The sequence below is a fragment of the Flexivirga sp. genome (assembly GCF_035551235.1).
Classification (GTDB): domain Bacteria; phylum Actinomycetota; class Actinomycetes; order Actinomycetales; family Dermatophilaceae; genus Flexivirga.
Genome location: NZ_DASZNO010000005.1, coordinates 56,520 through 114,190, shown reverse-complemented (window position 1 = coordinate 114,190; position 57,671 = coordinate 56,520). Strand labels below are relative to the sequence as shown.

The following is a 57,671-nucleotide window of genomic DNA, read 5'->3' as shown; positions in this document are numbered from 1 at the left end:
CCGAAACCGTTGACGGACAACGCGATTCGCGCACGCCTCGCCGAGCTCGGAGCGCGTCCGTGGCAGATCGACCTGGTGGCGCCATACATCCTCGAGGCGCCGGACGAACCCCCTGCTACTGGCGAGTAACAACCGGGTTAGAGTCGACTCCGTCAACTCGTCCCACTCTCGGGAGGCACCGTGCCCCGCACGCTCTCTGAGGTCGTCTTCGTCGATGGTGTCCGCACACCGTTCGGCAAGGCCGGGGAAAAGGGCATGTACGCCCAGACCCGCGCCGACGACCTGGTCATCAAATGCATCCGTGAACTTCTGCGTCGCCAGCCCGACCTCGACCCGGCCAAGGTCGAGGAGGTCGCGCTCGCGGCAACCACCCAGATCGGCGACCAGGGCCTGACCCTGGGTCGCGTGGCCGGCCTGCTCGCCGGCCTGCCCAAGACCACTCCGGGCTACTCGATCGACCGCATGTGCGCCGGCGCCATGACGGCGGTGACCAACACCGCGTCGAGCATCGCGTTCGGTTCCTACGACATCGCCATCGCCGGTGGTGTCGAGCACATGGGGCGCCACCCCATGGGTGAGGGTGTCGACCCGAACCCGCGGATCATCGCCGAGAAGCTCGTCGACCCGTCGGCGCTCGTCATGGGCGAGACCGCCGAGAACCTGCACGACCGCTTCCCGGAGATCACCAAGGAGCGCTGCGACGCGTTCGCCGTGGGCAGCCAGAACAAGCTGGCCAAGGCGTATGCCGAGAACAAGATCCAGCCCGACCTGGTGCCCGTGGCGACCCGCCACGAGGACAAGGGCTGGGGCCTGGCAACGGCCGACGAGCCGCCGCGTCCCGGCACGACGGTCGAGGACCTGGCGCAGCTGAAGACGCCGTTCCGTCCGCACGGCAACGTGACCGCGGGCAACGCCGCCGGCCTGAACGACGGCGCCACCGCCTGCCTGCTCGCCTCCGAGCGCGCGGCGACCGAGCTCGGCCTGCCGGTCGGCATGCGCCTGGTCAACTACGCCTTCGTCGGCGTGGAGCCCGAGGTCATGGGCATCGGGCCGGTCCCGGCGACCGAGAAGGCCCTGGACCACGCCGGCCTGGGCATCAGCGACATCGGCCTCTTCGAGCTCAACGAGGCGTTCGCCGTCCAGGTGCTGTCGTTCCTGGACCACTTCGGCATCGCCGACGACGACCCGCGCGTCAACGAGTACGGCGGCGCGATCGCCACCGGTCACCCGCTCGCTTCCTCCGGCGTTCGCCTGATGACGCAGCTGTCCCGCCAGTTCGCCGAGCACCCGGAGGTCCGCTACGGCCTCACCGCGATGTGCATCGGCATCGGCATGGGTGGCGCGGTCATCTGGGAGAACCCGCACCACAAGGACTACGTCAGCAGCGTCAGCAGCACTGACTCGGAAGGAGCCGCGTGATGACCGACACCGCACAGCAGGCACCCGCACGCGACGAGGTCGTCACCCACGCGCACGTCCAGGACGTCGAACTGCCCGGCGGCGCAGGCACTTTCGCGCTGATCACGCTGGACAACGGCTTCGACCACACCAAGCCCAGCTCGTTCGGGCCGGCCGGCCTGGCCGAGCTGAGCGACGCGCTCGACACCCTCGCCGAGCGCGCCACCAAGGGCGAGATCGTCGGTGCCGGCATCACCGGCAAGCCGTTCATCTTCGCCGTCGGCGCGGACATCACCGGCATCCCGTCGATCACCGACCGGGACCAGGCGCTGGAGATCGCCCGCACCGGCCACGAGGCGTTCAACAAGATCACGCAGCTGTCCGTCCCCACCTTCGCGTTCATCAACGGCGCGTCGATGGGTGGCGGTGTCGAGGTCGCCCTGTATGCCGACTACCGCACCATCTCGTCCGACGTGCCGGCCTATGCGTTGCCGGAGTGCTTCCTCGGACTGGTTCCCGGCTGGGGTGGCACCTACCTCGTGCCGAACCTCATCGGCACCGAGAAGGCCGCCCAGCTGATCATCAAGAACCCGCTGTCGCAGAACCGGATGATCAAGGGCAAGAACGCCTTCGAGCTGGGTCTGGCCGACCGTCTGCTGCAGCCGGTCACCTTCCTGGAGGACTCCCTGGCCTTCGCCGCGCGCGTCATCAAGGGCGAGGAGAAGGTCGAACGCGCTCCGGTCGACACCTCCGAGGATGCGTGGAACGCTCCCCTGGACGAGGCACAGGCCGAGGCCGATGCCAAGACGGGCAAGGCGTCGCCGGCGCCATACAAGGCGATCGAGCTGATGCGTGCAGCGCGTACGGCGAGCCGGGAGGACGCGTTCGAGGCCGAGAACCAAGCGCTGGCAGACCTGATCATGAGCGACGAGCTGCGCGCGGGTCTCTACGCCTTCAACCTGGTGCAGAAGCGGGCGAAGCGTCCGGCCGGTGCGCCGGACAAGTCACTGGCCCGCAAGGTCACCAAGGTCGGCATCGTCGGCGCGGGCCTGATGGCCAGCCAGATGGCGCTGCTCTTCGCCCGCAAGCTGAAGGTGCCGGTGCTGCTCACCGACCTCGATCAGGAGCGGGTCGACAAGGGCGTGGCCTACACCCACGCCGAGATCGACAAGCTGCTTGCGAAGGGCCGGCTCAACTCCGACGGCGCCAACCGCCTGAAGGCACTGGTGTCCGGGTCGACCAGCAAGGACGGCTTCGCCGACGCCGACTTCGTGATCGAAGCCGTCTTCGAGGAGATGTCGGTCAAGAAGAAGGTCTTCGCCGAGGTCGAGGCCGTCGTGTCGCCCGAGTGCGTGCTGGCGACGAACACCTCGTCGCTGGACATCACCGAGATGGCCTCCGAACTGCAGCACCCGGAGCGGGTCGTGGGCTTCCACTTCTTCAACCCGGTCGCGGTCATGCCGCTGCTGGAGATCATCCGGGGAGACCGGACCGACGACGCCACCCTGGCGACGGCGTTCGCGACCTCGCGGGGGCTGGGCAAGACCAGCATCCTGGTGAAGAACTCCCCGTCATTCGTGGTCAACCGCCTGCTCGGCCGCTTCATGGGCGACGCGGGCCGGATCGTCGACGAGGGCACTCCGATCGAGGTCGTGGAGCAGGCGTTCGCGGGGCTGACCCCGATGCCGCCGTTCATGCTGATCAGCCTGGTCGGCCCGGCGATCGCGCTGCACAACAGCGAGACGCTGACCAAGGCGTTCCCGGAGCGGTTCTACGTCTCCCCCAACCTGGCCAAGGTGGTCGAGGCGAAGATCCCGAGCTTCTACGGCAGCGACGGCGCCATCGACCCGAAGGTGCTCGAACTCTTCGAGGCGCCGGCGTCACCGGTCGCGCTCACCGCCGAACAGGTGCGCGAGCGGGCACTGGAGTCGCTGGCCGACGAGGTGCGCAAGATGCTGGACGAGGGTGTCGTGCAGGCACCCGAGGACATCGACCTGGCGATGATCACCGGGGCGGGCTTCCCGTTCTGGAACGGTGGCGTCACCCCGCTGCTGGACCGCACCGGGATCAGCGAGAAGGTCACCGGCAAGCGGTTCCTCGAGCCGGGTGTCGCCTCCGTGACGAGCAGCTGACGAAGAGCTGAATCGGCGCCGACATACCACGGCGTAACAATTTCGGGACCGAAACGGGCTCTGTGACACGCATCGCGTGTCGCAGAGCCCGTTTCAATCTCATATGTGAGCTACACTCGCGACATGACCGATGACTACCTCTCCCGCGTCGGAACACTCATCCGCGACGCGCGGCGGCACAAGAAGCTCACTCAGAACGAGTTGGCCGAGGCGCTGCAAACATCGCAGAGTGCGGTCGCCCGTATCGAACAAGGCAAGCAGAACCTCAGCCTGGAGACGCTGGCCCGCATCAGCGAGGCGCTCGACACCGAGGTCGTGGCCGTTGCTTCCTCGACACCTCTCAACCTGCGGATCAAGGGCGGGCGCAAGCTGTCCGGCGAGATCGACGTCCGCACCTCCAAGAACGCCGCGGTCGCCTGCCTGTGCGCGACCCTCCTGAACAAGGGCAAGACCACGCTGCGCAATCTGGCGCGCATCGAGGAGGTCAACCGCATCACCGAGGTGCTGACCTCCATCGGCGTCAAGACCCGCTGGCTGCCCGACAGCAGCGACCTCGAGATCATCCCGCCCGCGCAGTTCGACCTGGGTGCGATGGACGAGACGGCGGCGCGCCGCACCCGGACCATCCTGATGTTCCTGGGCCCGCTGCTGCACCAGTTCGACGAGTTCCAGCTGCCCAACGCCGGCGGTTGTGACCTCGGCTCGCGGACGGTCGAGCCGCACCTCTACGCACTGCGTGCGTTCGGTCTCGACGTCGTTGCCAGCCACGGCTACTACCACGCCAAGGTCGACCCGTCGGTCCACCCGACCAAGCCGATCATTCTCACCGAGCGCGGCGACACCGTCACCGAAAACGCTTTGTTCGCAGCGGCTTTGCACGACGGTGAGACCGTCATCCACAACGCCAGCCCCAACTACATGGTCCAGGACCTGTGCTTCATGCTGGAGAAGTTCGGGGTGCGGATCGAGGGCGTCGGCACCACCACACTGCGCGTGCACGGCGTCAAGGAGATCAACGAGGACGTCGAGTACCACCCGTCCGAGGACCCGATCGAGGCGATGACCCTCGTCGCGGCCGCGGTCGTCACCGAGTCCGAGATCACCATTCGGCGTGTGCCGATCGAGTTCATGGAGATCGAGCTGACCCTGCTCGAGGGCATGGGCATGAAGTACGAGATCGAGGGTGAGGAATACACCTCGGCCAACGGCAAGACCCGGCTGGTCGACATCACCACCAAGCCCGGTCCGCTGACGGCGCCCAAGGACAAGATCCACCCGATGCCGTTCCCCGGGCTCAACATCGACAACCTGCCGTTCTTCGCGGTCATCGCTGCCTACGCGCAGGGCACCACGACCCTGCACGACTGGGTCTATGAGAACCGCGCGATCTACCTGACCGAGCTCAACTCGCTCGGTGCCAAGGTGCACCTGATGGACCCGCACCGGGTGATGATCGAGGGCAACACGCGGTGGCGTGCGGCCGAGGTCATGTCGCCGCCGGCGCTGCGGCCCGCCGTCGTCATACTGCTGGCGATGCTTGCTGCTCCGGGCGTCTCGGTGCTGCGCAACATCTACGTGATCGACCGCGGCTACGAGGAGCTCGACACCCGGCTCAACAAGCTGGGTGCCGACATCCAGACGTTCCGCGACATCTGAATCTCATGGCTCGATTCCGCGCGTCGGGCCGGGCTTGCTGCGCTGCGCCCGACCCGGCTGTCATCTTCGCGCCTCCACCGCCTCGATGACGCGGACCGCGTTCTTCGACCATCCCGATGTGATCGCGATGGCGCACCGGGGCTTCACCAATGGCCCCGGTGCACCGGAGAATTCGCTCCCGGCATTCGCCGCGGCCGTCGATCTCGGTTTCCGGTATGTCGAGACCGATGTCCACGCCACCGTCGACGGGACCCTCATCGCCTTTCACGACGACCGGCTCGAGCGCGTCACCGACGGCTCGGGGGTGATCGCCGAACGGCCATGGAGTGTGGTGCGCCAGGCGAAGATCGCCGGCACGCAGGAGATTCCGACACTCGACATGGTGCTCGAGTCGTGGCCGGAGCTGCGGGTGAACATCGACTGCAAGGCCGAGTCAGCGGTGCAGCCGCTGGTGGAGGTCATCGAGCGGCACCGTGCCCATGATCGGGTGTGCGTTGCGTCGTTCTCGGACGAGCGACGACGAGCGGTGCTGCGCCGACTGTCGCGGCCGGTGGCGACGTCCGGCGGAAGGTCGGTGATCAGCCGTTTCGTGGTCGGTGGCCGCACTCCGGCCTGGGCACGGATTCCGTTGGGTCAGAACGCCCTTCGCGATGTCGACTGTTTGCAGGTTCCGCGGGCGGCAGGACGCATCCGGGTGGTCACCGATGCATCACTGCGCCGGGCGCACAACGCGGGCGTGCAGGTGCATGTGTGGACCATCGACGACGAGACCCAGATGCAGGAGCTGCTGGATCTCGGCGTCGACGGCATCATGACCGACCGCGCTGACCGACTGCGCGACGTGCTGGTCGCGCGCGGTCAGTGGGTCAGCTGAGCGGGCTGTCCCGCCCCTAACCAGCGACCGTTGCCGGTTATTCGCTTCGGGTCAGCGACGCCCGGAGCTGAACGACGCCGCGGAGTGACCGCCGCCGTTGCGAGCCGGACCCGAGCCGGAGCCACCACCGGACCGGCGCTGTCCGCCGGAGCGGGCGCCGGCCGAGCGGCCGCCCGCGGCGGAGCCGTTGGCACCGCCACGACTGTCGGCCCGACTGTCGTTCCGGCGACGACCATTGCCGCCGCCGTTTCCGTTCCCGCTTCCGCGGTTACGGCCGGATCGCTGGCCGTTGCCCTGCTTGCGGCCGCCGGACTGCTCGCTGCGCCCGCCGCCGGACCTGGCGGGCTGCTGTGCCTGGGCCGGAGCGGCATACCCGCCGTCGACGAGCACCCGCTCGCCCGGGGCGAGCTCGCGCAGCACCGGGTTGTCGGTGCCGGCGACACGCGTCGTGGTCGGCTTGATGCCGGCCGCCTTGGTCAGGCTGCGGACGTCGTTGCGCTGGTCGTCGGTCATCAAGGTGATGACGGTGCCTTCGGCGCCCGCACGTGCCGTGCGACCGGAGCGGTGCAGGTATGCCTTGTGCTCGGCGGGCGGGTCGGCGTGCACCACGAGGGCCACATCGTCGACGTGGATGCCGCGGGCCGCGACGTCGGTGGCGACCAGGGTGTTCGCGGCGCCGGAGTGGAACGCCGCCAGGTTGCGGGTCCGGGCGTTCTGGCCGAGGTTGCCGTGCAGGTCCACCGCCGGCACACCACGCTTGTTCAGCTGGCGTGCCAGCGCCTTGGCGCCATACTTCGTGCGCGTGAAGACGACCGTGCGACCGGGCGCGGACGCGAGGTCGGCCAGCACCGGCACGCGCAAGTCGCGGTTGGCGATGTGCAGCACGTGGTGGCTCATCTTGGCGACCGGCGACTGGGCCGAATCCGCCTCGTGCGTCACGGGATTGTGCAGGAACTCACGGACCACGCCATCGATCGCCTTGTCGAGCGTGGCGGAGAAGAGCAGCCGCTGACCCGAGGCCGGCGTCTGCTTCAGCAGCCGGCGCACACCGGGCAGGAAGCCGAGGTCGGCCATGTGGTCCGCCTCGTCCAGCACGGTGATCTCAACTGCCGCGAGCGAGCAGTGGCCCTGGCTGATCAGGTCCTCGAGCCGACCTGGACAGGCGATGAGAATGTCGACGCCGGAACGCAATCCGCGCACCTGCGGGTTCTGGCCGACGCCACCGATCACCGTCAGTGTGTTGAGCTGCGCTGCGTCGGCAAGAGGCTTGATCGCGTCCTGGATCTGCGCGACCAGCTCGCGCGTCGGCGCGAGAATGAGGGCGCGGGGACGGCCGGGCGTGCGCTTGGCGTTACTTTCCTGCAGCCGGGACACGAGCGGTAGTGCGAATGCGTAGGTCTTGCCACTGCCGGTGCGACCGCGGCCGAGGACGTCACGTCCGGCCAGCGAGTCGGGCAGGGTTGCCGCTTGGATCGGGGTGGGAGTCGAAATGTCCTGTGCGGCAAGGACGTCGACGAGGCGTGCGGGCACGCCGAGGGCATCGAACGATGAGGTCACGAAAGCTACGTTCTCTTCGGTTGCCTCGCCTGACCAGCCGGTTCCTGTGATCAGGGGCTGCGCATGGAGCGTGCTCAACATGCGGATCAACTCGTGGCGAGAACTGGGACGAGCAGATGCCAACAGGCTATCGGGTCACCTGTGGTCTTGACGAATCGGCCGACGGCACAACGCGGTACGTGACCTGCGACACACGTTCACGGACCGAGGGTGGCGGCGAACGCTCGCACCCGTTCGACGACGTCCATATGCAGCTCGTTGCTCTCGCGCACTCCCCCTCGGTGCATTGCGTGGTCCGCACCGTCGACATACATCACCTCACCGGAGGGACGCGGGGCGACGGGCGGCCACAACTCATCTGCCGAGCCCCCGACAACCAGCTGCTGCGCCGGGTATGCCGAAAGCGCCTGCGCTACAACCGTGTCCGACAACACCGGTGTCAGCCACACGGCAGGCAGATCGAGCTCGGCCGCCACCGGTGCGGCGAGTGTGCCGAGCGACTTGGCCACGATCAGGGTCTGCTCCGCGGCCGGCGCCTCCCGCAACGCGAGCTCGAGCGCCTCCCGCACGAATCCGGCCTCCATCGGCGGCCGCTGCCAACGTACGGCCTGGACGGCCCACCCATCCTCCACGAGCCCGAGCGCCGTCCAGAAGAGCAACGGCGCGTCGATCGGATAGCCCCCGCCGGGCAGAACGACCACGCGGTTGACGACATGGTCGGCGGGTTTCGCATGCGGTGGCCAGGCCTCGGTGACCAGGAGGTGATCCGACTCGTCGCTTGCTCCCATGCTCCCTTGACTACCGGTTGATGTGCCGCCGCGCAAGAGACCCGTGTGACCAGCACGACAGCCAGGATGGGGAGGACCACACCCGGACGGGCAATATCCTTATGAGAGCTATGAATGATGTCGCGACGAGTCCGCTTCGCTCCGCGTTCGTCCTCGGCCCACACGCGGGCGCCCATCGGGTCGCCGCGCGGGCGGGCGTCTCGGTCGCCATACCGCTGCTGATCCTGGTCCTGATCGATCACACCGACTGGGCCGCGTATGCCGCATTCGGGGCGTTCACCTCGCTCTACGGCCGCCGCAGCGGGTATGCCGAGCGGACCGGCATGCAGGCGATGGCCGGTCTCTTCCTGACGCTCTCGGTCGTGCTGGGCGCGACGATCGCACTGTTGCCGGGACGTGCCTGGTGGACGGTCCCCGGCGCGGCATTGGTGTCCGTCACGGGCCAGATCGTCTCCTCGGCCTTCCGCTGGCACCCACCGGGGTCGATCTTCCTGGTCTTCGGGATCACGGTGTCGGCGTCGATTCCCGGCCGAGCGGAGCTCGTGCCGATCGCAGCCGGCGTGGCCGCACTCAGCGCCGCGTTCGCCATGTTGGTGGGCCGCGTGGGTGCACTCCGTGAGCCGGCACAACGGCCGCGAGCGGTGGTGCCCACCGCGAACCTCGAAGGCACGCTGCGAGACCCGGTGCAGCGGATCACCTTGCTACGCCTACTGATCGGCATCGTCGTCGCGGGGACGATCTCGACCGGCCTGGGCGGGTCCCATCCGTCATGGGCGATGGTCGCCGTCGTGGCGACCTTGACCGGTCCGCGCCGGCAGATTCAGATCGTCCGCGGCGCGCATCGAGTGATCGGCACCCTGGCCGGCGTGCTCGTGGCGTGGCCACTGCTCGCGACCCACCCGTCGCCGATTGTCATGGTCGTGCTCATCATGGCGTTGCAGATGGCTGCGGAGCTGCTCGTGGGCCGCAACTACGCGATCGCGTTGCTCGCCATCACGCCGTTGGCACTGCTGATGGGCCAGCTCTCCGCGCCACGCCCGATCGGGCCGGTGCTGACCGATCGGGCAGTGGAAACCGCATTGGGTGCAGTGATCGCCCTGGCGATGCTGGTCCCATGGCGGCGGCTGCTGCGCCGCTGACGCCACGGGTCACACCTGGGCGACGGCCGCGTCCGAAACCCACTGCCGCAGTGCTGACACGGCTCCAGCACGGACACCCACCAGTGACGGCTGATCCACGATCGGGCTGACGACGGTCGCGGCGCGCGGAGCATCTCGCAGGGCACTCTCGAGCCACGGCAGGGCGAGTTCGCCCCAGGGTCCGGCGACCACGGTGAACTCCGGATCCGCCAGCGCGACGAACCCACTGACCACTCCCGCCAGCGCTCGGCCGAGTACCGCTGCCGTGCTCGAATCCTGCAGTGCGTCCTGCACACGCGCGATCTCGATGGCCGTCGAATTCGCTTGCCGCAGGCCCATTTCGGCGAAGACTTGGGTAATGGGCATCGCGCGCCCCTGCGGTCCTGCCACGACGACATGGGCGATTTCGCCGACCAAACCGTGGTGGCCGCGCCGGACGACTCCGTCATTGAGCACGGCACCGCCCAGGCCGGTGCCGAGGTGCAAGTAGCCGAAGTCTGCGACGCCCGGACGAGCCGACAACTCGGCGCCCGCCGCCCAGTTGACGTCGTTGTCGACCAGCACCTCGCCCTCGACGTATGGCGAGAGCGCCTTGCGCGCATCGAGCGATCCGACGAGGAAGGGTGCATCCGGCAACTCGACCAACCGGCCGTCGGAACGCCGCACCGGATCGGCGGCACTGACCGCCGCCGCCCGGATCGGGACAGATGCCGATGTCGCGACAGCTCGGACCGCCTTCCGCAGCGCCGTCGCCACCGCGCGCGGGCCGTGACCCGAGAGCAGCTCGACCTCGGACTCGCCGACGACGGCGCCGGACACCCCATGCGTGCTCGCCCGTATGGCGGAAGGCTCGATCATGACCGCCAACCCGAGGCCGGCATCGGGACGGATCCCCATCAAAGTGGCGCTGCGTCCGACCCCGCGCCGGCGATCACCGGTCTCCCCCACCAGCCCGCGCGCCTCGAGGCGTCGCATGCTCTCCGATGCGGTCGGCTTCGAGAACCCGCCCTGCGCCGCGAGCTCGGCACGACTGAGCGGGCCGTCATACAACAGCTCGAGGACGCGTCGGTCCGTCCCGGCGCGCAACACGTCCGGTGGTGCTCCCGCCATACCAGCCTCACTTCGTTAGGACTCTTGCCTATTGTGCACGAAGTGTCATACTCTGCGTTGGTAAGGACGCCTTACCAAACAGGAGTGATCATGCCGACCACTGCGACCCCGACCCTTCCCCACTGGCCGGACCCGCCCCAGGATCTGGGTGGTGCGATCCGGGAGATCAAACTCGCCCTGCGGCAGCGCATCGAAGCCTCGGGGCGCTCCGTCACGGAGGTCTTCGAGGTGGTCGAGCGCCGGATCGCCGCGCAGGTCGCGGAGATCCAGCAGCTGCGCACAGAGGGCCGAACCCCTTGGCCCATCATCGAATTCGACGAACTGGCCGACCTTGCTAACCATCCGGCACTGCACGACCTGATCCGCCGACGCGGTTGTGTCGTCATTCGCGGGCACTTTCCCCGCGAGCAGGCTCACGCGTGGGACGCCGACATCGTCGACTACGTCGAGCGCAATCATTTCTTCGAGAACTACCGGGGGCCCGGCGACGACTTCTTCGGCTCGGTCGGGTCCAAGCCGGAGATCTACCCGGTCTACTGGTCGCACGCGCAGATGGAGGCGCGACAGAGCGACCGGATGGCGACCGTGCAGTCGTTCCTCAACCACGCCTGGCGCAGTGAGTCCGAGGGACAACGATGGTTCGACCCCGACCGTGGCTCGCTCTACCCGGACCGCATTCGCCGTCGCCCGCCGGGCGCCGATTCAGCAGGCCTCGGCACGCACTTGGACCCCGGAACGCTGGATCTGTGGATGACGCAGGCCAACCAGCAGGCGTTCCGGCATCTCTTCGACGGCTCGGTCGAGCAGTACGACCCGTGGGATGCGGCATACCGAACCAGCGGCAAGCAATACCCAGGCAGCACAATGTGTTCCGCGTTCCGCACCTTCCAGGGCTGGACCGCACTGTCGGACATGCGGCACGACCAGGGCGTGCTGCAGACCGTCCCCATCCCGGAGGCGATGGCCTACCTGATGCTCCGTCCGCTGCTGGAGGACGTCCCGGACGACGACATGTGCGGCGTGACGACCAACCAGGTGTTCCCCGCCGGTTGGAAGTGGCACCCGTTGCTGATGGAAGCGCTGAGCGGCCTGCCCGACATACAAGCCGGAGACTCGGTGTGGTGGCACTGCGACATGATCCACGGCGTCGACTCCGTGCAGGACCAGGTCGGCTGGGGCAACGTCATGTACATCCCGGCCGCCCCCTGGTGCCCGCGCAACGAGGCGTATGCCGAGTCCGTCCGCGCCGCGTTCCGCGCAGGCGACAGCCCGAGCGACTTCCCGGCCGAACACTACGAGCGCGACTGGGTACGCCGCTTCAGCGAAGCCGAGCTCAACGACACCGGCCGTCGCGGCCTCGGCCTCACCGACTGACCACGCTCGCCTCGGCCGTGCCTGGCCCTCGAAATTTCCCGTCATACCGCGATTGACGCTCGAAACAGCGACTGACGCCCCTGCTGCACCGTCAGCCGCTGTTTCGAGCGTCAATCGCCGTTTGGACCGTCAGCGGGCGCATCCGCGACGGTGGGCAGTTCCACACCGGTCGCGGTGAGAATCTCCTCGACAACCGGGTCGATGATCCGCGGCGCCCACTCGGCATGTTCGGCCGCGGTGGCGTGCTCCAACGCGCGCTCGTTGGCGCGGATCCGGGCGAGCTTGGCGATCAGCAGCGCGTCGGGCAGCAGCTCGATCAGTCGCGCGCTCGGGACCCAGTCGGCCCAGGCCGCGGCATACGACCGCATCAAGCGCGCATCGCGCTCGGGATCGGCCGGTAGGCCGAAGTGGTATGCCGGCCCGGCGAACGCAATCAGCAAGGAACACAACGGGTTTCCGACGTACGCGTCACCCCAGTCGAAGAACCGCGAGTCGTGTATGGCGGCCGCCGAACCGTCCGTGCAGAAGACGTTCCCGGCATGCAGGTCGTTGTGCTGGATGGTGTCCGGGAGATCCGACGCGGAAAGCCGCGCGGCGGCCTCGCGCAACGGACGCTCCGTCTCGGGCACTGCGGCGCCACGCCCCTCGAGCCAGCACGACACCAGTTCCTGAGGGCCCCAGCGCGGCACACCGGCGGCCACCAGCCCGTCGACGACCTCGGTGGACGCGCGCTGCAGCCGCGCATACCGGCGCAGCACCCCCGACCACAGTCCGACGATGCTGTCGGCATCGGCCACCTCGCGCAGCTGCGAGCCCTGCTCGGGCATCAGCAGCCAGCCGTTCTCCTCGTCCGACGCCCACACCTCCGGCAGGCGGTCCGGCGCCACCCGGGTGAGCAGCCGGTAGATGGCCGGTTCCGGAGACGTGCTCGGCGAACACGCCTTGAACCATGCCCGCCCGGCCGAGGTGTCGACCACCAGCTGCGTCGACCAGGCACGCACCCGCGGCTGGCGCGGCGTCACCGGAACCCGGGTGATACCACGGCGTTCCAGTGACTCGTCGATCCAGCGCGTCGCCTCCTGGCGCCACGAATCCGTTTGCCAGCGTTGGGAAGTGGCGGAGGATCGGGTTTCGATACGCGCTCCCCCGCTTCGCTCCGCCGCACTGCTCAGCCCGCGAGAGCCGGGTCCGTGACCGGCTTCGCTCGTGTCCTCGTGTTCGGAGGTCACTCGTGCGCGGACAGGCGCGCGATCAGCTGCGTGCCGATGACGTCGGGGGTCAGGCCGATCGCCTCGAGGACCTGACCACGGGAGGCGTGCTCGAGGTATTCCTTGGGTATGCCGAACGTGTGCACCCGAGCCGGCACGTCTGCCGCTCCGAGTGCATGTGTCACGGCCGCGCCGATACCCGACGACACCAGGTTGTCCTCGATGACCACCACGTGCTGCGCGGTGCGCGCCAGGCGAACGACGTCCTCCGACACCGGCAGCACCCACCGCGGGTCCACCACCAGGGTCGGATGTCCTTGCGCCTCAAGCTTTTCCGCGACCTGCAACGCCGTCGGGCACATCGATCCCACACCGACGATCAGCACCTGCGGATCGGTCGCATCGTGCAGCACGTCGAGCGCACCGTCGGTGCGCACCGCGGTCAACGGCTCGGCGACATCACCCTTGGGGAACCGGATGACTGTCGGTGCATCAGCGACCGAAACCGCCTCGCGCAACTGCGTTTTCACTTGCTCGCCGTCGCGGGGAGCGGCAAGCCGTAAGCCGGGCACGATCGAGCAGATGGACATGTCCCACATGCCGTTGTGCGACGCACCGTCCGAGCCGGTGACGCCGGCCCGGTCGAGCACGAATGTGACTCCCGCGTGGTGCAATCCGGCATCCATCAGCATCTGGTCGAACGCACGGTTGAGGAATGTCGCGTAGACCGCGACGACCGGGTGCATCCCGCCGTACGCAAGCCCGGAGGCCATGGTGACCGCGTGCTGCTCGGCGATGCCGACATCGATCACGCGCTGCGGATAGACCTCGGCGAACTTGTCGAGCCCGACCGGGATCATCATCGCCGCCGTGATCGCGACCAGGTCCGGTCGCTCCTCCCCCAATCGAACCATCTCGTCGCTGAACTCATCGGTCCAGATCCGCCCGGCCACCTCGAAGGGCAGCCCAGTCTCCGGGTTGATCTTGCCGATGCCGTGCATGTGGTCGGCCTGGTCGTCGAGCGCCGGCTGGTAACCGCGCCCCTTCTCGGTGATCACGTGCACGATGCACGGGGCGCCATACGCCCGCGCCCGGCGCAGCGCCTGCTCGACAGCGGCCTCGTCATGTCCGTCGACCGGGCCGACATACTTGATGCCCAGGTCCTCGAACATGCCCTGCTGCGGGTAGACGATGTCCTTGATCCCGCGCTTGACGCCGTGCAATGTCTCGTAGACGAGGTCGCCGACGACGGGCGTGCCCTTCAGGGTCGTCTTGCCCCAGTCGAGCATCTGCTCGTACTTCCGGGTGGTCCGCAGTGCCGCCAGATGATCGGCGAGCCCGCCGATGGTCGGGGCGTAGCTGCGCTCGTTGTCGTTGACCACGATCACCAGCGGCAACTCCCGCTCGACCGCGATGTTGTTGATGGCCTCCCACGACATACCGCCGGTGAGCGCTCCGTCACCGATCACCGCAACGGTATGGCGATGAGGCTCCCCACTCAGCACGCGCGCCTTGGCGATGCCCTCCGCCCACGACAACGAGGACGATGCGTGCGAGCTCTCGACGATGTCGTGCTCGGACTCCGCCCGCGACGGGTAGCCGGACAGTCCGCCCTGCTTCTTCAGCAGGGAGAAGTCGTGCCGGCCGGTCAGCAGCTTGTGCACGTAGGATTGGTGCCCGGTGTCGAAAACGATGGAATCGGTGGGTGACTCGAACACCCGGTGGATGGCGATCGTCAGCTCGACGACGCCGAGATTGGGGCCGAGGTGGCCACCGGTGCGAGAGACCGAATCGACCAGGAATTCCCGGATCTCACCGGCGAGGTCGTCCAGGCGGTCCGCGGGAACCCGCCGCAGGTCCTCGGGCGAGGAGATGGTGTCGAGCAGTCCCGCTTCCAGTCCCACTTCAGCTCGTGCCTTTCGTCTTCGTCATACGCGTCGATCGAGTCTACGCGTCGGTAGACGCGCACTCTGTCAAGACGCCGTATGCCGCACCTCGGTTGCACGGATCCGACGCTGGTACCGTGGAATCACACATCCACAGACAGGGGAGCGCTTCGGCGCTGAGAGTGCGGCTCGCCCGCAGACCCTCGAACCTGCTCCGGTTAGCACCGGCGAAGGGAGTCAAGCATGGCTACTGTCAGCGCGCCCAATGAACGAACCAAGGTCAGCGCACTGTTCGCCTACCGCACCATCGATCTGGTCACCGTCGCCACGCTCGGCGTCGCATCCGGTGTCGTCTTCTGGGCCTGGTCCCAGGCGTGGAACGGCATCAGCACCCTCACGCTGTTCGCCGCTCCACCCCTGCTCGGGCTGCTCGTCGGCCCTTGGCTTATCGCCGGCGTCCTGGGCGGGCTCGTCGTGCGCAAGCCGGGCGCCGCGCTGGCGGCCGAGCTCATCGGTGCCGCCGTCGAGATGCTGATCGGCAACCAGTGGGGCACCAGCACGCTGGTCTCCGGCCTGCTGCAGGGACTCGGCGTCGAGGTCGTCCTCGCGCTGGTCCTCTACAAGCGCTTCGGCGTCGTGGTCGCGGCGCTCGGCGGTGCCCTGGCCGGTGCGTTCGAGATCTTCTACGAGTGGCACAGCTACTACTCGGCGTGGACCTGGAACTACAAGCTCGCCTACCTCGGCTGCACGATGCTCTCCGGGGCGATCCTGGCCGGTGTCGTCGGCTGGATCCTGGTGCGCGCACTCGCGGCGACCGGTGTGCTGGACGCGTTCGGCGCGGGACGTGAGCATCACGCCCGCAACGCGGTGTGAGTGCCGACCGAGGCGAGGACACGACCGTAGTGAGGCCCGGAGGCGAGGGCAGCGGCACGACGAGAACAGGCGCCGCACACGCTGAGCTCCGCGGCTTCGGCTGGCGCCCGCTGGGACGCCGCGAAGAGGTCATCAGCGGGCTCGACCTCAGCTTCTCCGCCGGCCAGTTCGTGTTGCTCGCCGGTGGCAGCGGAGCCGGCAAGTCCACCGTGCTGCGCGCACTGGCGGGCCTGCTCGGCGAAGCCGTCCCGGGCGAGCAGACCGGCACGGTCGAGGTCAGCGCCGCGTCCGGGATGTTGCTGCAGAATCCGGCGGACTCGCTGGTCGCCGCGACCATCGGGCGCGAGGTCGCCTTCGGGCCGGAAAACCTCGCACTCCCCCGCGACGAGATCTGGCAGCGGGTGCACGAATGCCTCTCCCAGGTCGGTCTGGCGTATGACGCGAGCCGCTCCACCTCCGCACTCTCCGGCGGCGAGCTGCAACGTCTCGCACTTGCGGGCGTGCTCGCCATACGACCCGGGCTGTTGCTGCTGGACGAGCCGACCTCGATGCTCGACGACGACACCGCCGATCAGGTGCGGCGCTGTGTGGTCGACGCCGCCCGTGCGACGGGCGCCACGACCGTTGTCGTCGAGCACCGCATCGGGCCGTGGCTGCCGCACTGTGATCGCGTCGTGGTGCTCGAGCGCGGGCAGGTCGTCGCCGACACCACACCGTCGGCGTTCACCGCCGAACACACACCGCGGATGCTCAATGCCGGTGTGTGGATGCCGGGCGCGCCCGACCCGACGCCGGTCGCCGTCGATCCCGGTTGGGTGACACCGGACCGTCCCGGGAGCGCGCTGCAGGCCGAATCGCTGCAGGTCGACCTCTCGGTCCGGTCGTTGCAGGGCAACGTCAGCCACCGCGCGCTGGACGGGGCGACGACAGCACTGCAGCCGGGGGAATTGACCTCGTTCGTCGGCCCGTCGGGAGCCGGCAAGTCGACGCTGCTGGCAGCGTTCGCGGGCATGCTCCGGCCGTCCGGCGGCGCCATCACCGGTGCTGAACCGCCCTTCGCCCGCCGCCGTTCCAAGGACCTTGCCGTGGCGGCCGGGTTCGTCCCGCAGAACCCGGAGCACGGATTCCTACGCACCACTGTGCGGGACGAAGTCGCCTGCACCGCAACGCAACTCGGCCGCTCGGTCGACGTGGACGGGCTTCTTGCACTGATGCGGCTGGACCATCTGGCCGGTGCCAACCCGTTCCAGTTGTCCGGCGGCGAGCAACGCCGGCTGGCGGTGCTGGCCGCCCTGGCGCATCGCCCCGGGGTGGTGCTGCTCGACGAGCCGACGGTCGGCCAGGACCGGCATACCTGGGCCGCGGTGACGGGGTGGGCGCTCGCCGCGCGCGATGCCGGCGCGACCGTCGCGGTCGCGACCCACGACCATTCGCTGGTCGAGCTGTCGGACACCGTCATACAGCTGAAGAACGGGCAGGCCGTCGGATGAAAAACGTGATGCCCCAAGCAAATCCGCTCGCACTGTTGACGTTCGGCTGCACTGCCGTCATCGGCTCGTTCCTCGTCGATCGCCCGGCGACCGCCGTCGCGATCGTCCTGCTGTATGCCGTGCTCGCGCTCGCGACCGTCCCGACCTGGCGACCGCTGCGGTGGCGCCTGGTTGCCGTCGGGTTCGCGGCGGTTTCGCTCTGGTGGTCCAGCTGGTTGCTCGGTGGCCACGACGTCACCGTGGCCACCACGGCCGCCGGGCGCATCCTGGTGCTGGCGCTGCCGGGAGTCGTCGTCGCGGCGTTCATCGACCCGATGCGATTCGGTGACGCTCTAGCTCAGAACCTAAGGATGCCAGCGCGATTCGTCGGTGCGTTCACCGCGTCGCTCACCCGGTTCGACCGGCTCGGTGAGACGTACGAGCAGCTGCAGCGCACCCGTCGGATCCGCGGGTTCGGGCCCACGCGCAACCCGCTGGCGCGCGTCGCAGCGACGGGGCCGCTCACCTTCGGCCTGCTGGTCTCGGCGATGCGCGGCGCGACCCAGCTGTCGCTCGCAATGGACGCGCGTGGCTTCGCGACAGCGCAGAGCCGCACGTGGGCAGAACCGTCACCGTGGCGGCGGCGCGACACCGTGACGGTCATCGTCGCGGTGCTGGTGACCATCGCGCTGCCGGCCGCCATACGCGCCCGCTGACCCCGTGCCGAGTGACGGCTTCTTCGGCGAGCGACGGTCCAATTCGGCCGTCGTTCGGCGAGGAAGCCGTCATTCGCGGAGAGGGAACCTCGCTAGCGCGGGCGTCACCAGTTGGCCTCACGCGGCGCGGGCGGCAGCGGCAGGCTCGCCGGGTGGTTGATGTAGACCGTGCCGCCGCTGTGCGGGACCCAGACGTTCTCGAACTGCTCGCGCTTGTAGGTGACGCGGACCTCCTTGTTGTCCGCGATCAGGTGCGACGCCGGGTCGTTCATCACCGGGTCACCGTCGGCGGTGAAGCCGACCAGCACCATCAGGTGCCCGTTGGTCGAATAACCGGCGCCGTCCAGCTCGGAGCTCTTGAACGACACCGAGGTGATGACCGGCATACCGGCCGCGATGAACGGCTCGGCCTCGGCCAGGCTGCGCAATCGCGTCACGAAACCCTCCAGCCCGCGGCTGCCGGTGTATGCCGTGTTGAACGGCCAGTTGCCGCAACCCTCGTAGACGTAGTCGTAGGTGTTGCGCGCCGCGAAGTCGACCTGCGGGTCCTCGTATGACGGGTCGACCCACGACAATTCGGCCTTGCTCGGCCCCTTCTTCCAATACGCCAGCACCATCGACGACGAGGTCGGCGAGCACCACGCCTCTCCCCCGTTGTCCCACTGCGGGTATTCGCCGACGTGCTTCTCCTGGGAGAACGTCGGCACGTCCAGGATGTGCTCGCGCCCGAGGGTGAACGCACTGACCGGCACGGTCGCGTCATCGGGCAGTGCGGAGGCGACCGCGCCGAGGAAACGCACCGTCGGTGTCAGCGAGCTGCCGCTGGGCCGAAACAACTGCACGCGCAGCTGGAAATCGGTCAGCGTGTGCGCGTCATACATGTGCAGCGTGTCGGTCCACACCGTGCCGTAGTCGGTGCCCTGGCCATCCAGCGACTGCCGCTGTATGGCGCCACCCTGCTCCGTGTCGGTGCTGCACCAGCGACCGAGCACGAACCAGCCGGTCAGCGTGCCGTCGTCGGCGTGACCGCGGACGTTGACCTCGATCCAGGTGCCGTTCGGGGTGTCGGCGTTCCAGGAGCTGATCAGCTCGGTCAGCCCGAAACCGCTGCGCCGCCAGGACGATGTCCAGGCGCTGACGTCATACAGCTTCGTGGGGGCGTTTTCGACTGTGGGGTCGGCGAATTCGCGGGTTCCGGAAGGTTGGGAGATCGTCAGGCCGTGCTGGTCGAAGTGCACTCCGGCACCGGTGCCGTGCGCCCACGCATCGGCCCCAGTGAACCGGTGGTAGCGGATGTGTCGGGTGCCGGCCGCGGCGCCCGCAGCACGCGTCGCAGCGGACGCGACGGGTGCCCCGAAGAGCAACGCACCGCCCGCCGCCATACTGCCGAGCACCACCTGACGCCGGGTCGGCGACGGCAGGTGCACTGTGGGGAGCAACGCGGAACGATCAGACATGGTCCAGACTCCTTGAGCCGTGTGAGCGGGATCCACTCAGTCTTGCGTAAAGGACGTCCGCAGATATCGTTCGCACGCAAAAATTTTCCGCAGGCGGTCGACGGCCGCGGCACTCAGTCAGGGGCGACGACGATTGTGGCTCCGCCGGCCCGTAGCCGCTCCGCAAGATGCGCCGGCGGCTCCTGGTCGGTGATGAGCACATCGACGACCGAGAGATCGCCCAACGCAATCGCCTTCTTACGGTCGAACTTCGTGTGGTCCGCCACGACCACGACCCGGTCGGCGAGCTCGCACAGAGTCCGCCGGATCTCGACCTCGCCGGGATCGAAGTACGTGACTCCCCTGTCCACCGACAGTCCGCCACAGCCGAGGACCAGCACGTCGAGATGGATCTGTGGCTGCTCCTGGGCCGCACCGGAGCTGACCAGACTGAGTTCGCGTGTCATGACGCCGCCCAGGACGATGACCCGACTGGCCGTGTCGTGCAACTCGAGCGCGGCGTGCAGCGAGTTGGTGATCAACGTGAGGTCGCTCCGGTGCGCGAGTTCGCCGGCGACCGCCGCGCAGGTCGTGCCGGTGTCGATGCCGACGGCCGCGTGGTCGGTGACGACCGACGACACGGCTCGAGCGATCCTCGCCTTCTCGGTCGCCATCGTGGACGACCTCGAGCCGTATGCCGGAGCCCGACGACCCACCGCACCACCGTGAACCCGATGGACCAGCCCGGCATCGTCGAGCTCCGCCAGGTCTCGACGGATCGTCATACCCGACACACCGAAGTGCTGCGCGAGTTCGTTGACATCGACCTTCCCGGCCGCCTGAAGCATGCCGATGATCTGTCGTTGCCGAACTTCGGCCGCTGATCCGATCTCATCCTGAGCCACGCCCATGAAGCTACCGACCCTCCTCGTCCAGACCTGCAGGACCCGGCGCGAGCGCTGATGCAGCCGACCGTGATCCGCTCGTTGTTCGTGCGAATGAACGCCAGCGATGCTAACAGCTGCCACCCTTACCCCGGGCTACCAATCGGTAATACGACTCTGATTCATGATTGTTCGTCCAAACCCTTGACCATTCCACCGGCCGTGTGACTACACTCACTGCCCATCGTATGTTCATATGAACATTTATGGAGGTTACTGTGGCTGTCCCCATCAAGGCAGGGATCGAGAAGATCCCGGGCGGGATGATGCTCGTCCCGATGCTCGTCGGTGCCGTCATACACACGACGGCTCCTGGCTCCGGCGAGTTCTTCGGATCGTTCACCGGCGCGTTCTTCACCGGCCTGCCGGCGCTGCTCGGCGCCTTCTACCTGTGCTTGGGCGCGACGCTCGACGTCCGGACCACGCCGTACATCGCCAAGAAGGGCGGCGTGCTGCTGGGCAGCAAGATCCTGTTCGCCATCATCATCGGGTTCATCGCGGGCCGGCTGATGGGCGAAGCCCCCGTCGGTGGCGGGGTCTTCTCCGGACTGTCCACTCTCGCGGTCGTCGCGGCCCTGAACGACACCAACGGCGGCCTCTACATGTCACTGATGGCGCAGTTCGGTCGCAAGCGCGATGTCGGGGCCTACAGCGTCATGAGCCTGGAGTCCGGGCCGTTCCTGACCATGGTCACCCTGGGCGTCGCCGGTCTGTCGGCCTTCCCGTGGCAGACGCTGGTGGGTGCGATCCTGCCGCTCGCGCTGGGCATGCTGCTCGGCAACCTCGACCCGGACATGCGACGGTTCCTGGCCCCTGCCGTGCCGGTGATGATCCCGTTCCTCGGACTGACCCTCGGTCTCACGCTGAGTCTGACCGCCGTCTGGAAGGCGGGGCTCCTCGGTGTCGCGTTGGGCCTCTTCGTGGTGTTCGTCGGCGGCGCAGTGCTGCTGCTCGCCGATCGCCTCAGTGGTGGGGACGGCATCGCCGGGCTCGCCGCAGCCACCACAGCGGGCAACGCGGCCGTCGTGCCGGCCATCGTCGCGGAGGCCAACCCCGCCTACGCATCCGCGGCGGGCCCCGCCACGGTTCTCATCGCGTCGTCGCTGGTCGTCTCGGCCGTCCTGTGCCCGGTCGTCACGTCCTTCTGGGCGAAGCGAGTCCTCGGGCAGGACACGCTGCCACCGGACGAAGTGACAGCGCTGCGAGAGCCGGCCGAGGCATGAGGGAGACGGTGAATGCCACTCGCACCGGGCGCGATCAGCGGGTCGCACGCTGCACCTACTACCTGGAGTCCGAGGTCGATCCCGAACAGGCGGCGGCAGCACTGGCCGGTGAACAGTCGAGCGGGACATTCGTTCCCGTGCCCGGCGAGACGCCCCGCATCCGGGAGCGGCACGCGGCTCGCGTGGTCGACGTGCGTCGGCTCGGACGCGGTGGACCGTCGCTGCCGTCGCGGACCCATCCGGATCAGGTGACCCGAGCCGTTGCCACCATCGAGTTCCCGATGGAGAACTTCGGCACCGACCTCGCGACCCTGCAGACCACGGTCGCAGGCAACCTCTTCGAACTCGGCGGACTCTTCGCCTGCCGGCTGGAGGACATCGACCTACCGGAGGACTTCATCACGGCCCACCGCGGTCCCGCCTTCGGCATCACCGGCACCCGGCGTCTGATGGGCGGCGTGGAAGGCGTCATGGTGGGCACCATCGTCAAGCCCAACGTTGGGCTCTCGGAGGACGAGTTCCGCACAGCCGTGAGGGAATTGGCCCGCTCGTCGATCGACCTGATCAAGGACGACGAACTGATGACCGACCCGGCGTACCTCCCGCTGGCGAAGCGCGTCGCGGTGGCCACCGAGGAGATCCGCGCCGCCGAGCAGATCACCGGGCACCCGACGATGTACGCATTCAACATCACCGGTGACCTGGCCGGTCTGCGGCGGCGCCACGACGAGGTCGTCGAGGCCGGCGGACGGTGCGTGATGCTGAACGTGCCGATCATGGGACTACCTGCAGTGGCCTGGCTGCGCGAGTTCAGCGCGGTGCCGATCCACGGGCACCGCGCCGGGCTGGCCGGCGTCATGCGCTCCCCCGCGCTGGGGATGTCCTACCGCGTGTGGCAGCGCCTCGCGCGGCTGGCCGGCGCGGACCACCTGCACGTCAGCGGTCTGGGCAGCAAGTTCTACGAGCGCGACGAGGAGGTCGCCGCCAACGTGCGCAGCCTGCTGGAGCCGCTCGGTGACACCCTTGGTCCGGTGCCCACGTTGTCGTCCGGTCAGAACGTCTCGACTCCCGCGCCGACCTTTGCGGCGACCGGCTCGACGGACCTGCTGATGCTGGCCGGTGGCGGCGTCGCCGGTCATCCGGACGGCCCCGCGGCGGGTGTGCGCAGCCTGCGGACGGCGTGGCGCGCCGCGGTCGACGGCGTTCCCCTACAGCAAGCAGCCCGCGACGCGGCCACCGGCGGTGACCCGGCACTGCTCCATGCGGTTCACGGGCTGGAAGGCGGTGCCTGACATGGCGTATGTCGCCTTCGTCGCCGACGACCTGACCGGGGCCTCGGACGTGCTCGCCCAAGCCCACCGCTACGGGCTCGACGCGGTCCTCGTGGTGGGAGAGGGCGATGGGCCGCTTCCGGTGGATGCGGACGTCGTCGGCATCGCGGGACCATCGCGGTCGCTCGGTGGTCCGGCTTTCGACGAGCTGGTCCGCGCCCAGCTCGGCCGCGCGTCGACCCTCGACGCCGACGTGCTGCTCTACAAGGTCTGCTCCACGTTCGACAGCTCACCGACCCGGGGCAGCATCGGGCGCGCCATCGAGTTGCTGCACGAGACCCTGCCCGCACACGGGCCGGTGGCGGTCGCCCCCGCGCAACCGGACTTCGGCCGATACACCGCTTTCAGCAACCACTTCGCCGTGTATGGCGGTCAGATCCACCGGCTCGACCGGCATCCGGTGATGTCCCGCCATCCCTCGACGCCCATGCATGAGGCCGACCTTCGCCGGGTCCTGGCCGAGCAGTTCACGCGGGATGCGGCCGTCGATGCCATCCAGCTCCCGTCGTTCTCGGACGGCACGTTCGGCGAACAATGGCAGGCCTGCCGCGCGGCGGACCACGCAGCCTTCGTCATCGACGCCGCCGAGAACGAGCAACTCGACGAGTTGGCCCGTGCGCTGCTCGCGGACGGCGCCACTCCGGCAACAGTCGTGGGCTCGGGCGGCATCATGGCGGCGCTCGCCCGGGTGACGACCGGCCAGCCGGCGCTCGCTCCGCAAGCCCAGCAGGCCACCGGTCCGGTCCTGACGGTCAGCGCATCCGCGTCGAGCACCACCGCGGCCCAGATCGGCGACGCGGTGGACCACGGCTGGGCGGAGCTCGCCCTCCCCGCCGCGCTTTTCACCGGCACCGAACCGGGCCTGCTCACCGGCGTCGAGCAACAGGCGTCGGCTCATCTCGCGGACGGACGCAGTGTCGTCATACACACCACGCGAGGTGCCGACGACCCGCGCTACGCGGCGACCGGCGCCGTCGACGCCGCCCACCTCGGGACGATCCTCGGCACCCTGGTGGCCACCATGGCGCGCCGGGGCCTCACCCGCGACATCGCCGTCCTCGGCGGTGACACCTCCAGCCACGCCCTCACCGCCATGGGGGTCCGCGAGCTGCGCGTCCTGTCGCAGTTCGTCACCGCAGGCCCCGTGTGCCACACCGACGACGACGCAGCGGTCGCCGGGTGCCGGCTGCTGCTCAAGGGCGGCCAGGTCGGCCCGACCGACGTATTGCGCCTATTTGCAGGCGAATTGCCATCCACACAGCCAGGAGAAGAATCATGAGAGCAGTCCTCAAGACGTCCGCGGGCAGAGGTGCAACGTATGCGCCGGACGCCGCCGAGCCGAAGGCCGGCGACCAGGAGGTCGTCGTCGAGATCGCTGCCGCGTCCCTGTGCGGCACCGACCGGGAGTGCTACGAGTGGTCACCGGCGGCGCAGGCGTTCAACCTGAACATTCCGACCGTCCTCGGCCACGAGGGCGCCGGGACGGTGGTCGACGTCGGCGCCGGCGTCACCGACCTCCGGCCCGGTGACCGCGTCGCGCTGGAAAGTCACCTGGTGTGCGGCCAGTGCTTCCCGTGCCGTACCGGGTCCGCGCATGCCTGCGAGCGCACCCGCATTCTCGGGATGCACATCGACGGTGTGTTCGCCGAGAGGGTCGCCGTGCCCCGGGACATCTGCGTGCCCCTGCCGGATGCGGTGTCACTGGAGACCGGCGCGCTGCTCGAATCCGCCGGTGTCGCCGTGCACGCCATACAGCGCTCGGGTTATGAGGTTGCCGGCCGCGGCGTCATCGTCAGCGGCGGCGGCCCCGTCGGGCTGGTCGTCGCACACCTCTCACATCTCATGGGTGCGGCGTATGTCGTTGTGGTGGAACCAAATCCGTTCCGACGAGCCCAGGCGGAGAAGTTGGGCCTGACTGTCCTCGAACCCGGTGAGGCACTCGTCGAGACCGTCCGGGGCCTGAGCGGCCGCCGTGGCGGCGCGGACGTCGCGTTCGAGTGTTCGGGAGCGGCTGCCGCGCTGCCGTCGCTGTTCGACGCCGTCCGCACCGATGGCACCATCGTCACGGTCGGGCATCCGAGCCGGCCACTGCCGATCGACATCGCCGCCCACATCAACAAGAAGGGCATCACGTTGCGCGGCATCTTCGGGCGGCGGCTCTGGGAGACGTGGGAGCAGACCATGCTGCTACTGGGCTCCGGACGTCTGGACCTGGACTGGCTGATCACCCACCGGTTGCCGCTCAGCCAGGTCGACGAGGCGATCGGCCTGCTCACCGGCGACGCGTGCAAGGTCCTGCTCGTCCCCGGCCTCGGCTGATCACTCGGCCACGTGAGCACGAAGGTCCCGCACGCCGGAGCGTGCGGGACCTTCTTTCGTATGGCGGGACTCAGTCCACCAGGGACCGGAGCACGTACTGCAGGATGCCGCCGTTGCGGTAGTAGTCGGCCTCACCGGGCGTGTCGATGCGGACGACCGCGTCGAACTCGACCTTGGTGCCGTCCTCCTTCGTGGCGGTCACGTGGACCGTCTTCGGGATGTCCTTGCCCTCGTTGAGCGCGGTGACCCCGCTGAAGTCGAAGGTCTCGGTGCCGGACAGGCCGAGCGACTCGATGTTCTGACCCTCGGGGTACTGCAGCGGCAGCACGCCCATGCCGATCAGGTTCGAGCGGTGGATCCGCTCGAACGACTCGGCGATGACAGCGCGAACGCCCAGCAGCACGGTGCCCTTGGCCGCCCAGTCACGGGAGCTTCCGGTGCCGTACTCCTTGCCGGCGAGCACGACCAGCGGGATGCCGGCCTTCTCGTAGTTCTGCGCGGCGTCGAAGATCGTCGTCTGCTCACCGTTGTTGGTGAAGTCGCGGGTGAAACCGCCCTCGACGTCGTCCAGCAGCTGGTTGCGCAGCCGGATGTTCGCGAAGGTGCCGCGCACCATCACCTCGTGGTTACCGCGACGCGAGCCGTAGGAGTTGAAGTCCTTGCGCTCGATGCCGTGCTCGGAGAGGTACTTGCCCGCGGGGCTGTCACCCTTGATCGAGCCGGCCGGGCTGATGTGGTCGGTGGTGACCGAATCGCCCAGCTTCGCCAGCACGCGCGCACCCGAGATGTCCTCGACGGGCGAGGGGTCCTTCGCCATACCTTCGAAGTACGGGGGCTTGCGGACGTAGGTCGACTCGGTGTCCCACTCGAAGATGTCGCCCTCGGGCGTCGGCAGCGACTGCCAGCGCTCGTCGCCGGCGAAGACGTCGGCGTAGTCCTTGATGAACATGTCGCGGTCCATCGAGGCGGCGATCGTGGACTCGACATCGGCCGGGTTCGGCCAGATGTCCTTCAGGAACACGTCGTTGCCCTGCGGGTCCTGGCCGAGCGGGTCGGACTCGAAGTCGAAGTTCATCGTGCCCGCGAGCGCGTAGGCGATGACCAGCGGCGGGGAGGCCAGGTAGTTCATCTTCACGTCGGGGTTGATGCGACCCTCGAAGTTGCGGTTGCCCGACAGGACGGACACGGCCGTGAGGTCGTTGTCCTGGATCGCCTGGCTGATCTCGTCGGCCAGCGGACCGGAGTTGCCGATGCAGGTGGTGCAGCCGTAGCCGACCAGGTAGAAGCCGAGCTTCTCCAGGTAGGGCCACATCCCGGCCTTGTCGTAGTAACCGGTCACGACCTGCGAGCCCGGGGCCATCGACGTCTTGACCCACGGCGGGACCGTGAGGCCCTTCTCGACGGCGTTCTTGGCCAGCAGGGCGGCCGCCATCATCACCGACGGGTTGGAGGTGTTGGTGCAGCTGGTGATCGAGGCGATCACGACCGCGCCGTCCTTCAGGCCGTATGCCGGGCCCTCGGCGGGCGTGACCTGCGCCTCGCGGTAGTCACCCTCGACGCCGTAGTTCTTGATGTCGAGGTTGAACTGCTGCTTGGCGTCGGAGACCACGATGCGGTCCTGCGGACGCTTCGGACCGGCGATCGACGGCACGACGGTGGACAGGTCCAGCTCGAGCTTCTCGGAGAAGCGCGGCTCGACGCTCGGGTCGTGCCAGAGGCCCTGCTCCTTGGCGTAGGCCTCGACGAGGGCGACCTGGTCGTCGGGGCGGCCGGTGAGACGCAGGTAGTCCAGCGTCACGTCGTCGACCGGGAAGATCGCACAGGTGGAGCCGAACTCGGGACTCATGTTGCCGATCGTGGCGCGGTTGGCCAGCGGGACCGAGGCGACGCCGTCGCCGTAGAACTCCACGAACTTGCCGACCACGCCGTGCTCGCGCAGCTGCTGGGTGATGGTCAGCACGACGTCGGTTGCCGTTGCGCCAGAGGGAATCTCGCCGGTCAGCTTGAAGCCGACGACGCGCGGGATGAGCATCGACACGGGCTGGCCGAGCATCGCGGCCTCGGCCTCGATGCCGCCGACGCCCCAGCCGAGCACGCCGAGGCCGTTGACCATCGTGGTGTGGCTGTCGGTGCCGACACAGCTGTCGGGGTAGGCCTGCACGACGCCCTCGGCGTTCTCGCGGGTCATGACGCCGCGCGCGAGGTGCTCGATGTTGACCTGGTGGACGATGCCGGTGCCCGGCGGCACGACCTTGAAGTCGTCGAAGGCGGTCTGGCCCCAGCGCAGGAACTGGTAGCGCTCGCGGTTACGGCCGTACTCGATCTCGACGTTCTTCTCGAACGCGTCGGGGCGACCTGCGACATCGATGATGACCGAGTGGTCGATGACCATCTCGGCCGGAGCCAGCGGGTTGATCTTCTTGGCGTCGCCGCCGAGGGCGCTGACAGCCTCACGCATCGTGGCCAGGTCGACGACACACGGCACACCGGTGAAGTCCTGCATGATCACGCGCGCCGGCGTGAACTGGATCTCGGTGCTGGGGTTCGCGGTCTCGTCCCACTGGCCCACCGCGTTGATGTGGTCCTGGGTGATGTTGGCGCCGTCCTCGGTGCGCAGCAGGCACTCGAGCAGGACCTTCAGGCTGAACGGCAGGTTCTTGCTGCCCTCCACCTTGTCCAAGCGGTAGATCTCATAGGACTTCTCACCTACGGCGAGCGTGTCCTTCGCTCCGAAACTATTTGAGCTCACGCCGACTCCTTCGTCTCTGGCACTCGTGAACGGCTTTATCTTGACGTCAAGATAAGTTAATCACAGCGGCCGCTACGGGATCAGCGAAGGTTCGCCTTACCATCGCCGGCCGGTGCACCACGCCCCGATCTTCTCACCGATCGAGGGTGAGCACTCCGGCAAGTTCGTCCCTCATCTCCTCGGACACCACGATGCGAGCGATGCCGAAGGCCGAGCGCCACGACGCCAGCGTTACGGCGATCTCCTCGGCACGCTCGGGCAACAGCGCGAACGCGCCGGCTGCGCGCAGCTCGGCGACGGACGGGCCGCCGTCGTGGAACCCCACCACGCGATCGCCCACCGCGATCGGGTTGACGACGAAGGTGATCTCTCGATCATGTTGCTGCGCAACGGTGTTCGCGGACTGCACCATGTGGCTCACGTCATCCGCCGTCGCCGTGGGTCGTATGGCGAGCGCGATCTCGTCGGCCACCGCGGCAGCCGCTGCCAGCGCCCTGGGACCGCCCGCGGCGACGGTGATCGGCACCGGCCCGGGCAACTGCGCCGCGCGGACCGCACGCGCCGATGCGGCGATCCAGGATCGTGCGGCGCGCCCGTCCATCGCCGGACGGCCGGCGCGCTGCGCGTACTCATGGATCATCGGCAGACCCGTTCCCAGTCCGAGGCAGAACCGGCCACCGCTGAGTGCTGCCAGTGATCTGGTCTGATCGGCGACCTCGGTGGGTTCGCGCAGCGGCGCCGCGAGGACGTGCGTTCCCACGTGCAGCGTGGTCGTCACCGAAGCCGCGATCGCCATCAGCTGGAAGGGGTCCGCCGACCACGGGTTGTCCGGGCAGACCACACCGTGGAATCCGGCCGCCTCGAGCTCGCGCGGGAGGGTGCGCCATACATCCAGGTCCGGCTGGGGATTGGCGATGACGTCGATGTCGGGTAGTTGTTTCGTCATACGGCCAGCTTCGGGCGGTATGCCGTCGTGCGCATCAGCACAGCGTGGAGATGGATGTTGAGATCGGCCGGCGGCCGAACCTCAACGGCGCACGCTCGGCTCCAGGATCGCGACGCACTCGATGTGGTGGGTCATCGGGAAGGCGTCGAACGCCCGTAGCGACACCACGCGGTAGCCCGACTCGGCGGCATACGCGATGTCCCGGGCCAGGGCGGCTGGGTCACATGCGATGTATGCCGCCCGACGCGGCTCGCGGGCCAGGACGTCCCGGACCACCGCACGCCCGGCTCCGGACCGCGGCGGGTCCAGCACGACCAGGTCGACGGTGCCGAGCGTCTCGTCGACCACGGCGTCCCAGCTGTCGCGGCCGATGTCGGCGCGCCGCAGCGACGCGTGCTCGAGGCCCGCGATGTTCGGGCCGGCGTCACGCACCGCGCGGGAGTCACCCTCGAGGCCGAGCACCCGGCCCTTCGGTCCGACCGCGTCGCCCAGGAATGCGGTGAAGACGCCGACACCGGCATACAGGTCCAGCGCCCGCTCCCCCGGCCGCGGCTGCAACCCATCCAACGCTGCCGCGACGAACGTCGAAGCAGCACCCGGGTGCACCTGCCAGAAGCCACGGGACGAGACCCGAAAGCCCCGAGCCGCAACGCCATTCGGCGCCACGCTCTCGACAACGTTCGGAACGCCGGAGTCGCGCACCGGCAGGTCCACGGCCACGACCTCGCGGTCCGCGGCCACGGCCACGTCGACGCCGGTGGCGCCGGGCTCGACCGGTTCGTCGAGCAGCCCGGTGGCGGCGATCTCCGGAACGGCGATGAGGCAGTCGTCGACCGGCACCACGTCGTGCGAGCGGTGCTTGCGCAACCCGAGCCGGCGGTCCGGTGACACCGCGAACTCGACACGGGTCCGCCAGCGCAGGCCCTCCTCGTCGCCGGGCACCGGCTCGACGACACCGTCCCAGTCGACTCCGGCGAGCCGGCGCAACTGCTCACGCACGACCCGGGTCTTCAGCTCGCGGCCGAACGCGGCCGACGTGTGCTGCCAGTCGCAGCCGCCGCAGCCGCCGGGACCGGAGAAGCGACACGGTGCCTCACGACGTTCCGGAGACGCATCCAGCACCTGCACCGCGTCGGCCCGCAGGAAGCGTGATGCCGTGCCGCCGTCGGTGATACGGGCGACGACGCGTTCACCGGGCAGGGCATGACGCAGGAAGATCACCCGGCCGTCGTGCCGGGCGACGCAGTGTCCTCCGTGCGCGACATCGCCGACCTCGACCTCGACCTCGGTGCCGATGAGTGAGTCACCCTGCGACACCGCCCGGCGCCGCTGCTGCTTGCCACGTCCCGTGGACGCCGGCCGCTTCCCTCTGCTCATCGTCCGTTCCTCATCGTCGGCAGGGTCATCCGCAGGGTCATCCGCAGGGTCATCGTCCGCGCCGGACGGATCCCGGCCGCGGCCCGTCATACCGCTGCTCGTGACCCTGGCTGGAACGCAGTTGCCACGGCACGCTGGCGACCAGGACACCGGGGGTGAAGAGCAGCCGCGACTTCAACCGTAATGCGGACTGGTTGTGCAGCAGCTGCTCGTACCAGCGGCCGACGACATACTCCGGGATGTACACCATCACCACGTCACGTGGGCTGTCCCGGCGAATCGTCTTGACGTACTTGATGATCGGGCGAGTGATCTCGCGGTATGGCGAGGAGATGATCTTCAGGGTCACGGGGATCTCGCGACGCTCCCACTCCTCCTGCAGGGCGCGCGTCTCCTCGGGATCGACGTCGACCGTGATCGCCTCGAGCACCGAGGGCCGGGTCGCCCGCGCGTAGGCCAGCGCACGCATCGCCGGCTTGTGCACCTTGGAGACCAGCACGATCGCGTGGACCCGGGACGGCAGCAACTGGTCGTCGGCCGACTCGGCGAGCCGCAGTTCCTCGCTGACGTTGGTGTAGTGACGCCGGATCTGGACCATCAGCGCGAAGAGCACCACCATCGCGGCCACCGCGTAGCCGGCGCCGTGGGTGAACTTGGTCAGCAACACGACCGCCAGCACGGTGCCGGACATCACGGCACCGATGGCATTGATGACGCGCGCGCGCTTCATCCTGGCCGGCGTGGTCGGCGGGTCCTCGGCCTTCAGGTTGCGGTTCCAGTGGCGGATCATGCCGATCTGGCTGGTGGTGAAGGAGACGAACACACCGACGATGTAGAGCTGGATCAGGCGGGTCGGTTCGGCGTCATACACGACCACCAGCAGCATGGCCATGCCGGCGAGGATCAGGATCCCGTTGGAGTAGGCGAGCCGGTCGCCGCGGGTGTGCAGCTGCCGGGGCAGCCATCCGTCGCGGGCGAGGATCGAGGCCAGCACCGGGAAACCGTTGAACGCCGTGTTGGCCGCCAGCACGAGGATGACACCGGTCACGACGGCGAGGAAGAGGATGCCGGGCGGGAAGCCGTGGAAGACCGCGTGCGACAGCTGGCCGAGCACGGTGTCCTCGTTGTAGCCCGTCACCGGCTTGCCGTGCAGCAACAGGTTGCCGGGGTGGTCCGGGTCCTGGATGTGTATGCCGGTCCAGTTCGCCAGCGTCACGATCGACACCAGCATCACGACCGAGATCGAACCCATCAGCAGCAGGGTGGTGGCGGCGTTCCTGCTCTTCGGCTTCTTGAACGCGGGCACACCGTTGGAGATCGCCTCGACACCGGTGAGTGCCGCACAGCCGCTGGAGAACGCCCGCAGCAGCAGGAAGATCAGCGCGATCTGGCCGAGGGTGTCCATGTGCGGCTGCGGCGCCAGCGTGAACTTCGCGCTCTCGGCCATCGGCAGGTCACCGGCGAGCTTGCGGACCGTGCCGACGATCGCCAGCGCGATGACGCCGAGCATGAACAGATAGACGGGTATGGCGAAGAAGCTGCCCGACTCGCGCACGCCACGCAGGTTCATCGCCGTCAGTCCGACGATCAATAAAAGGGCCACGATCACCTCGTGGCCGTGGATCCCGGGCATCGCGGACGCGGCGTTCTGCACACCCGAGGAGATCGACACCGCCACCGTGAGCGTGTAATCGACCAGCAACGCCGAGGCGACCGTCAGCCCGGCCTTCGGGCCGAGGTTGGTCGTGGCGACCTCGTAGTCGCCGCCGCCGGACGGGTACGCGTGGACATTCTGCCGGTACGACGCAACGACCACCGCCATCACGCAGACGACGCCGAGCGTGATCTGCCAGGAGTGGGTGAACGCGAACGACCCGCCGGCCAGGCCGAGGGTCAGCAGGATCTCGTCGGGCGCGTAGGCGACCGACGACAAGGCGTCACTCGCGAAGATCGGCAGCGCGAGCTTTTTCGGCAGCAGCGTTTCGCCGAGTTTGTCGCTGCGCATCGCGCGACCCACGAGGATGCGCTTCAGCGCGCGACCGGTCCCAGACACAACGCGTGAGTGTAGGACTGATCGCGACTCAACCGGACATCCACCACCTGCTGGTCACCGGCGAGTTTGCTCACACGCCATGTCCCGGCCCGTGGTGACGGCGCTCCCCCGGCGCTCGGGTAGCGTTCGGTTCGTGTACTTCGTGATCATGGGTTGTGGTCGTGTCGGCTCCATGCTGGCGCTGAGTTTGGAGAAGCACGGGCACGAGGTCGCAGTGATCGACCGCGACGAGGCGGCCTTCCGCCGACTCGGTCCCAGCTTCGAGGGCCTGCGCGTTCCCGGCATCGGCTTCGACCGCGAAACGTTGCTGCGATCCGGCATCAAGAACGCCGACGCGTTCGCCGCCGTCAGCAGTGGTGACAACTCCAACATCCTGGCCGCGCGGGTGGCCCGCGAGACCTTCGGCGTGCAGAACGTCGTCGCGCGGATCTACGACCCGGGCCGCGCCGAGGTCTACGAGCGGCTCGGCATACCGACGGTCGCGACGGTGCGTTGGACCAGCGACCAGATCGTGCGCAAGATCCTGCCGCTGGGCGCGCTGCCGTTGCACACCGACGCCAGTGGGAAGGTGATGATTGCCGAGATCCCGCCGCACCCATCATGGGTCGGCACCCCGCTGCAGCACATCGAGGAGGCGACCGGCACCCGCGTCGCATATCTGACGCGGCTCGGCGACGGCTTGGTCCCTGAGGCCGACGCCGTCTTCCAGGAGGGCGACCTGCTGCAGCTGAGCCTGCCGGCCGACCGCATGCAGGAGATCGAAGACATCCTCAAGTCCGTCAAGCCGGTCGACTGACCCACGAAACAGCTGTAATCCCAAGGAGATTCGTCAGATGCGAGTTGTTGTCGTCGGCGCCGGAAGCGTGGGTCGTTCGATCGCCCGCGAGTTGATCCTGCGTCAGCACCAAGTGCTGATCATCGACAAGTATGCCGACGAGGACCGCTCCAGCGCGGTCCCCGAAGCATCCTGGCTGCTGGCCGACGCCTGTGAGATCTCCACCCTGCGGGAGGCCAATCTCGAGTCCTGCGAGGTCGTGGTCTGCGCGACGGGTGACGACAAGGTCAACCTCGTCGTCTCACTGCTGGCCAAGACCGAGTTCGGGATCAACCGCACCGTCGCCCGGGTCAACAACCCCAAGAACGAGTGGATGTTCGACGAGGCATGGGGTGTCGACGTCGCGGTCTCGACACCGCGGCTGATGACCGCGCTGGTCGAGGAGGCCGTCAGCGTCGGCGACCTGGTCCGGTTGTTCCAGTTCCAGCAGGGCAAGGCGACGATGGTCGAGATCACGGTACCCGCCGACAGCCCGAACATCGGGGTGGCCGTCGGTCAGTTGCAACTGCCCCCGGACTGTGTGCTGGTCGGCATCATCCGCGACAACGTGCCGATCGCGCCCGGTCAGTACGACGCCATCGAGAGTCTGGACGAGCTGTTGCTGTTGGCGACGCCCGAGGCCGAGCAGTCACTGGGGGCGGTGCTCACCGGCCGACCGGCCGATCAGATCCGCACCCACTCCCCTGCCGGCGACTGAGTCGGTGCGGCTTATCGCGTCTTGATCTCGTACGACGGGTTGAAGATCGTCGGCGTGCCCTTGATGTAGGTGACGCGCCCGGTGACCTTCAGGTAGGTGCCCGGCTCGATGCCGGCGATCTTGCGGCGGCCCAGCCACACGAGATTCATGGTGCGGCTGCCGTCGTCGAGGTCGACGACCATGGCGGGGACGGAGTCGGCCCGAGGGCGCAGGCTCACACTGCGCACGGTGCCACAGCAGCACGCGATCGACCGGTCCGCAGCATCGCAGATCGGGGTCGCACCGAGCTTGCGGGTCGAAGCCCGCAGGTCGTCGCTCTCCAGCACATCGTCCGACTTGGTCAGCCGATCGGTGACCTTGCCCAAGGACGTCTTCCAACCCATCAGGCGCACGCTCCCATCGCGTGGCGGTCGCGGGCTCCCTGCCACGCGTTGGGCGCGCAGGCCTGCTGGCCGTGTTCGAAACCAAAATTCATGTCAACGGACCTCGGTGATCTCCGGGCCGCGTTCGAACGGCTTGAAGTCGTCCGTCGTGTCCGACTTGTCGCCGGTCTGGTCCGGCTTGGCGTTCGGGTCCTGCTCCAGGGCCGCGGCTTCGGCATCGGCCTGGTTCTGGACGTCCTGCGGGATCTGCAGCGGCAGCATCTCGCGCGGCGCACGCGGCTCACCACCACGTGTGATGACCGAGCGGCGCAGGAACTCCACGAGCCGGTCCCCCGTCGCCTCGTCGAGCGCAGCATTGCCGGACAGCACGGCCCGCAGGAACCACCGCGGTCCGTCGACACCGACGAACCGGGCCGGTGCATAGGTGGTGCGGCCGTCCGGGCCCTGGGTGGGCATCCGCGTGTGCAGCTCGATGCCCAACGGGCCCAGCTTCTCCTCGGCGGTGCCGCCACTGCTGAGCAGGTTGTCGGCGATCTCGTCGCGGATGTCGTCCCAGACACCCCTGCTCTTGGGTGCTGCGAAGGCCTGCACCTGACAGGCCGCACCGTCGATGACGGCCGTGATGCCGGTGATCTCCTGGCCCGCGTCGTCGACGTCCAGGCGCAACTCCATGCCGGCCTCGGGCACGATCGCGACGGCGCCGAAGTCCAGGTGACCGTCGAGGTCCTTGACCTCAGAACGGTCGAACGGGCCGTTCGAGCGGTCCAGGTCGTGGGGTCGTGGCAGCCGCGCACGCCGGGCATCCGCGTCGGGCTCATCCTCGGGCCGATCGTCAGGCGCGTCCGACGCGTCGGTCGCGTCGAGTTCAGCGGCGGTGTCGGTGCCGGAGGTGTCGGTGTCCGACTCCTCGACCTGCTCGACGTCGTTGTCCTGCTCGGCCCCGGTCGTGACGTCAGCCGTGTCGGCCTGTGTCTCCTTGGCCTTGCGCCGGAAGATTGCCACTGCGCTCGTGCCCCTCAGTTGATTGTCGTTCGGTGGTGAAGAAGTGGGCGGTCAGCGGCCGCCGAAGCCGCCGCTGTCGCCATGTCCAGTGTCGCCCCTGACTGACTCCGGAAGCGAATCGACCGCCTCCCACTGCACGGCGACGACTTCCTGCACGACCAGCTGTGCGATCCGATCACCGCGGTGCACCGTGAAAGGCACCCGCGGGTCGTGATTGATCAGGTTGACCTTGATCTCTCCCCGGTAGCCGGCGTCGACCGTGCCCGGGCCGTTCAGGGTGGTGATGCCGTGCCGGGCGGCGAGACCCGAGCGGGGGTGCACGAACGCGGCATACCCCTCGGGCAGTGCGATCGCGACTCCCGTTGCGATCATTGCGTGTTCGCCGGGAGCGATGGTCACATCCTCCCGGGCATGCAGGTCCGCGCCCGCGTCACCCGGCCGGGCGTATGACGGCAGCGGCAGCTCGGGGTCGAGCTGCCGCACCGCCACCTGCAGTTGCTGCATCCGTCAGGCCGCGCACTCGGTGCAGACCGGCAGTCCGCCGACCTCCTTGGCCAGCTGGCTGCGGTGATGCACCAAGAAGCACTTGGAGCAGGTGAACTCGTCGACCTGACGCGGAATCACCTGGACCGAGAGTTCCTCGCCGGACAGGTCGGCGCCGGGCAGCTCGAAACCTTCGGCCTGCTCGGTCTCGTCGACGTCGACGTTGGACGTGCTCTTGTCGTTGCGTCGTGCCTTCAACTCCTCGATCGAGTCATTCTCGAGGTCGTCGTCGGTCTTTCGTGGAGCGTCGTAATCTGTTGCCATCGCGTGCCTTTCCCGTCTCGTCATCGCCCTGTACGCACAGCTGGGCGGAAGTTTTCTTGGTCTTCGGCCGCAATAACGCTGGAGGCTCGCGTTTTGTGCCCGGACCGCGGGGATTTTGCCTCATCGGCGCGGGACGTGATCAGGCGGGGTCCGATGTCGGCCTGTTGGACGCCTCAGCGGTCGACCAGCGGGGCCAGTTTCGCGACGTGTTCGGTGCCCCCGGCGACCACCAGATCCGAGGTCGGAGCACCACCTGCCTGACCCTGCACGAGGCCACCGGCCTCGGTCACGATGAGCCATCCGGCCGCCAGATCCCAAGGGTTCAGGCCGGCCTCGTAGTAGCCGTCGAGCCGGCCGGCAGCCACCGAGCACAGGTCGAGCGCAGCACTGCCCGCGCGCCGGATGTCGCGAACCCGGCCGATCAGCTCGGCGGCGAGCGCCGCCTGCCGCTTGCGCTTGTCGACGTCATAGCCGAAGCCGGTCGCGAGCAGGCTCATCGCCAGGTCGCCCTGGGCTGTCACCCGTATGGCGGACGAGCGGCCCGCGTGGTCCAGGAACGCACCACTGCCCAGTCCGGCGTGGAAGAGCTCGTCGGTGACCGGATTCAGCACGGCACCCGCGACCGGACGCCACGCGCCCTCGGTGTGGACGTCTCCGACACAGGCTGCGACCGACACGGCATACGCCGGCAGCTGATAGAGGTAGTTGACGGTGCCGTCGATCGGATCGACGACCCAGGTGACACCGGTCGTGGAGGGCTTGGACGCGCCCTCCTCGCCCAGTAGCCCGTCGCCGGGGCGAGCGGCCTCGAGGCGGGTGCGCAGCAGTTCCTCGCTGCGCTTGTCCATGATCGTGACGACGTCGGTCTCGGTGCTCTTGGTGGCGGCCACTCCGAGATGGTCGGGGCGCTCGTCGACGATCAGGTCGCCGGCTTCGCGCGCGATGGTGCAGGCGATCGTCTCCAGGTCGGCGATCTCGTCGGTGGACAACCGGGGTTCGGTGGAGGTCATGGTGATCAGTCCCGTCCGCAGGCGGCCGGCTTGGCGGTCCGCAGGTTGGGGCAGCATCCCGCCGCGCAGATGGGCGGCATCGCCTCGCCCGGCCAGGCGAGCGCATCGACCCGCTCACCCCGTGCCTGCGCCGCGCGTTCCTCGGCCAGGTCGACCAGGCCCATGACGAACTCCGCGTCGGTGCCCACGGTCGGCACCCGCGTCATCCGCAGGCCGACCTCGGCCGCGGTCTCGGCGGCCTCGGTGTCGAGGTCGTGCACGACCTCCATGTGGTCGGAGACGAAGCCGATCGGCGCCACGACCACGTCGGTGACGCCGCTATCGGCCAGCTGCCGCAAGTGGTCGTTGATGTCGGGCTCGAGCCATGGTTGTTCGGGGCGACCCGAGCGTGAGCAGAAGACGAGCGCACCGCGCAGGTCGCGGTCCAGTGTGATGCCGGCCTCGTCGAGGATCACGTGCGCGATCTCGTCGTGCTGGTGCTCGTAGAGGTTGCCCTCGCCGTCACCCGGCCCCGACGTGTCGTCCATCGCGGTCGGGATCGAGTGCGTCACGAAGACGACGCGCAGCTTGTCGTCGTCCTCCTGGCCGCTCGCCCGCACCGCATCGGTCACCAGCCGCGCGTTCACCCGCGCGAAACTGGGGTGGGTGGCGTATTGCCGGATCTTGTCGACCTGCAGGCTGCGGCCCTCATCGGACAACTGCGAGAGCGCCTCGGCGATGTCCTCGCGGTACTGCCGGCAGGAGCTGTATGACGCGTACGCACTCGTCGTGACCACGAGCAACCGCTCGGTGCCGGAGTCCTGCGCACCGCGCAGCACGTCGGGCAGGAACGGCTCGCTGTTGCGGTTGGCGACCAGCACCGGTGTGGAGAAACCGCGACGTCGCAATTCGGCCCGGATCGCCTGCTGCAGGGCGCGGGTCTGCCCGTTGATCGGACTGCGGCCGCCGCGGGCGTAGTAGTGCTCGGCGACCTCCGCCAACCGCTCGTCGGGTATGCCGCGACCGCCCGTCACCCGGCGCAGGAACGGCATGACCTCCTCCTCGCCCTCGGGGCCGCCGAAGGACAGGACGAGCACTGCGTCATACGGCTCGAGCGCCAACGACTCCGGCGCCGGCTGCCCGGCGGATTCGGGCGTGTGCTCGGCGCCGGGCAGCGGCCCGGCAGCCTGTGGTCGGTCGGGTCGCGCAGTGGGCTCTGGGGGCTCCGCGATCGGCGAGGACATGGGGTGGGCTCCTGGCGAGGGACGTGAGAGGCCGCCCTGGAGTGGTCGGCACAGCCAGCGTACGACGCTCGCGGGGTGGCTTCCGGCGCGCCCTACGGGGTCCGCACCGCGCATCGTGGCATGGTTGACTGCGGCTGATTGCAGCGCGGCTGCAGCTGCCGACGGATCCGAGCTGGACTCGGCGCACCACCGGCTACCTGGGAGAGACGCACATGCGGGAGTTGCGACTGATCGGCGTCCACGACGACGGCGAGCACCTGCTTCTTACCGAGGACGGCGAGGACCGTCTCACGGTGCCGATCGACGATGCGCTGCGGTCGGCGGTCCGGCGCGCCATGCCGGTCCCGTCCGCCGATGTCGACTCGGTGCCGGTGCCCGAGGAATTGCGCCCACGTGACGTGCAGGCGCTGCTGCGCGCCGGCGCATCGGTGGCCGACGTCGCCGAACGCGCGGGGTGGACCGCCGAGAAGGTTCGCCGTTACGAAGGCCCGATCCGCGCCGAGCGCGACCACATCGCCGGACTCGCCCGCGCGATCGCCGTCACCAGCGGCGGTGGCCGTGGCGAGACGACGTTCGGCGAACGTGCCGAGCGGCGACTGGACGGCCGGGGCGTCGATCCCGAGGCCGTCGTCTGGGATTCCTGGCGAGGACGCGACGGCGACTGGACCGTGCTGTGCAGCTTCCCCGCTGGCGGCCGGCCGCGTCGCGCGACCTGGCACTTCGACGTGCGCAGCCGCACCCTCGAGCCGACCGACGACGAGGCGCGCTGGCTCGGCGAGGACGAGAACTCCCCCAGCCCGCTGGCCTCAGCCCGCGAGACCTCGGTCTACGACGTCGAGGCCGAGGGCGGCCTGAATGCCGCCCGCAGCCCGCAGGTGCGCCGTGTGCGCGGCGGCCGGACCTCGGCGACCGCGGTGCCGAAGCAGCCCGAGCCGACGACCGGGACGAAGCCTTCCTCCGCCGAGCCCTCCAAGGACTCGACCGAGACCGGCGAACGACCCGTCGATCTGGTCGCCGCGATGCGCGAGCGCTCCAAGAACCGTCGCCGCAAGGGTCGCGCCGCCACCACTGCGCAGCAGGACTTTCCCGAGGACGCGGCTCCGCGCGAGCAGCTCGACACCTCGGGCGAGGCTCCGCCGGTCGGGTCCCACCCTCGCGAGGACGAACTCGCCGACGTCGAGGCCGCGGCAGGCGAGGCGGCTGCCGGCGACACCGACCGCACTGCGGCCGACGAGAACACCACGCCATCGGTCGAGCATCTGGGCCACGATCCGGTGACCGGCACCGCCGACCTCTTCGCCGACCTGCACACCGAGGAGAGCGCCAAGGAGAGCACTGAGGAGAGCGCCGCGGAGAGTACGGCGAAGCCCGGTGCGTCCGAGGACACCACCGAGGACACCACCAAGGACACCACCAAGGACGTCGGCGACGACTCCGAGGTCAGTGACGAGGGCACCGACGAGGGCACCAACGAATCCAGCGACGAATCCAGCGACTCCGACGATGCCTCCGAGGTCACCAATGAGTCCGAGGAGTCCGAAGGATCCGAGGGATCCGACGATCCGGAGGATGCGACCGACGTCCCGGCCGATGACAAGCCGGCGGAGCGAGCCGCTCCGCGCGACGCGGGCACCGTGGTCCCCGACCGGCCGAGTTCGGCGCGCAAGGGCCGGCCGAGTGTCCCCAGCTGGGACGACATCATGTTCGGCCGGCGACCCGGTCGCGACTGACCCTGATCGACCTAGCGCCAGCCGCCGGGACGCGGCGGGCGCGGGTCCCCGTGACCGCCGGGTCCGTCGGGTCCGTCGGGTCCGTCGGGTCCGTCGGGTCGATGCCTTGACACGGCACTCCGGCGGACACTGATCGTCTCTGCTTGGTCCCGCGGCTGCTGTGCGCCCGGGTGCTCCTCGGCGGGCGTCTGGTCGCCATACATGCCGGGGCTCTGGTAGCTGTCCGGCGCCGCAGGTGACTGCGGCCGACCCGCCGGCCTCCGACGAGGTCGACGCGGCGCAGCCTCGCGGACCCGGCCCGGCACCGGCAGGGACCGGCCGCTGTTCCAGATGAGCACGACGCTCGCCCAGGCGACCAGCACCACGGCGGCGATGATCATGCCCAGTGTGGCGTTCGTCGGGATCGCGACGGCGATGATGCCGCCGATGACCCACGCCAGCTGCAGCAGGGTCTCGGAGCGCCCGAAGACGCTGGTGCGCATGTGCTCGGGGACGGTGTCCTGGATCTGCGAGTCGAGGGCCAGCTTGCCCAGCTGCTGACCCGTGCCGGCCACGAAGCCGACCGCGACCGCGGTCCACACGGTGAAGTGGGCGGCCGCGATCACCACCATCACCGCGTCGGCGATGAGCGTCGCGAGCACGATCGTCTTGGGTGAGGCGATCTTCAGGGCAGCACCGGCGACGGTGCCGACCGAGTTGCCGGCGCCGGCGGCGCCCAGCACGAGGGCGAGCAGCAACGTCTCCTTGCCGCCCCACCCGGCGAACGGATGGCTGCGCACCAGGAACGCGAGAAAGATCGTCAGGAACCCGGACAGCCAGCGCAGGCCGGTGTTGGCGCGCAGTGCCGTGACGACGGCCGGACCGATGCCACGGCCGGTCGCCTTACCGGTGGTCAGCCCCGAGGGCGCCGGTTTCTCACCGACGCTGGAGTCGACCCGTGGCGGCAGCAGGATCGCCAGCACCGTGCCGATCGCGAACAGCAGAGCGGCCACCCGCAACGACCACGCGCCGCCGCCGAATTTGGCGGCGCCGCCGGCGAGCGCACCCGCCATACCGGCACCGACCACACCGGCCAGGGACATCCGTCCGTTGGCCTTGACGAGCGTGAGCTGGTCGGGCAGCAGCCGTGGTGTGGCCGCCGACCGGGTCACCAGGTAGGCCTTCGAGGCGATGAGCACGCCCATTGCGAGGGGGAAGAGCCAGAACGAGTCGGCGGCGATCGCCCCGGCCAGCACCCAGCACAGGAACGCCCGGAGGGCGAGGGTGAAGCCGATGGCCCACCGCCGGCCGTGGCTGAAGCGGTCCAGCAGCGGACCGATCAGCGGTGCCAGGACGGCGAACGGCAGCATCGTGAAGCAGAGGAAGAACAGCACCTGGCCCTTGGCCTGTGCCGAGGACACGGAGAAGAACACCGTTCCGGCCAGGCCGATGGTCAGTGCGGCATCACCCGCCGAGCTGAACGCATGGACCTGGATCAGCCGCGCGAGACCGGTCTCCCCCGCACCCTGCGCCTCGCTCGCGCGGCGGGCGGCATGGACGGTCTTCTTGCTGGCGAGCGCGGTGAGCCGGGCCATCGCACCGGCGCCACGGACGACTCCGCGGCCGGCGGCACGCGCCGTGTCGCGCCCACCGTGCTGGACATTGCCGGAGTCGTCGGGTCCAGCGGGTCGGTCGGATCTCGCGTCGTGGTCGGGACCCGGGCGGTATGGCGCCTGCTCCCGCGTCCGGTCCTCCGGTGGGCGGGCCGGTGGGCGGGCCGGTCGGCCAGGTCCCGGTTGCCGTGCAGCCCACGGGTCGTGGGGAGACGCCCCCGGCGGTGTACGGCGCGGCGGAATCGGCCGCGTGCGCGACGACTGAGGGACGGGTTCGGTGAAGGCCCTGTCACGTTCGTCGCGCCGGCGTTGCCTGCCGGAGCGTCCGTCACGTGTCATGTGTCCATCATGCCAACTTGACGCGGCTGTGAGCCCGGCAACGGGCACAGGTCGAGGTCGAATGGCAGGACTTGGGCGGACGCCGACTGCGACCGGGCGGCGTGGGACGTCATACGCCGCATGTAGTGGCGGCGGCAGAGCACTTCGTATTCGACGACAGCAGGGCTGCCCTGTGCGGTGTCGCCGACGACGACCTGCTCGCCCTCGACCACCATGTCGCCGTCGACCACGCGCGCGTTGTGGGTCGCGCGCTTGCCGCACCAGCACAGCGCCTCGACCTGCGGGACCTGGGTGCGATCGGCGAGTTCGATCAGCCGCCGGGATCCGGGGAAGAGCTGGGCACGGAAGTCGGCGGTGATGCCGAAGGTGAAGACGTCGATATTCATCTCGTCGACCAGGCGGGCGAGTTGCTCCACCTGCACGGGCGTGTAGAACTGCGCCTCGTCGCAGATGAGGTAGTCGATGACCCGGCCGCCGGTGGCCTGTTCGACGACGACCTCCCAGAAGTCCAGCGAGTCCTCGACCTCGATCGCCTCGTGCGACAGGCCCAACCGGGAGGACAGCACCGCGGCGCCGGCCCGGTCCAACTTGGTGAACACCAGTCCGCGGCGCCCGCGAGCGCGGTGGTTGTGATCCAGCTGCAGGGCCAGGGTCGACTTGCCGCAGTCCATCGTGCCGGAGAAGAAGACGAGTTCAGCCACGATCGAACAGCCTACGAGGCGGGCCGGGTCGGCGGCTCACCGTGCCGGGAGGTGGATGAACGGAATCTGCTGCTCGGCGTCGGTCAGCGAGCCGTGCTGACCGATCAGGCTGACGATGCGCGAATTCATCACTCGGGTGTCGACGAATCCGATCGGTGCGTGCACGGCGACGATCACGTCACCGAACCGCGGTAGCACCTCGGGCGAGACCGGGCCGAAGAGCCCGGCCGCGACGGCTTCGTCGCGGGTCATCACCCAGCCGTCGTCGCCGACCCGCGCGGCCCAGGTCGCTGCCACATCGGCCGCCGCGCCCTCGCGGCAGTAGAGCTGCAGGCCACGGGGTTCGCCGCCGACCAGGGTGACGCCGGCGCGCAACTCGCGGTCGCGGGCGACGTCGGTCTTGGCGGAGTCCGGCACGTCGACCATGCCGTGGTCGGCGGTCACGGTGAGTGAGGTGTCGTCGGGCAACATCGTCCGCAGCCGCCGCAGCTCACCGTCGAGCAGCTCGACCGCCTCACCCCACTGCCACGACTCGCAGCCGTGCTGGTGGCCGGTGCGGTCGATGTCGCCCCAGTAGAGGTAGACCAGCGCGCGTGGCGTCGCGCGGGCCGCCCGCACTGCGGCATCGACCAGGGACGCGAGCTCCCGCGCGCCGGTGAAGCGGGCGCCGCGCAGCGCCGAGGTGGTGAGTCCGGAGTCCTCGAACTTCGCCGGCCCGACCATCGTCACAGGAACACCGGCAGCAGCGGTGCGCTCGAACACGGTCGCGTGCGGCTGCCACTGCACGGGGTCGGGGCCGTCGATCCAGTCGAGTTCGTTGAACAGCCGGTCACTCCCGGGCACGCGCACCTGGTAGCCGGCGAGCCCATGTGTGCCCGGTGGCAGGCCGGTGCCGAAGGTGCCCATGCTCGTCGCGGTCGTGGACGGGAAACCTGCGGTCAGCACGCCGGGTATGGCGGGGTCCTGCCCGGCGGCAGCGACCCGCAGGAACGGCGCGTGCCCCGAGCGGCGGCGCAGCAGGTCGGCGCCGAGACCGTCGGCGAGGACCACAACAGCGCGTTTCGCCGCCGGAAGTGGCGCCGCGCCCGCCGCCGGGGACAGCTGCGGACCGCCGAGTGAGTGCACGACGCGGGGCAGCACACCCGCCAGTCCTCCCTCGTCGTATGACGGGGGCGCCCCCAATTTCACCGGCCGGGTCACCGGCCGATGGCGGCAGACAAAGCCGCCGAAAACACCTGCGCCTGCTGCAGGTTGGCGTCGCCATCCGCGTCGGCGCTGACCCGGACGGTCACGTCGTCGCCGGTGATGGTGCCTTCGTAGCCGTGATCGGCGTCGCAGGTCGGGTCGGCGCAGTTGGCCGGCAACAGGTCGACCCGGGAGACCGCGCCCCAGGAGATCGTGAGCGTCACCTCGCGGCCGAACGAGCCCTCGACATACTTCTCGGGGTCGGGGACGACCCGGCCCAGCATGACCCCACGCACGCACGACAGCGGCACGGTCTCGCTGGTGGCCGTCGCCACCATGCCGAGGTGTTGCACCGGCGAATCCGGTGTCGGCGCATGGTCGTCGGCGTGCGCCAGGATCAGCCGGCTGCCCGTCAGCACGAAGACCGTGACGTGGCGCCGGACCGTCTCGCTGTCGATCGTCGTCTCCGCGTGCACCAGATGCGAGGTCACGCTCTCGGTGCCGACCGCGGCGGCCACGACGTCGGCCACCAGCAGCGGGAAGTAACCCGCCTGTTCGATGTCGGCGAGGAGCACGGCCGGCAACGCCGACGCGGTGATCTGCTTACTGGACGAAGACATACTCGTCATTGTCGCAGGTCAGTGGACCGGTCGAAGAGCGGCTGTGGACACCGGCCCTAGGCATCGGTCTTGGGCAGCGAACGGCGCCCGGAGTCGGTGCGCAGCACCGGCGGCGCGACCGTCACCGCCGCCCCGAGGACTTCCAACCCACCCGCATGGGTGTTGACCGGGTTGAGCTCCAGGGACGCGATGTCGGGAAGGTGCTCGGCCAGCACGGAGATCCGCGCCACGACGTCCTCCAGCGCCGTCCGGTCGACCGCCAGTCCGCCGCCGCGGCCGTGCAACAAAGGGGCAGCACGCACGGAGTTGATCAGGTCGCTCACATCCACGGCGGTCAGGGGCGGGATCCGGTAGGCGACATCACCCATCACCTCGGTCGGTGCGCCGGCGAGACTGAACCGCACGACCGGGCCGAAGAGCGGGTCCTCACCCGTCGCGACGACGCACGGGATGCCGGGGACCGCCATACGCTGCACGACAAGGCGATTGGCGTGCAGTGGCGCCAGGCGTTCGTCCAGTGTGCGGTAGGCGTCACGCACAGCCTCGGCGTTCGTCAGGTCGACCCGGACCGCGGTGACCGGCTGGGTCCGCACCAGCGGCGACACCGACTTGACCACGACCGGATACCCCAGCCGGTCCGCGACCTGCACGGCCTCGTCCGCGGACCGCACCGACGTGTGCGGCCACACCTCGATCCCGTATGCCGCGAGGAGCTGCTGCACCTCGGACGGAGTCAGCGGACGGCCGTCGGGCGACGCTTCGAGGACCCGGTCGACCAGCTGCTCGGCGGCGGCCCGGTCGATGCCGTCCGGCAGCACGGGGGCGCCCCGGTCGGTGGCCCGCCACTCCCCGTAACGGGTGGCTGCGGCGAGCGCCCGCACGCCGTCCTCGGGCACGGCATACGACGGCACGAAGCGCTCGACCTGTGTCCGCGGATCGGGGGCCGACAATGCGTCGCTGACTCCGCTGATGCCGAGGAACGTTGTCAGGCAAGGCTTTTCGTGACGTGCTGAGACCTTCGCGAGCGCCGTCGCCAGGCCGATGCCCTGGATGATGATGGGCTGCATCAGCGCGGTGACGACACTGTCGACATCCGGGTCCGCGAAGGCGGCCTCGAGTGCCGTCTCCAACTGCTCGGGGGTGCACTCGGCGGGCAGGTTGACCGGGCCGTGCGCGATCTGCAGCCCCCAGCTGATCGCGTTGTCGGCGGTGAGCGCCCCGAGCGCGTCGGAGTTGCCGACGATCGCCACCCGCGGACCGGACGGGATCGGCTGGTTGACCACGAGTTGGGCCACGTCGAACATCTGGTGCAGGTTCTCCACGCGTATGACGCCCGCCTGCCGCAGCATCGACTTGAACGCCTCCGGCGAGGTGTGGGTCGGCCGGACCCGGTGGCCCGGTGGCACGCCATACGAGGACACACCGGACTTGACCACGATGACCGGCTTCTGCAGCGACAACCGGCGCGCGATCCGGGAGAACTTGCGCGGGTTGCCCATCGACTCCAGGTAGAGACCGACGGCCTCGGTGCTGGGGTCGTCCATCCACCCCTGCATGACGTCGTTGCCCGAGACGTCGGCGCGGTTGCCGGTCGACACGAAGTCGGTCAGGCCCAGGCCACGGCGTTCGGCGAAGTCGAGCACGGCGATGCCGAGCGCACCGCTCTGCGCGAACAGCCCGAAGCTGCCGTTGCCCGGCATCTCGGGAGCGAGGGTGGCGTTCATCCGCACGTCGTCGCGGGTGTTGATCAGTCCGAACGAGTTGGGCCCGGCCACGCGCATGCCGTGCCGCCGGGCGGTGCGCACGAGTTCGTCCTGTAGCTGCGCACCCTCCGGGCCGGCCTCGGCGAACCCGGCCGAGATCACCACCAGCGCCTTCACGTCGTGTTCGGCGCAATCGTGGACGACCTGCATGACTTCGGCTGCGGGCACCGCGATGACGACCAGCTCGACAGGTCCGGGCAGGTCCCTGACGCTGGGATGCACTGTCACGTCACGGATCTCGTGATGGACATTGCGGTTGACGGCATACAGGGCACCGGTGAATCCGCCGGCCTGTAGGTGCTCGAAGACACCGCGCCCGAGCCCGGTCGGCCTGGCGCCGACCCCGACGACCGCGATCGACGACGGTGCCAGCAGTGAGCGCATGCTGCGGGCCTCGGCGCGCTGCTCGCGGGCCACCCGGACCGCCTTCGACTGCTCCGTCGGCTCGATCCGGAAGGACAGCGCCATCACGCCGTCGTCGAACCTGCGCTGCACCGCGAATCCGGCATCGGTGAAGACGCCCATCATCTTGTGGTTCTGCGGCAGCACGTCCGCGGTGAACTCCTGCACACCGGCTTCGGCGCCGATGGCCGCGAGGTGTTCCAGCAGCACCGACCCGACACCGCGGCCCTGGAAGTCGTCGGCGATGTTGAACGCGACCTCCGCCTTCGGCCCGTCCGGGCCGGACAGGCGGTCGTAGCGCGCGACGCCGACCATCCGGCCACCGGCTTCGACGATGAGCGCGACCCGCTCGATGTAGTCGACGTTGGCAAACCGGGTCGCTTCCCGGTCCGACAGGTGCTTCAGCGGCGCGAAGAACCGCAGGTAGATCGACTCGTCGGACTGGCGTTCGTGGAACTCCTTCAACAGGTCCACGTCGTCGGGACGGATGGGGCGCACCTGGGCGACCGACCCGTCCCGCAGCACCACGTCGGCTTCCCAGTCACGCGGATACCCCGGCGGCAACTCCTCCGCGGACATGTCGTCGGTCGAGTTCATGCCCTGAGCATGCCAGGTCCGGGCGTCAGGGCCCCGAGTGCCGCGGGTCCACCAGGGTCCAGGGGCCGCCGAACTTGCTGGTCACCCAGAATCCGTGGGTGGTTCGCGGAACGGCATAGAAGATCGGCCCGCCCGCGCTGGCCGTCCAGTCGAAGCCGCTTCGTGGAACCGTTGTGCCCTTGGGCGCGGGAACCGGGCCGAACCCCTGGCCCCCGTTGGTCGAGCGGACCAGGCTGCCGTCGCCGTTCGGCGCCGGGACGCCGGACATCTCGCGCGGTCCGCCGGCCGACGCGACGAGATGCTTGGCATCCGCGGCGGCGAGCCAGACCTGGCCGAGACGCGGCAGGGTCAGTGCACCGGCGGACACGCTCTGCCACGACTTCCCCGCGTCATCACTGCTCACGATCGTGTATGACGTGTGGCTGGCGCCCGACTCGAGCGGCTTGCAGAGCGCGAAGAGCTTCAGCTGCTTGCCGTTCGTGACCGGCGTGACGGTCTGCAGCGTCGTACCGCCGCAGGCGTTCGGGGAGCCGAGGCTGGTCAGCTTCGAGCCGTCCAACCGCATCGGTGCGACCGGCTTCGACCCGTCCGCAGCCGTCAGTTGGACGAAGACCTGGCCGTTCTGCACCGCGACGTTGCCGGCGCGAACCGGGCTGCTCGGCGTGACTTCCACACCCGTGCCGGAGATGCTGCTCTTGGCCGGGTCGAAGCGGCTGACGTGGATCGGACCGTTGCAGACGCCCAGACCGCAGTTGTCGGCGCTGAGCAGCACGGCCTGTCCCTGGTTGATCTCGACATCCAGCACCGTCGTGCCGGGGTGGCTCATCTTGGTGAAGCTGGCGCCGCTGTCGTGCGTCACCCACAGGTCACCGCCGAAGACGTAGCCGGTGTTCGGCGTCGCGAAGCGGGCCTGACTGAGCGCCCGCTCCGGCTGGATCTGCGGCACGGCGTTGCCGGTCGCGGCCGAGACATCGGTGCCGGTGAACGTGTGCACCGCCGCCCACGTCGCGCCGTTGGTGCCCGACTTCAGCAGCACGGGGCAGGTGTCGCCGCCGCAGGTCTGCGAACCGAACGCGTAGAGCGTGCTCTGTCCGGCATTGCTGACCGACCAGGTGCGGAAGCTGTCGGGCACCTTGGTGGGCTGCTGCTGGGGCGACACGGATGACGGGCTTGACGTCGGCACCCCGGTCTGCGCCCGGCCGGTGGCACCCACGATGGCCTCACCGCGCTGCACACCGCCGCCGATACCGTCCTGCTGCCAGAGGAACACCGCGAACAGCGCGATGATCGCGACGGCGGCGCTGGACAACAGCGCCACCCGGTTGCGTCGTCGGTTGGTCCGGCGGGCACCGCTGACGATGCGCTGCCAGTCCAGGTCGGTGGACCGCTCATCGCGCACCTGCGCCCGGGCGCTCGCGAAGAAATCCGCCACCGAATCGTGCTCGCCGGCCGGCTCACTCTCGTGTCGCTCCGTCATTGCCTCACCTCCAGCCGTTGTGCCAGCAACTTCCGGGCATCGTGCAGGTCACGTTTGACGGTGCCCTCGCTCTTACCGGTCTGCAGGGCCACCTGGGCGACCGACAGGTCGCCGAAATAGTGCAGCAGCACCACGAGCCGGAACCGCTCGGGCAACGACTCGACCGCATCGCGGACGGTCAGCCTGGTCGCCGTGTCCAAGCCGGGTTCGGCGACATCGACCGCACGGGCGTTGCCGCCCATGAACCTCTCGTATGCCGACGCCTCCCGGCCGCGCTTGCGCCAGTGGTCACGGACCTGGTTGGCGGCAGCCGTGTAGAGCCAGGCACGCGGGTCCTGCACCGTGTGCCAGTGCGTCATCAGCTTCACGAAGGCCTCCGTGGCCACGTCATGGGCCAAGTCACGGTCACCGATCAACTGCGTGGTCCAGCCGACGAGCCGCCCGAAGTGTGCGTCATACACCTCGCGGACGGCCCGTTCGACGGCTGCTTCCCCCGAAGCCACCCATCGCCACCTTTCCCGTGGGACGCGGACAGCAGCGTGCTGGCCGGTGATCGTCGCCGTCATACCTGTGCAGACGCCGCAACGGCCCGCACGGTTGGTTGCCCGCCAGTTGTGCGTAGTTGTCCGGCCGGAACTCACCACCGGCCAGCCGAAATCGTAACCCGCGCAGCTGCCTAGGCTCGGGACCATGGAGTTGCGAGACGCGGTGCTGCGGCGGCGGATGGTGCGCCGGTTCGACCCCGAGCAGGATGTCCCTCCCGAGACGGTCCGGCGCCTGCTCGAGCTGGCGGTGCGCGCGCCGAGCGCGGGCTTCAGTCAGGGCTGGGACTTCCTCGTGCTCCGTGGCACCGACCGTGACGCCTTCTGGGCAGCGACGACCGATGACGGCATACCCGACTCCTGGCTGCGTGGTGTCAGTGCCGCACCGGTGCTGATCGTCTGCTGCTCGGACAAGAACACCTACCTGCGCCGCTACGCGCGCGATGACAAGCCCTGGCAGGACGAGTCGGAGGAGCACTGGCCCGTCCCGTACTGGGACGTCGACACGGGTATGGCGGCGCTGCTGATGCTGCTGGGCGCGGTCGACGAGGGCCTCGGCGGTCTCTTCTTCGGCGTGCCGGTCGAGCGGCTGGACACGGTGCGGGAGGCCTTCGGCATACCGGCCGATCGCGGGATCGTCGGCGTGGTGGCGATCGGGCACCCCGCCGAGTCGAAACCGTCCGGCAGCACCCGCGCGGTGCGCCGCCGCGACGTCGGCGAGGTGGCCCATTTCGGGCGGTTCGGAGTCACGCGGGCCGAGTAGGCGCGCCCCGGGGCGCGCCGTATCGAGGCCCGAGCCTCAGCGCGTGGTGACCATCGTCGGGTCGAGGTCGCCCAATCGCGCGGCGCCGGCCAGGCCGAGTGCGTGGGCCAGTTCAGCGGAGAGTTCCGCCAGCATCGCCGTGACCGCGTCGCTGCCCCCGGCGGCCAGTGCCCACATGGCTGGGCGGCCCAGCATGACCGCACGTGCCCCGAGCGCGAGCGCGGTCAGTGCATCGAAGCCGTCACGCACTCCCCCGTCGACGATGACCGGCACCGAGTCGCCCACTGCCGCAACGATTTCCGGCAGAGCCACGGCCGTCGGGACGACCCGGTCCAGCTGCCTGCCGCCGTGGTTGCTGACCCAGATCCCGGACGCTCCGGCCTCCGCGCAGGCGACGGCGTCGTCCGCACGCAGCACACCCTTGACGATGACCGGCAGGTGCGAGACGTCGGCGACCCAGCCGATGTCGGTGAGCGAGAGATCGGCCCGCTGGTCGATCAGTTCCCAGATGTCCGCGACGTCGGCCGGCAGGTGGTCGCGCATGTTCGTCAGTGCCTGCTCGTCGGTCAGCGGGAGCGGACGGCTCAGCGCCGCGCTGCGGGCACGGTGCCCGACGTATGGCGTGTCCGCCGTGAGCACCATCGCAGTGGCCCCGGCAGCTGCGGCGCGTTCGATCAGCGAGGCGGTGATGGAGCGTTCGCGCATCAGATAGACCTGGAACCACCACGGCCCGTCGATCGCTGCGGCGATGTCCTCGAGGCGACGCGTCGCGCGGCTGGACACGACCATTGGTGCACCCGAGGCGGCGGCGCCGGCGGCAGTCGCGACCTCGCCGTCCGGGTGCAGTAGGGCATGAAAAGCGGTGGGAGCAATGCCGATCGGTGTCCGCCAGGGTCCGAAGAGGTCGAGCTCGGTGGTCACGGTCGAGACGTCACGCAGCACCCGCGGCCGCAACCGGTAGCGGCCCCAGGCGTCGTGTGCCTCCTGGACGGTGCGCTCGTCCCCGGAGCCGCGATTGAGATAACTCCACGTGTCCGGGGCGACGACCTGCTCGGCCCGGTCGCGAAGTTCTGCGAGCTGCTCGTGCACGGTGGTCCCTTCCTGGTGGCCTCGCCGGTGGGCTCACCTAGTCTTGCGGACATGACTTCACGCCCGGTGCGTATCGCCGTCCAGATCCAGCCCCAGCATGCGTCATACGACCAGATCCGTGACGCCCTGCGTCGCGCCGAGGATCTCGGCGTCGACGTGGCGTTCAACTGGGACCACTTCTTCCCGCTCACCGGTGACCCGGACGGCTTGCATTTCGAGTGCTGGACGATGCTCGCCGCCTGGGCGGAGCAGACCTCGCGCATTCAGCTCGGCGCGCTCGTGACCTGCAACAGCTACCGCAACCCTGACCTGCTCGCCGACATGGCGCGCACCGTCGACCACATCTCGGACGGCCGTCTCATCCTCGGCATCGGCTCCGGCTGGTTCGAAAAGGACTACGACCAATACGGATTCGACTTCAAGACGGCCGGGCGCCGGCTCGACGACCTCGCGGCCGCCCTGCCGCGCATCGAGTCCCGTCTCGCCGCTCTGAACCCGCCACCGGTCGGACCGATGCCGGTGCTGATCGGCGGTGGCGGCGAGAAGAAGACGCTGCGCCTGGTCGCGCAACACGCGAACATCTGGCACACCTTCGCCGATGCCGAGGTGCTCGAGCACAAGGTCGAGGTGTTGCGTGGGCACTGTGATGCGGTCGGCCGGCCGATGGACGACATCGAGATCTCGGTCGGTGTCGGGGGTCGCGGTCGCGACGGCGGCCTCCCCGGCGAACCCGGGGCCGAGGGCGAGCCGCTGCTCAAGCTCGGTGCGAGGCTCTTCACCATCCCGATCGCGGGCCCGGAGTTCGACCTGTCGACCGTTGAGCACTGGGTCGCATGGCGGGACCGCGTCAACGCCTGAAGCTACTCCACCGTAGTTACGGATTCCGCCTTTCTCCAACGGATTCGGACTTTAGGCTGCGGCAATGAACGCGGGTCGGTTGAGCCTTTTCGGCACGGTTGTGGTCACTGCTCTCGCCCTCTCGGGCTGCAATGCGGAGGAGGACAGTGCGGTCTCGGTTGCGCCGACCCATACCGTCATACGCACCGTCACGGCGACGGCCACGGCACCCGCTCCTCGGCACACGTCGACCCGGGCGCCCCGCCATACGACATCGAGCACCGGGCGAGCGTCGACCCATTCAGTGCAGGCTGCCCGCCCGGCCGCGAAGCCGACGGCGACCAGCACGCGCGCGGCGTTGCCTCCCGCCACCCCACGGTCGACCACGACTGCACCGAGAGCGTTCGCTCCGGCACCGGCGCGGACGACACAAGCCCCGCGCCGTACGACGGTCCCTCCGGCACCCACGACAACAGCGACCAGCGGTGCATGCACCATCAAGGGCAACATCAGCAGTGACGGCGAGAAGATCTACCACGTGCCGGGACAGCGCTACTACAACGTCACGAAGATCTCGCCCGCCAAGGGTGAGCGCTGGTTCTGCTCCGAGCAGGATGCGCTCGCGGCCGGGTGGCGCAAGGCGCTCGTCTGAGTCGATCCGCACCGTTGCCCCGGCATCCAGAGTGTCGGTGCGCACCGTTCGGGCGCGGTGAGAGAAGATGATCGGCGCCGGACCGCGAGATCAGCAGGACATCTGAAGGGCAGCAATGGCGCGCAAGAAACGCGACGAGACCGAATACATCGATGATGCGCAGCAGAACATCATCGACATCGACGTCGACGACGAGATGCAGGCGGCGTACCTCGAGTACGCCTACTCGGTCATCTACTCCCGCGCCATCCCGGACGCGCGCGACGGCCTGAAGCCGGTGCAGCGGCGCATCCTCTACGCGATGGACGAGATGCGGCTCTACCCCGACCGCAACCACGTGAAGTCCTCCCGCGTCGTCGGTGAGGTCATGGGTAAGTACCACCCGCACGGTGACACCGCGATCTACGACGCCATCGTCCGGCAGGCGCAGGACTTCACCATGCGGCTGCCGCTGGTCGACGGCCACGGCAACTTCGGCTCGCTCGACAACGGCCCCGCTGCGTCGCGTTACACCGAGGTCCGCCTGGCCGGTGCGGCACTGGAGCTGACCCGGTCCCTGGGCGAGGACACGGTCGATTTCGTCCCCAACTACGACGAGAGCGAGCAGCAGCCCGACGTGCTGCCGGCCGCCTTCCCGAACCTGCTCGTCAACGGCGCCAGCGGCATCGCGGTCGGTATGGCGACCAACATGGCACCCCACAACCTGGGCGAGGTCGTGGCCGCCGCACGCCACCTGATCACGCACCCGGACTGCTCGCTGGACGACCTGATGAAGTTCGTGCCGGGGCCGGACCTGCCGTGCGGTGGGCGCATCGTCGGCCTGGAGGGCATCCGGGACGCCTACCTGACCGGGCGCGGTTCGTTCCGGACGAGGGCGACCGCAACCATCGAAAACCTCACGCCACGAAGGAAATCCATCGTGGTCACCGAGCTGCCCTACATGGTCGGCGCGGAGAAGGTCATCGAGCGGATGAAGGACCTGGTCCAGGCCAAGAAGCTGCAGGGTATCTCCGACGTCAACGACCTGTCCGACATGAAGGGCATGCGGCTGGTCATCGACGTGAAGAACGGTTTCAACCCGGAGGCCGTGCTGGAGGCGCTCTACAAGCACACCCCGATGGAGGAATCCTTCGGCATCAACAACGTGGCGCTGGTCGACGGACGCCCGAAGACCCTGGGTCTGAAGGAACTGCTCACCGTCTACGTCGACTTCCGCATCGACGTCGTCCGTCGACGCACTGCGTTCCGGCTGAAGAAGGCCACCGACCGGCTGCACCTGGTCGACGGGTTGCTCATCGCGATCCTCGACATCGACGAGGTCATCCAGGTCATCCGCTCCTCGGACAGCGCCGGTGAGGCGCGTGGCCGGCTGATGCAGGTCTTCGACCTCTCCGAGCCGCAGGCGGAGTACATCCTCGAGCTGCAGCTGCGCCGGCTGACCAAGTTCAGCCGGATCGAGCTGGAGAAGGAGCAGGCCGAGTTGCGGGAGCAGATCGCGGCCCTGCAGGCGATCCTCGATGACGAAAAGCTTTTGCGCAAAACGGTTTCCACCGAGCTGGCGGATGTCGTGAAGACCCATGGGACGCCCCGCCGTACCGTGCTGCTGGAGGGCAACGGCACCAAGGCGGCCGCGACGGCTGCTCCGCTCGAGGTCTCCGATGACCCCTGCTGGGTGCTGCTGTCCTCGAGCGGTTTGCTCGCCCGGACGACCGACGCGACCCCCCTCTCGAGCGACGGTTCGCGGCGCAAGCACGACGTCGTCACGTCGCGAGTGCTCGCGACCGCGCGCGGCGACTTCGGTGTGGTGACCTCGGAGGGGCGCCTGGTGCGGCTCAACGCCATCGACCTGCCGACGCTGCCGCCCACCAACGATGCGCCCGCGCTGGCCGGCGGGGCGCCTCTTGCGGCATACATCGATTTGGCGAAGGGCGAGCAGCCGCTCGCTCTTGCGCCGATGTCCGACGAGGCCAACGGCCTGGCGATCGGCACCGCGAACGGTGTGGTCAAGCGGGTCAACCCCGACTATCCGAGCAAGGACTCGTTCGAGGTGATCTCCCTCAAGGACGGCGACAAGGTCGTCGGCGCCGTCGAGGTGGTCACCGGCGAGGAGGACCTCGTCTTCGTCACCTCCGATGCCCAGCTGCTGCGTTACAGCGCGAATCTCGTTCGGCCCCAGGGTCGTTCGGGTGGCGGCGTCGCCGGAGTGAAGCTCGGCGCCGGTGCTCGAACCATCTGGTTCGGCATCGTCGACACCTCGGCTCCTGCCGTGGTCGTCACCGGCGCGGGTGCGTCGGGCGCACTGCCCGGCACCGGCCCGGAGTCGGTCAAGGTCAGCCCGTATGACGAGTTCCCTGCCAAGGGCCGTGCCACCGGCGGCGTGCGCTGTCACCGCTTCCTCCGCGGCGAGGACGAGCTCGTCATCGCCTGGGCCGGCACCGCCCCCGCGCGTGCCGCCAGCCCGACCGGCGCAGCCGTCGACCTGCCTGCTGCCGACGGCAGGCGCGACGGCAGCGGCGTCCCGACGGCCGGTCAGATCGCGGCGATCGGCGGCTCGTTCCCGGCAGCACCCTCCACTGATTGAGCGGCAGGTCAACGCATTGAGCGGCGTACCAACTGGCGCACATTTGCTACGCCGCTCAACACGGGTGTACGCCGCTCAACCATCTGTTTCCGTACGCTTGACCCTCCCATACCGCCCGACGAAATGGACCGTCCGCAATGACGACGCACGCCGACCCGCAACCGCCGACCGCCTGCTCGGTGCAATGGGACGACGCCGCACTGCCGGCCTGGGGCACGGCGTCATACGCGCGGTTCTGGGTGTGCCTGGAGCAGAACGGCCCGTGGGGGCACAGCGCGATCACCCAGTCGCACCTCGACCCGGAGATCGGCAAGGCCCTGGAGCGCGCCTGCGCCGATCACGGCGGCCGGCTGCTCCTGATCCGCCGCCCCGGTCCGCACGCGGACGAGCCGCACGAAGGAGCGCACCACGTGCTGATCGCCGGTTGCCTCGAACGCGACCCGTGGCTGCTCACCGGTGAGCTCGACGATCCGGCGCAACTGCTGTCGCTGCCGTGGGACCTGCTCCTCGAGGACGACCCGGACGCCGCCACCGAGCGACTGCCGGAGCTGGAGGAGACCCGCGACCCCGCGATGCTGATCTGCACCAACGGCAAGCGCGACGTGTGCTGCGCCGTCCGTGGCCGGCCGATCGCACTCGACCTCGCCGCGAAGCACCCCGGATCGGTGTGGGAGTGCTCGCACACCGGCGGCCATCGGTTGTCCCCCACCGGCATCGCACTCCCCTCCGGGCAGACCTATGCACGCCTCACACCCGAGCTCGCCGAGATCGCACTGGCCGGCGAGCGCCGGCACGAGGTGCCGATCGAGCTCGCGACACCTGCCCATGACCGCGGGCGCAGTTGCTTCCGCAACCCCCTGCAGGTCGCCGAATCCTTTGTGCGGCACGAGATCTCGGAGCCGGCACTCACCGCGCTGACCGCGACGGGTGCGGCGGCCACCGACGGCTCATGGGAATGCGACGTCACGCACACCGATGGCCGCGCCTGGTCGGTACGTGTCTCCAGCGAGGACGGCCCCGAGCTGAAGGCGTCGTGCGTGAAGTCTGCCGTCCCGAGCAATGTATGGCGCGCCACACTCGCCGAGTGAGTTCTCGACAGGGAAGCGGTCTCGATACACCTCCTCCGCTTCGCTCCCCCGGCTACTCGACCCGCTTATAGCTTCAGATACATCACGTGCAGCCCCACGAGGCCGTCACGCGGATGCCGGAAGGCCTCCGGGACCGTCCCGATCACGGTGAACCCCAACGACTTCCAGAGCTTCACCGCAGCAGTGTTCGACTCGACAACGGCGTTGAACTGGATCGAGTGATAGCCCGCGTCGCGCAGCCACTGCACGACATACTCCCCGAGCAACCGGCCGACGCCACGACCACGCGCGGCCGACGACACCATGAAACTGGCCGTGCCGACATGGGAGCCGGGACCCGGTCGATTGGGTCCCATGTGTGCGGTGCCGAGAACGACGCCGTCCTCGTCGACCGCGACCACCGTGCATCCCGGCGGCTTCTCGAGCCACATGTCCCGAGCGAAATCCTCGGCGAGGTCAGCAGGGAACGTGTAGGTCTCACCAGCCGCGAGGACCTCCTGAACGATCGGCCAGATCGATGCCCAGTCGTCACCAGTTGCCTGACGAATGCTGATCATTCGCCAACCCTGCCATCGATCGACTGGCGGATCAGATCGGCATGCCCGTTGTGCCGGGCGTACTCCTCGATCATGTGCGTGACGATCCACCGCAGCGTGAACGGCCGGCCGCTCCGACCGTCCGGCTTCGCCGACAACGTGTCGAAGCCGTCGGTCGCGAGCGCCCGCGAGATGCCGGCGTCAGCGATTCGCACCGACTCGTCGTACAGCTCCGCGAGATCGCCGGGGGCATCGGACGCACCGGTGCGCCATTCCCAATCCGGGTCGACCTCCCAATCGACCGCCGCCCAAGGCTCCGGCTCGTCGCCGCCTCCGAGCACCTGGTGGAACCACCACACCTCGACCAGCGCGAGGTGCTTGATCATCCCGCCGAGCGTCATGTCGGACGGTGGCAACGTGACGGCGAGCTGCTCGGTCGTCAAGCCACCGGTCTTCCAGCGGAAGGTGTCGCGCTGATAGCGCAGGAAGCCGAGCAGGGTGTCGGCCTCGTTCGCGTGCGGAGCCGGATCCACGCGCGCTGTGGGATCCGGGTTCGGTGTGGTGCCTGCGGCTGCTGTCATGCCGCCACGCTAGAAGCAACCGCGGACACCGCGCCATCGAGTTCTGCGGGCCCGGCGCTCTAGGCTGCGTGTATGGCGAGC

General features: G+C 68.9%; 51 protein-coding genes and 1 riboswitch (2 of these 52 cut by a window edge). Of the genes, 23 read left to right on the top strand and 28 right to left on the bottom strand.

The annotated features are described in order from the left end of the window. The 5 genes from VG502_RS00845 to VG502_RS00825 all read left to right on the top strand — a co-directional run. Positions 1-129 carry the 3' portion of an HRDC domain-containing protein gene (locus tag VG502_RS00845; RefSeq protein ID WP_325547803.1) on the top strand. The gene continues 1,149 nt to the left of window position 1, outside the view, so the window shows 129 of its 1,278 coding nt (coding positions 1,150-1,278); the start codon falls outside the window, past its left edge; the stop codon is at positions 127-129. Positions 130-180: 51 nt separating this feature from the next. Continuing rightward, on the top strand, positions 181-1,419 hold the full coding sequence (locus tag VG502_RS00840; RefSeq protein WP_325547801.1) for a thiolase family protein: 1,239 nt from the start codon (positions 181-183) through the stop codon (positions 1,417-1,419). Continuing rightward, positions 1,419-3,530 (top strand): 3-hydroxyacyl-CoA dehydrogenase NAD-binding domain-containing protein, encoded by a 2,112-nt coding sequence (locus VG502_RS00835; protein WP_325547800.1) that lies wholly within the window; start codon positions 1,419-1,421, stop codon positions 3,528-3,530. The genes VG502_RS00840 and VG502_RS00835 overlap by 1 nt, the downstream gene beginning before the upstream one ends. A gap of 123 nt (positions 3,531-3,653) precedes the next feature. Beyond that, positions 3,654-5,186, top strand: coding sequence for a helix-turn-helix domain-containing protein (locus VG502_RS00830; protein ID WP_325547798.1), 1,533 nt, complete (start codon positions 3,654-3,656; stop codon positions 5,184-5,186). 85 nt (positions 5,187-5,271) lie between these two features. Next, positions 5,272-6,060 carry a glycerophosphodiester phosphodiesterase family protein gene (locus tag VG502_RS00825; protein WP_325547797.1) on the top strand — a complete coding sequence of 263 codons (789 nt, stop codon included), beginning with the start codon at positions 5,272-5,274 and terminating at the stop codon, positions 6,058-6,060. A gap of 51 nt (positions 6,061-6,111) precedes the next feature. On the opposite strand, the gene VG502_RS00820 is transcribed toward VG502_RS00825, so the two are convergent. Together VG502_RS00820 and VG502_RS00815 are read right to left on the bottom strand one after the other, a co-directional pair. After that, positions 6,112-7,617: a DEAD/DEAH box helicase gene (locus VG502_RS00820; RefSeq protein WP_325547795.1), complete on the bottom strand. Its 1,506-nt coding sequence runs from the start codon at positions 7,615-7,617 to the stop codon at positions 6,112-6,114. A gap of 197 nt (positions 7,618-7,814) precedes the next feature. Further along, on the bottom strand, positions 7,815-8,405 hold the full coding sequence (locus VG502_RS00815; protein ID WP_325547794.1) for a hypothetical protein: 591 nt from the start codon (positions 8,403-8,405) through the stop codon (positions 7,815-7,817). A 110-nt stretch (positions 8,406-8,515) separates the two neighbouring features. Here VG502_RS00815 and VG502_RS00810 point away from each other — a divergent pair, with 110 nt between their 5' ends. Continuing rightward, the gene (locus tag VG502_RS00810) at positions 8,516-9,544 is read left to right on the top strand and encodes an FUSC family protein (protein WP_325547792.1); all 1,029 of its coding nucleotides are present in this window, start codon (positions 8,516-8,518) and stop codon (positions 9,542-9,544) included. Positions 9,545-9,553: 9 nt separating this feature from the next. Here the strand turns inward: VG502_RS00810 and VG502_RS00805 are convergent, their stop codons facing one another. Beyond that, complete coding sequence (locus VG502_RS00805) at positions 9,554-10,654, bottom strand: ROK family transcriptional regulator (RefSeq protein ID WP_325547791.1); 1,101 nt, start codon at positions 10,652-10,654, stop codon at positions 9,554-9,556. A 90-nt stretch (positions 10,655-10,744) separates the two neighbouring features. Here VG502_RS00805 and VG502_RS00800 point away from each other — a divergent pair, with 90 nt between their 5' ends. Next, a complete protein-coding gene (locus VG502_RS00800) occupies positions 10,745-12,028 on the top strand; it encodes a YbiU family protein (protein WP_325547789.1) in 1,284 nt (427 codons plus the stop codon). A gap of 110 nt (positions 12,029-12,138) precedes the next feature. Here VG502_RS00800 and VG502_RS00795 read toward each other — a convergent pair whose 3' ends face one another. Further along, positions 12,139-13,050: an aminoglycoside phosphotransferase family protein gene (locus tag VG502_RS00795; protein ID WP_325547787.1), complete on the bottom strand. Its 912-nt coding sequence runs from the start codon at positions 13,048-13,050 to the stop codon at positions 12,139-12,141. A 203-nt stretch (positions 13,051-13,253) separates the two neighbouring features. Beyond that, positions 13,254-15,140, bottom strand: a complete 1,887-nt coding sequence (gene dxs, locus VG502_RS00790; RefSeq protein ID WP_325547785.1) for a 1-deoxy-D-xylulose-5-phosphate synthase — start codon at positions 15,138-15,140, stop codon at positions 13,254-13,256. Positions 15,141-15,271: 131 nt separating this feature from the next. After that, a riboswitch (TPP riboswitch) is annotated at positions 15,272-15,375 on the top strand. On the opposite strand from dxs, the gene VG502_RS00785 reads away from it, so the two are divergent. From VG502_RS00785 to VG502_RS00775, 3 genes are all read left to right on the top strand, one after another. Continuing rightward, the gene (locus VG502_RS00785; protein ID WP_325547783.1) at positions 15,366-15,995 is read left to right on the top strand and encodes an ECF transporter S component; all 630 of its coding nucleotides are present in this window, start codon (positions 15,366-15,368) and stop codon (positions 15,993-15,995) included. It overlaps the preceding riboswitch by 10 nt. Positions 15,996-16,024: 29 nt before the next feature. Further along, positions 16,025-17,485, top strand: coding sequence for an ABC transporter ATP-binding protein (locus VG502_RS00780; RefSeq protein ID WP_325547782.1), 1,461 nt, complete (start codon positions 16,025-16,027; stop codon positions 17,483-17,485). An 8-nt stretch (positions 17,486-17,493) separates the two neighbouring features. Next, positions 17,494-18,180, top strand: coding sequence for an energy-coupling factor transporter transmembrane component T family protein (locus VG502_RS00775; protein WP_325547819.1), 687 nt, complete (start codon positions 17,494-17,496; stop codon positions 18,178-18,180). 104 nt (positions 18,181-18,284) lie between these two features. Here VG502_RS00775 and VG502_RS00770 read toward each other — a convergent pair whose 3' ends face one another. Together VG502_RS00770 and VG502_RS00765 are read right to left on the bottom strand one after the other, a co-directional pair. After that, positions 18,285-19,637 carry a C39 family peptidase gene (locus VG502_RS00770; protein WP_325547780.1) on the bottom strand — a complete coding sequence of 451 codons (1,353 nt, stop codon included), beginning with the start codon at positions 19,635-19,637 and terminating at the stop codon, positions 18,285-18,287. A 113-nt stretch (positions 19,638-19,750) separates the two neighbouring features. Next, the gene (locus VG502_RS00765; protein WP_325547779.1) at positions 19,751-20,521 is read right to left on the bottom strand and encodes a DeoR/GlpR family DNA-binding transcription regulator; all 771 of its coding nucleotides are present in this window, start codon (positions 20,519-20,521) and stop codon (positions 19,751-19,753) included. Between the two features lie 257 nt (positions 20,522-20,778). Here VG502_RS00765 and VG502_RS00760 point away from each other — a divergent pair, with 257 nt between their 5' ends. From VG502_RS00760 to VG502_RS00745, 4 genes are read left to right on the top strand one after another with little or no spacing between them, the layout of a single operon-like run. Beyond that, positions 20,779-21,783: a 2-keto-3-deoxygluconate permease gene (locus tag VG502_RS00760; RefSeq protein ID WP_325547777.1), complete on the top strand. Its 1,005-nt coding sequence runs from the start codon at positions 20,779-20,781 to the stop codon at positions 21,781-21,783. Positions 21,784-21,791: 8 nt separating this feature from the next. After that, positions 21,792-23,075 carry a RuBisCO large subunit C-terminal-like domain-containing protein gene (locus VG502_RS00755; protein WP_325547775.1) on the top strand — a complete coding sequence of 428 codons (1,284 nt, stop codon included), beginning with the start codon at positions 21,792-21,794 and terminating at the stop codon, positions 23,073-23,075. A 1-nt stretch (position 23,076) separates the two neighbouring features. Continuing rightward, positions 23,077-24,393 (top strand): four-carbon acid sugar kinase family protein, encoded by a 1,317-nt coding sequence (locus VG502_RS00750; RefSeq protein WP_325547773.1) that lies wholly within the window; start codon positions 23,077-23,079, stop codon positions 24,391-24,393. Next, positions 24,390-25,433, top strand: coding sequence for an alcohol dehydrogenase catalytic domain-containing protein (locus VG502_RS00745; RefSeq protein WP_325547771.1), 1,044 nt, complete (start codon positions 24,390-24,392; stop codon positions 25,431-25,433). The genes VG502_RS00750 and VG502_RS00745 overlap by 4 nt, the downstream gene beginning before the upstream one ends. A 70-nt stretch (positions 25,434-25,503) precedes the next feature. Here VG502_RS00745 and acnA read toward each other — a convergent pair whose 3' ends face one another. From acnA to VG502_RS00725, 4 genes are all read right to left on the bottom strand, one after another. Further along, positions 25,504-28,182: an aconitate hydratase AcnA gene (gene acnA / locus VG502_RS00740; protein WP_325547769.1), complete on the bottom strand. Its 2,679-nt coding sequence runs from the start codon at positions 28,180-28,182 to the stop codon at positions 25,504-25,506. Positions 28,183-28,315: 133 nt separating this feature from the next. Next, positions 28,316-29,128 (bottom strand): LLM class flavin-dependent oxidoreductase, encoded by an 813-nt coding sequence (locus VG502_RS00735; protein ID WP_325547767.1) that lies wholly within the window; start codon positions 29,126-29,128, stop codon positions 28,316-28,318. A gap of 81 nt (positions 29,129-29,209) precedes the next feature. Continuing rightward, entirely contained in the window at positions 29,210-30,505 is a 1,296-nt protein-coding gene (locus VG502_RS00730) for a class I SAM-dependent RNA methyltransferase (protein ID WP_325547766.1), read from the bottom strand. Positions 30,506-30,554: 49 nt separating this feature from the next. Continuing rightward, the gene (locus tag VG502_RS00725) at positions 30,555-32,558 is read right to left on the bottom strand and encodes an APC family permease (protein ID WP_325547764.1); all 2,004 of its coding nucleotides are present in this window, start codon (positions 32,556-32,558) and stop codon (positions 30,555-30,557) included. 133 nt (positions 32,559-32,691) lie between these two features. Here VG502_RS00725 and VG502_RS00720 point away from each other — a divergent pair, with 133 nt between their 5' ends. Both VG502_RS00720 and VG502_RS00715 read left to right on the top strand, forming a co-directional pair. Next, complete coding sequence (locus VG502_RS00720; protein WP_325547762.1) at positions 32,692-33,354, top strand: potassium channel family protein; 663 nt, start codon at positions 32,692-32,694, stop codon at positions 33,352-33,354. Between the two features lie 37 nt (positions 33,355-33,391). Then, positions 33,392-34,090 carry a potassium channel family protein gene (locus VG502_RS00715; protein WP_325547760.1) on the top strand — a complete coding sequence of 233 codons (699 nt, stop codon included), beginning with the start codon at positions 33,392-33,394 and terminating at the stop codon, positions 34,088-34,090. A gap of 11 nt (positions 34,091-34,101) precedes the next feature. Here VG502_RS00715 and VG502_RS00710 read toward each other — a convergent pair whose 3' ends face one another. The 6 genes from VG502_RS00710 to VG502_RS00685 all read right to left on the bottom strand — a co-directional run bounded on the left by VG502_RS00710 (position 34,102) and on the right by VG502_RS00685 (position 38,515). Next, positions 34,102-34,473, bottom strand: a complete 372-nt coding sequence (locus tag VG502_RS00710) for an OB-fold nucleic acid binding domain-containing protein (RefSeq protein ID WP_325547759.1) — start codon at positions 34,471-34,473, stop codon at positions 34,102-34,104. Between the two features lie 93 nt (positions 34,474-34,566). Then, the gene (locus VG502_RS00705) at positions 34,567-35,475 is read right to left on the bottom strand and encodes a DUF3710 domain-containing protein (RefSeq protein ID WP_325547757.1); all 909 of its coding nucleotides are present in this window, start codon (positions 35,473-35,475) and stop codon (positions 34,567-34,569) included. 51 nt (positions 35,476-35,526) lie between these two features. Continuing rightward, positions 35,527-35,979: a dUTP diphosphatase gene (dut, locus tag VG502_RS00700; protein ID WP_325547755.1), complete on the bottom strand. Its 453-nt coding sequence runs from the start codon at positions 35,977-35,979 to the stop codon at positions 35,527-35,529. Positions 35,980-35,982: 3 nt separating this feature from the next. Continuing rightward, a complete protein-coding gene (locus VG502_RS00695; RefSeq protein WP_325547753.1) occupies positions 35,983-36,282 on the bottom strand; it encodes a DUF4193 domain-containing protein in 300 nt (99 codons plus the stop codon). Positions 36,283-36,455: 173 nt separating this feature from the next. Beyond that, positions 36,456-37,292, bottom strand: coding sequence for an inositol monophosphatase family protein (locus tag VG502_RS00690; RefSeq protein ID WP_325547751.1), 837 nt, complete (start codon positions 37,290-37,292; stop codon positions 36,456-36,458). Between the two features lie 5 nt (positions 37,293-37,297). Then, positions 37,298-38,515 (bottom strand): ferrochelatase, encoded by a 1,218-nt coding sequence (locus VG502_RS00685; protein WP_325547749.1) that lies wholly within the window; start codon positions 38,513-38,515, stop codon positions 37,298-37,300. A gap of 212 nt (positions 38,516-38,727) precedes the next feature. Between VG502_RS00685 and sepH the strand changes: the two genes are divergently transcribed. Further along, positions 38,728-40,245 carry a septation protein SepH gene (gene sepH / locus VG502_RS00680; RefSeq protein ID WP_325547748.1) on the top strand — a complete coding sequence of 506 codons (1,518 nt, stop codon included), beginning with the start codon at positions 38,728-38,730 and terminating at the stop codon, positions 40,243-40,245. A gap of 11 nt (positions 40,246-40,256) precedes the next feature. Here the strand turns inward: sepH and VG502_RS00675 are convergent, their stop codons facing one another. The 7 genes from VG502_RS00675 to VG502_RS00645 are packed head-to-tail and all read right to left on the bottom strand — an operon-like array spanning position 40,257 to position 49,424. Further along, complete coding sequence (locus tag VG502_RS00675) at positions 40,257-42,176, bottom strand: MFS transporter (protein WP_325547746.1); 1,920 nt, start codon at positions 42,174-42,176, stop codon at positions 40,257-40,259. Continuing rightward, positions 42,173-42,877, bottom strand: coding sequence for a thymidine kinase (locus VG502_RS00670; protein ID WP_325547744.1), 705 nt, complete (start codon positions 42,875-42,877; stop codon positions 42,173-42,175). The genes VG502_RS00675 and VG502_RS00670 overlap by 4 nt, the downstream gene beginning before the upstream one ends. A gap of 36 nt (positions 42,878-42,913) precedes the next feature. After that, on the bottom strand, positions 42,914-44,077 hold the full coding sequence (locus VG502_RS00665; protein ID WP_325547742.1) for an alkaline phosphatase family protein: 1,164 nt from the start codon (positions 44,075-44,077) through the stop codon (positions 42,914-42,916). Continuing rightward, on the bottom strand, positions 44,074-44,682 hold the full coding sequence (locus VG502_RS00660; RefSeq protein WP_325547740.1) for a DUF5998 family protein: 609 nt from the start codon (positions 44,680-44,682) through the stop codon (positions 44,074-44,076). Before VG502_RS00660 ends, VG502_RS00665 begins: the two co-directional genes overlap by 4 nt. A 56-nt stretch (positions 44,683-44,738) precedes the next feature. Then, positions 44,739-47,444: a bifunctional acetate--CoA ligase family protein/GNAT family N-acetyltransferase gene (locus tag VG502_RS00655; RefSeq protein WP_325547738.1), complete on the bottom strand. Its 2,706-nt coding sequence runs from the start codon at positions 47,442-47,444 to the stop codon at positions 44,739-44,741. A 25-nt stretch (positions 47,445-47,469) separates the two neighbouring features. Then, positions 47,470-48,921 carry a hypothetical protein gene (locus tag VG502_RS00650; RefSeq protein ID WP_325547737.1) on the bottom strand — a complete coding sequence of 484 codons (1,452 nt, stop codon included), beginning with the start codon at positions 48,919-48,921 and terminating at the stop codon, positions 47,470-47,472. Beyond that, positions 48,918-49,424 (bottom strand): RNA polymerase sigma factor, encoded by a 507-nt coding sequence (locus tag VG502_RS00645; protein WP_325547735.1) that lies wholly within the window; start codon positions 49,422-49,424, stop codon positions 48,918-48,920. Before VG502_RS00645 ends, VG502_RS00650 begins: the two co-directional genes overlap by 4 nt. Before the next feature lie 187 nt (positions 49,425-49,611). Here VG502_RS00645 and VG502_RS00640 point away from each other — a divergent pair, with 187 nt between their 5' ends. Beyond that, on the top strand, positions 49,612-50,226 hold the full coding sequence (locus tag VG502_RS00640) for a nitroreductase family protein (protein ID WP_325547733.1): 615 nt from the start codon (positions 49,612-49,614) through the stop codon (positions 50,224-50,226). A gap of 36 nt (positions 50,227-50,262) precedes the next feature. On the opposite strand, the gene VG502_RS00635 is transcribed toward VG502_RS00640, so the two are convergent. Next, a complete protein-coding gene (locus VG502_RS00635; protein WP_325547731.1) occupies positions 50,263-51,315 on the bottom strand; it encodes an alpha-hydroxy acid oxidase in 1,053 nt (350 codons plus the stop codon). 51 nt (positions 51,316-51,366) lie between these two features. Between VG502_RS00635 and VG502_RS00630 the strand changes: the two genes are divergently transcribed. Further along, a complete protein-coding gene (locus VG502_RS00630; RefSeq protein WP_325547729.1) occupies positions 51,367-52,173 on the top strand; it encodes an LLM class F420-dependent oxidoreductase in 807 nt (268 codons plus the stop codon). Positions 52,174-52,224: 51 nt separating this feature from the next. Here VG502_RS00630 and VG502_RS00625 read toward each other — a convergent pair whose 3' ends face one another. After that, positions 52,225-52,650, bottom strand: coding sequence for a hypothetical protein (locus tag VG502_RS00625; protein ID WP_325547728.1), 426 nt, complete (start codon positions 52,648-52,650; stop codon positions 52,225-52,227). Between the two features lie 40 nt (positions 52,651-52,690). On the opposite strand from VG502_RS00625, the gene VG502_RS21870 reads away from it, so the two are divergent. The 3 genes from VG502_RS21870 (at position 52,691) to VG502_RS00615 (ending at position 56,473) form a co-directional block, all read left to right on the top strand. Continuing rightward, a complete protein-coding gene (locus tag VG502_RS21870; protein WP_473964762.1) occupies positions 52,691-52,804 on the top strand; it encodes a sunset domain-containing protein in 114 nt (37 codons plus the stop codon). 115 nt (positions 52,805-52,919) lie between these two features. Then, positions 52,920-55,385, top strand: a complete 2,466-nt coding sequence (locus tag VG502_RS00620) for a DNA gyrase/topoisomerase IV subunit A (RefSeq protein ID WP_325547726.1) — start codon at positions 52,920-52,922, stop codon at positions 55,383-55,385. 137 nt (positions 55,386-55,522) lie between these two features. After that, on the top strand, positions 55,523-56,473 hold the full coding sequence (locus tag VG502_RS00615) for a sucrase ferredoxin (RefSeq protein ID WP_325547724.1): 951 nt from the start codon (positions 55,523-55,525) through the stop codon (positions 56,471-56,473). A gap of 65 nt (positions 56,474-56,538) precedes the next feature. On the opposite strand, the gene VG502_RS00610 is transcribed toward VG502_RS00615, so the two are convergent. Beyond that, on the bottom strand, positions 56,539-57,030 hold the full coding sequence (locus VG502_RS00610) for a GNAT family N-acetyltransferase (protein WP_325547722.1): 492 nt from the start codon (positions 57,028-57,030) through the stop codon (positions 56,539-56,541). Further along, on the bottom strand, positions 57,027-57,590 hold the full coding sequence (locus tag VG502_RS00605) for a DinB family protein (protein WP_325547720.1): 564 nt from the start codon (positions 57,588-57,590) through the stop codon (positions 57,027-57,029). Before VG502_RS00605 ends, VG502_RS00610 begins: the two co-directional genes overlap by 4 nt. Before the next feature lie 72 nt (positions 57,591-57,662). Here VG502_RS00605 and VG502_RS00600 point away from each other — a divergent pair, with 72 nt between their 5' ends. After that, positions 57,663-57,671: the start of an HhH-GPD-type base excision DNA repair protein gene (locus VG502_RS00600; RefSeq protein WP_325547718.1), read on the top strand. It continues 570 nt past the right edge of the window; 9 of the gene's 579 nt are visible here — the first part of the coding sequence; the start codon lies at positions 57,663-57,665; its stop codon lies beyond the right edge, outside the window.

Coding starts and splice junctions, on each gene's coding strand:
- VG502_RS00625 (WP_325547728.1), bottom strand. CDS start 52,650: ATGGTGCATGCACCGCTGGTCGCTGTTGTCGTGGGTGCCGGAGGGACC.
- VG502_RS00715 (WP_325547760.1), top strand. CDS start 33,392: ATGCGAGTTGTTGTCGTCGGCGCCGGAAGCGTGGGTCGTTCGATCGCC.
- VG502_RS00745 (WP_325547771.1), top strand. CDS start 24,390: ATGAGAGCAGTCCTCAAGACGTCCGCGGGCAGAGGTGCAACGTATGCG.
- VG502_RS00630 (WP_325547729.1), top strand. CDS start 51,367: ATGACTTCACGCCCGGTGCGTATCGCCGTCCAGATCCAGCCCCAGCAT.
- VG502_RS00770 (WP_325547780.1), bottom strand. CDS start 19,637: ATGTCTGATCGTTCCGCGTTGCTCCCCACAGTGCACCTGCCGTCGCCG.
- VG502_RS00730 (WP_325547766.1), bottom strand. CDS start 30,505: ATGAGCAGAGGGAAGCGGCCGGCGTCCACGGGACGTGGCAAGCAGCAG.
- VG502_RS00735 (WP_325547767.1), bottom strand. CDS start 29,128: ATGACGAAACAACTACCCGACATCGACGTCATCGCCAATCCCCAGCCG.
- VG502_RS00660 (WP_325547740.1), bottom strand. CDS start 44,682: ATGTCTTCGTCCAGTAAGCAGATCACCGCGTCGGCGTTGCCGGCCGTG.
- VG502_RS00835 (WP_325547800.1), top strand. CDS start 1,419: ATGACCGACACCGCACAGCAGGCACCCGCACGCGACGAGGTCGTCACC.
- VG502_RS00690 (WP_325547751.1), bottom strand. CDS start 37,292: ATGACCTCCACCGAACCCCGGTTGTCCACCGACGAGATCGCCGACCTG.
- VG502_RS00675 (WP_325547746.1), bottom strand. CDS start 42,176: ATGACACGTGACGGACGCTCCGGCAGGCAACGCCGGCGCGACGAACGT.
- VG502_RS00695 (WP_325547753.1), bottom strand. CDS start 36,282: ATGGCAACAGATTACGACGCTCCACGAAAGACCGACGACGACCTCGAG.
- VG502_RS00830 (WP_325547798.1), top strand. CDS start 3,654: ATGACCGATGACTACCTCTCCCGCGTCGGAACACTCATCCGCGACGCG.
- VG502_RS00810 (WP_325547792.1), top strand. CDS start 8,516: ATGAATGATGTCGCGACGAGTCCGCTTCGCTCCGCGTTCGTCCTCGGC.
- VG502_RS00640 (WP_325547733.1), top strand. CDS start 49,612: ATGGAGTTGCGAGACGCGGTGCTGCGGCGGCGGATGGTGCGCCGGTTC.
- sepH (WP_325547748.1), top strand. CDS start 38,728: ATGCGGGAGTTGCGACTGATCGGCGTCCACGACGACGGCGAGCACCTG.
- VG502_RS00750 (WP_325547773.1), top strand. CDS start 23,077: ATGGCGTATGTCGCCTTCGTCGCCGACGACCTGACCGGGGCCTCGGAC.
- dut (WP_325547755.1), bottom strand. CDS start 35,979: ATGCAGCAACTGCAGGTGGCGGTGCGGCAGCTCGACCCCGAGCTGCCG.
- VG502_RS00655 (WP_325547738.1), bottom strand. CDS start 47,444: ATGAACTCGACCGACGACATGTCCGCGGAGGAGTTGCCGCCGGGGTAT.
- VG502_RS00775 (WP_325547819.1), top strand. CDS start 17,494: ATGCCCCAAGCAAATCCGCTCGCACTGTTGACGTTCGGCTGCACTGCC.
- VG502_RS00800 (WP_325547789.1), top strand. CDS start 10,745: ATGCCGACCACTGCGACCCCGACCCTTCCCCACTGGCCGGACCCGCCC.
- VG502_RS00620 (WP_325547726.1), top strand. CDS start 52,920: ATGGCGCGCAAGAAACGCGACGAGACCGAATACATCGATGATGCGCAG.
- VG502_RS00825 (WP_325547797.1), top strand. CDS start 5,272: ATGACGCGGACCGCGTTCTTCGACCATCCCGATGTGATCGCGATGGCG.
- VG502_RS00610 (WP_325547722.1), bottom strand. CDS start 57,030: ATGATCAGCATTCGTCAGGCAACTGGTGACGACTGGGCATCGATCTGG.
- VG502_RS00685 (WP_325547749.1), bottom strand. CDS start 38,515: ATGTCCTCGCCGATCGCGGAGCCCCCAGAGCCCACTGCGCGACCCGAC.
- VG502_RS00615 (WP_325547724.1), top strand. CDS start 55,523: ATGACGACGCACGCCGACCCGCAACCGCCGACCGCCTGCTCGGTGCAA.
- VG502_RS00805 (WP_325547791.1), bottom strand. CDS start 10,654: ATGGCGGGAGCACCACCGGACGTGTTGCGCGCCGGGACGGACCGACGC.
- VG502_RS00650 (WP_325547737.1), bottom strand. CDS start 48,921: ATGACGGAGCGACACGAGAGTGAGCCGGCCGGCGAGCACGATTCGGTG.
- VG502_RS00785 (WP_325547783.1), top strand. CDS start 15,366: ATGGCTACTGTCAGCGCGCCCAATGAACGAACCAAGGTCAGCGCACTG.
- VG502_RS00815 (WP_325547794.1), bottom strand. CDS start 8,405: ATGGGAGCAAGCGACGAGTCGGATCACCTCCTGGTCACCGAGGCCTGG.
- VG502_RS00710 (WP_325547759.1), bottom strand. CDS start 34,473: ATGGGTTGGAAGACGTCCTTGGGCAAGGTCACCGATCGGCTGACCAAG.
- VG502_RS00605 (WP_325547720.1), bottom strand. CDS start 57,590: ATGACAGCAGCCGCAGGCACCACACCGAACCCGGATCCCACAGCGCGC.